This is a genomic window from Ralstonia sp. Ralssp110 (genome assembly GCF_047325135.1).
GTDB lineage: Bacteria > Pseudomonadota > Gammaproteobacteria > Burkholderiales > Burkholderiaceae > Ralstonia > Ralstonia mojiangensis.
This window is the reverse complement of record NZ_CP168610.1, coordinates 1,753,508-1,809,275: the sequence shown is the minus strand read 5'-3', so window position 1 is coordinate 1,809,275 and position 55,768 is coordinate 1,753,508. Positions and strand designations below refer to the sequence as shown.

The following is a 55,768-nucleotide window of genomic DNA, read 5'->3' as shown; positions in this document are numbered from 1 at the left end:
AAGCGAATCCGAGCCACGCTGCAATACCTGCGGCCGCCAATGAAGAGATCGTGCAATGGAGCGCGATCGAACTGTCCCGGCGCATCCACGCGCGCGATGTATTGTGCGTGGAAGTCATGGAAGCGTTCCTTGCGCAGATCGATCGTCATAACCCGACGGTGAACGCGGTCGTCGCCCGCATCGATGCCGAATCCGCCATCGACCAGGCGCGCGAGCGCGATGTGCTGCTCTCGCAGGGCTTATCCGGCGGCTGGATGCATGGTTTTCCGCAGGCGCCCAAGGACCTCGCGGCCACCGCCGGCATGGTGACATCGATGGGCAGTCTCGCCATGGCGCGCAATGTGCCGACGCATGACAGCATCGTCGTCGAGCGCATTCGCCGGCAGGGCACCGTGCTGATCGGCAAGACCAATACGCCGGAGTTCGGGCTCGGTTCGCATACCTACAACCGTGTGTACGGCACTACGCGCAACGCCTGGAACCCCGAGCGCTCGGCCGGCGGCAGCAGCGGTGGCACCGCCGCCGCGCTGGCGCTGAACATGCTGCCCGTGGCCGACGGCAGCGACATGATGGGCTCCCTGCGCAACCCCGCCGCCTGGAACAACATCTACGGCCTGCGCCCGAGCCTCGGTCGCGTGCCGTATGGCCCCGCCGGCGACGTGTTCTTCCAGCAGCTGGGCACCGAAGGCCCGATGGCGCGCAATCCGCAAGACCTCGCCTGGTTGCTCGCCACGCAGGCCGGCTACGACCCGCGTGCGCCGCTGTCGCTGAGCGACGATCCGGCGTGCTTCATGCAGCCGCTGCACCGTGATTTCCGGCAGGCCCGCATTGGCTGGTTGGGCGATTTCGGTGGCTACCTTGCCGTCGACCGCGAAGTGCTGGCCGTCAACGAGCACGCGCTGGACACATTCGACACGCTGGGCTGCCATGTCGAAAGCGTACGGCCTTTCTTCGCGATGGATGCGTTGTGGGAATGCTGGTGCACGCTGCGTGCGCTGAGCGTATCCGGCAACCTGGGGCTCCTCTACGCCAACGCAGCCACGCGTGACTTGCTCAAGCCCGAAGCCATCTGGGAAATCGAGCACGGACGCAGCCGCACCGCCATCGACATCAACCGTGCCATCGCCACACGGGCAAGCTGGTATCAGGCGCTGCTGCGGCAGTTTGCGCACTACGATTTCCTCGTCCTGCCCTGCACGCAAGTTGCGCCCTTCCCCGCGGAAGAACACTGGCCCAAGACCGTCGCGGGCCGCGCCATGGACACGTATCACCGCTGGATGGAAGTCGTGATTGGCGCCACGCTGGCGGGCGTGCCGGCCGCGAGCCTGCCGTCCGGCTTGACCCCCGATGGCTTGCCCCTGGGCCTGCAGGTGATTGCGCCGCCCCGGTCGGAATTTGCCTTGCTGCAGCTTGCAGCCGCGTGGCACGAAGCGTTTGCGCCAGCGCGTGCGGCGTCGCCGCTATTGAGCTGAGCGATGCAGACGTGCCGTGTTTTCGCGGCACGCGCATAGCCAATCCCACACCGCACGCACGGCAGCGTCTTCAAGCCGCGTAGATGGCGCCACGGCCCAGAAGGCATAGCGCTGAATGACGGGCGCTGCAAAAGGCTGGACGAGCGTGCCCGCCTCCAGCGCATCGCGCACCAGCGGCAGGTTCGCCAGGATCACGCCTTGCCCGGCCATTGCCGCCGACATGGCATGCCCGTCGGCGGACAGCACGATGCCCGTGTCCGTCTTGAGCATGTGGTCGATACCGGCGGCGCGTGCCCACATCGGCCAGCCGATCGCCTGCGGCAGCGTGCGCTGCCATTCGGAGTGGATGAGCGGCACGCGCGTCAGATCGTCGTGCGACTGCACCTTCAGGCCCGGGTGGCAGACGGGTGCATAGGCGTCGCCAAAGAGCGGTTCGGTGATGAGCCCATTCCCCATGGCCGGCGTATCGCCATACCGCACGGCAAGGTCTGCGCTGCCGCCATGCAGGTCGACCACGGTGTCGGACGCATGAATGCGCAGATCCACCTCCGGATGCTGCGTCGTAAATTCCCCAAGTCGCGGTACCAGCCAGCGCGCAGCAAGCCCCATCGGCGCGGTAAGCGTGACGCGCTGCCGGGCCGGCTGCGCTTGCGGGCCGCGAATGGCATCGATCGCCTGCGCAAACGCGTCAAAGCCGGTGTTGAGCACCGGATACAGCTGCTCGCCGGCAGCTGACAGGCGCAGCGCACGCACGTGGCGTTCGAACAGCACCACGCCCAGCACGTCTTCCAGGCGGCGGATCTGATGGCTGACGGCCGTGGGCGTGACCGACAGCTCGTCGGCAGCGCGCTTCATGCTGAGGTGGCGCGCGGTGGCTTCAAAGGCGCGCAGCGCGCTCAGGGGTGGCAGTTTTCGCATGCGCGGGATTGTGTCACGGGCGCTTTTCCCGCGTGGACGGCATGGATGAATCCATGTCAGCCATCGCGCGCAAAACATGTCGTTTGTCGCAGTGCAGCGCGGTTCGTAGAGTGGACACACCTCCACTCATCAACGATTCAACATGACCCGCCTTCTGCATCTGGATTCCAGCGCCCGGCCGGGCAGCTCCGAGACTTCGCGCCATGGCTCGCACACGCGCCGGCTCTCCGCGCGCTTCGTGCAGCGCTGGCTTGAGCATGAGCCCGACGCGCAAGTCGTCTATCGCGATATCGGCGCTGAACCGCCAGCCCCAGTGGATGGCCGCTGGGTCCATGCCGCGTTCACGCCGCCCGCGCAGCGCGAACCGTGGATGCACGACCGCCTTGCGCAAAGCGATGCACTGATCGACGCGTTGCTGGCCGCCGACGTGATCGTGGCCGGCGTACCGATGTACAACTTCGGCATGCCCGCGCAATTCAAGGCGTACATCGACAACATCGTGCGCGTGGGCCGCACATTCGGTTTCGACCGCCGCCGCCCCGGCGAGCCCTATTGGCCGCTGCTCGCCGGCATGAACAAGCGCCTCGTCATCCTCAGCGCGCGCGGCGATTTCGGTTACGGCCCCGGCCAGCGCATTGCGCACCTGAACCACGTCGAGGCCGGCGTCGCCACGGCATTCGGCTACATCGGCGTCACGGATGTGGCATCTGTCGCCGTCGAATACGACGAATTTGCCGACGAGCGGTTACGCGCGTCCATCGCATCGGCGGAAAGCGACGTTGATGCACTGGTCGTGCGGATGGCCGCCGCCGTGGAAGCGGCCTAGTCGATCAGCCGCCCGTCTGGCTCGAAGAACGGATGCGGGCCATCGAATTGCCCCACGTAGGCGAGGTGGCTCACCAGGCCCTGCCCCGGCACCCACGCGTGCACCTTGTAGGCGGGCGGTTCCATGACGAAGCCGGGCTCGCCGTCCGGGTCGAGATCCAGCGCCACCTGATGCGCCGGCGACGGGCATGTCGACGCCACCGTCCCGGCAAAGAGCACGTCAATGGAGCGATGCAGATGGCCGCAGATGATGCGCTCGACGTTGCCGGCGGCACGCACGATCTGCGCGAAGGCCGGGATGTCTTCGGGGGCGAGCGATTGCACGTCCATGTGGCCAATGCCCGTGGCGAACGGCGGGTGATGCATGGCGATGACAGTCGGACGCTGTGTTTCGCGCGCCAGCGCCTCCACCAGCCAATCCAGGCGCTGTACGCCCAGGCGGCCACCCGGATGGCCGGCGTCCAGCGTATCGATCACGATCAGGCGAACGTCGCCGATGTCGGTCCAGTACTGGAAAGCGTGCCCGTCTTGCGCATCGGCCGGAATGGGCGCGAGCCAATCGGCAAAGGCTGCTCGGGCGGCGTCACGGCCGTCATGGTTGCCGAGCACCGGCAGCATGCGGATGCCGGCCGCATCGAGCGGCGCCAGCACGGCGCGCAGGTGCGTGTATTCCTCGGGCGCGCCAGCGTCGACCAGATCGCCGGTCAGGACGATGGCGTCCGGTTTCTCCGGCTGCGCCAGGATATGCGCCACGCAGCGTGCCAAATAGGCTGCCGAATCCACGCGCCGATACGCCAGTCGCCCCGGGCGCTTGATATGAAGATCGGTGAATTGAAGGAAATGCATCGGCATCAGGCTTGCAAGGTCAGGAGGCGGTCTGCCGGGATATCGAAGCCGACCGCATGGCCCGGCGCAAAGTGCTGGCGGCCGGGCACATCGATAAACAGCGGCGTGGCTGACACGCCCGCCACGCGCACGCGCGTGCGGAAGCCAAGAAACACCGCCGATTCGACCGTGCCCTTCAGCGCCGCCTGGGCCGGGTCGGCCAGCACGGCATCTTCGGGGCGGAAGAAGATGGCGTTGCCGTCGCCGGCCGGCACGGGTACGCGACCACCCGCGCAGACGAAGGCGCCGTCCTCGCGCGCGCCGTCAAGCCGGTTCATGATCCCGATGAAATCCGCCACGTGCCGGTTGGCCGGCTGGAAGTAGATCTCGCGCGGCGTGCCGATCTGCGCAATGCGGCCGGCTTCCATGACGACAATGCGATCGGCAAGCGCCATCGCCTCTTCCTGATCGTGCGTCACGTAGATGGTCGTGATGCCGAGGCTGCGTAGCAGGCGGTCCATTTCTGCCCGCACAGATTCGCGAAGCTTGGCATCGAGCGCCGTGAGCGGCTCGTCGAGCAGCAGCACCCGTGGCTCGGGCGCCAGCGCGCGCGCCAGTGCCACGCGTTGGCGCTGGCCGCCGGAAAGCTGCGCCACACCGCGATCCGCATAGGGCGTGAGGTGCATCATCTCCAGCAGCGTGTTTGCCCGGGCGCTGATCTGCGTGTCGGACAAGCCGTTCTGCCGGCGCTGGATGCGCAAGCCGTATTCCACATTGCCGCGCACGCTCAGGTTCGGAAACAGCGCGTAGTTCTGGAACACCATGCCGACGCGGCGGCGTTCGATCGGACGCGCAGTGACGTCCTCGTCGCCAAAATGCACGGTGCCGCCTGCATCGGGCGCTTCGAGCCCCGCGACGATGCGCAGCGTGGTCGTCTTGCCGCAGCCCGACGGGCCGAGCAGCACGACGGTCTCGCCGGCGGCGATGTCGAGGTCCATCGAGTCCAGCACGCGCTGGCCGCCGAAGTGTTTTCCGCAGCCACGCAGCCGAATCGGCACGGGCGCGAGATGTAGAGGTTCGGTACTCATCGGGAAGCCTTTCCGTTGTTCACCCGCAGGCCGCCAAAGCGCTGCATCAGCACCAGCAGCGGCACGATCATGACGAAGAAGATCAGCGTGTAGGCGCTGGCGATTTCCAGGCGCATCGACGCATAGGTATCGGCCAGGCCGACCGGCAGGGTCTTGGTTTCGGGCGTGTGCAGCATCCAGGTCAGGTTGAATTCGCCCACCGAGAGCGTCACCACCGTCAACGCGCCGGCCAGGATGCCGGGCTGCACGTTGGGCAGCACGATGGTGCGAAAGCGCTGCCAGAACGACGCGCCCAGGCTGGCGGCGCCCTCTTCCAGCGTCTTCAGGTTCTGGCCTGCCGCCACGGCTGCGACCGAGCGCACCATGAATGGCAGGGTGAACACCACGTGGCCGACGACAATGAACCACAGGCTCTCGCGAAAGCCGCCGAAGCCGCCGTAGGCCACGATCAAGCCCAGCGCCGTCGCCAGCCCCGGCAGCGCCACGGGCAGCGTCAGGAATTCTTCGATCAGGCGGCTCGTACGGCTCTGGCGGCGCGCCAGCACATAGCCCGCCGGCACACCGGCCGCGAGCACGATCATCAGCGTGCACAGCGCCACCAGCAACGACATCCAGATCGACGCGTGATACATCTCCCACACCTGGGCGACCCAATCCAGCGTCCAACCGCTCTTGAACCCGCGGATGTAGTTTCGCGTCAGGCCCACGGCCATCGACAGCACCACCGGCACGATTAGGAACAGGCACAGCAGCAGCGTGATGATCCACTGCGCAGCAGACAAGGCGCGTTTCATGCCGCCGCCCCCGCTTGTCCGCCAGCCGCCGTGCGTGCAATCGCCAGCACCAGCCACGTCACAACGCCCAGCACAACCGACAGTGCGGCCGCCATGGCAATCCCGGCATTGAGCGTGAACTCGGTGTAGATGGTCATCGGCAAGACGTCGATATCGGTGGCGAGCGTGAAGGCGGTGCCGAATGCGCCCATCGACGTGGCAAAGCAGATCGCGCCCGAGGCGATCAACGCAGGGGCCAGCCCTGGCACCAGCACATCGCGCGTCACCTGCCACGACGATGCGCCCAGCGAGCGCGCCGCTTCTTCCAGTGAACGATCAAGCTTTTCCGCCGCTGCCATGACCGTCAACACCACGCGCGGGATCGAAAAATACAGGTAACCGAGAAACAGCCCGCCGATGGAGTAGGCGAACACCCATTTCTCGCCGACGAGCTTGTGCGTGACGTCGCCCAGCAAGCCCTGGCGCCCGGCCAGCAGGATCACCATGAAGCCGACCACCACGCCGGGAAACGCCAGCGGAAACGTCAGCATCGCGGTAATCATCCGCTTGCCCGGCACGTTGTGACGCACCAGAAACAGCCCGGCGATGGTCGAAAGGACGAGCGTCGCCAGCGTGACTGCCGCCGACAGCACCACCGTCGAGAACAAGCTGCCCAGATAGCGCGATGTGGTGAGCGCAGCCGTGTACGTGGCGACCAGCCCTTCGCTGCCGCTCACACGCAGCAACGCCGCCATCGGCAGCAGCCAGAACGCGCAGAACAGCGCGACGGCCGGTGCCAGCAACGCCACCCGCCACCGAGCGGGCAATACCGCATCGTCGGGCAAGGTGGTTCGGGTGACGGTGCTCATGCTCAGCGGACCTCGTTCAGGTAGCGCGTGCCAAACGCCTGCTGGCCGGCTGCCATCTTGTTGAAGTCGACCGTCTTTGCGCGGGCGTATTCGCTGGCGGGCAGGAAGCGCGAGGCGGCTTCCTTGCTCATCGCGTTGGCACGCACGGGGCGCAGGTAGGCGTTGGCCCACAGCGTCTGGCCCTCGTCCGACAGCACGAAATCCAGCACCTTCTTGGCGTTGTCGGCGTGCGGCGCACCGGCGGTCAGGCTCATCACGTACGGCACGGCAATCGTGCCTTCCTGCGGAATCACGAATTCCACGTTGGCGTGATCCTTGTACTTGGCGCGATAGGCATTGAAGTCATAGTCGAGCAGGATGGGGATTTCGCCTGCCACGACGCGTGCGTAGGCCGTCTGCTTCGGCACGATCGGCGCGTTCTTCTTCAACTGCTTGAACCACTCGATGGCCGGGCCGAAGTTGTCGAGCGTGCCGCCCAGCGCCTGGTTGACCGCCACGGCGCCCACGTAGCCGACGAAGGCGCTGCTCGGGTCCAGGTAGCCGACCATGCCTTTGTATTCGGGCTTGAGCAGGTCTTTCCACGAGCGCGGCACGGGTTTGCCTTCCAATGCGTCCTTGTTGACGAAGAAGCCCAGCGTGCCGGAGTGGATCGAGAAGAATGCGCCATCCGGATCTTTCATGCCGGCCGGAATGTCTTCCCAATGCTTGGGCTTGTAGTTGGCGACCAGACCCTTTTCCTTGGCCTGATACGCGGACGTGATGCCCAGGTAGGCAACGTCAGCCACGGGGTGCGACTTCTCGGCCAGCATCTGCGCGATGGCTTGGCCGGAATTCTTGTTGTCGAACGGCACGGTGATGCCGGTCTTCTCCTTGATGGCCTTGATCTGGCTGGCCCAGTCGGCCCATTCGGGCGGGCAGTTGTAGCAGATGGCGACTTGCTGGCCGGCCGGCTGTGCCTGCACTGGCGCAGCCACGGCGAACGCGCCGGCAGCCACGAGGCCGCACACGCGCAGCCATTGAACGAGACGTTTCATCGAGACGCTCCTTGCGTATCAGACGTGAGGGAAGAAACCACGGAGAGAGACGCTTCCGCCGGCGCACGGGCCAGCGTGCCGCCCGCCAGCAAGCGGTGCGGCAACGTAATCGAGGGCACCACCTCGCCAGCGATGCGGCGGGCCAGCGCCGTGGCCGCGTCGGTGCCGATCTGGCGGTGCGGCTGCGCCACGGTGGCCAGCGTGGGCGAAAGCCACTGCCCCATCGCCAAGCCATCGAAGCCGACCACGCTCACGTCTTCGGGCACGCGCAGACCCATCTCGCGCAGCGAGCGGATGGTGAGCAAGGCAAGGCGGTCGTTGCTGCAGAAAATGGCGGTCGGCCGCGGCGGCGCCAGCAGGCGGGCCAGCTCGGCGGGCAGCATGGCGTCGGCATTGAAATCAATTTCGACGGGCGGCTGCGGCGCAATGTCGGCCGCTTCCAGCGCTTCGCGGTAGCCGTCGTGGCGCAACGCCGCACGGTCCGACGCTGCCAGCGTGCCAGTGAGCATGCGGATCTGACGATGCCCCTGCGCGAGCAACGCGCGGATAGCATCGCGCGCAGCCGCCCGGTTATCGACGGTGATGCAGCAGCGGGCAGGAATGCGCGCCTGGCCGACCGTGTCGTTGTAGACCAGCACGTAAGGCACGTGCTCTGCGTCGAGGCGATCGAGATGCGGATTGGCTGCGGCATCGCCCACGGTCAGGATCAGACCGTCGACACGTTGCTCGAGCATGGTCTCGATGGAGCGGGCTTCACGCTCGCGGTCGTAGGCCGTCGTCATGAGCATCACGCGCTGGCCCGTGATGGACGCGGCTTCCTCGATGCCCTGCATGCATTCGGCAAACACGGGGTTAGCCAGCGACGGCAGCACCACGCCCAGCAAGCCTGTACGCTCGGCGCGCAACTGGCGGCCCAGCGCGTTCGGGCGGTAGTGAAGCGCATCCATGGCGGCCTGCACGCGGGCCAGCGTCGAGGCACTCACCCGCTCCGGTGTATTGACCGCTCGCGACACCGTGGCAATCGAAATGCCGGCATGCGTCGCCACGTCCTTGATGCTGCTGCTCACTGCCGGCCCCTGGAATTTGTAAACGTTTACATCCTAGGTGGGCCCAGTGACTATTTCATGACAATCGATGCTGCAGTGCAGGCGTCGCCGCAATGCAGCATCGCCAGTGCTGTGCGTGGCAAAGTTACAAAGCTCGCATATGCTTCTTACGAAAAGGGGCATGCGGCGTGCGCCAGTGCGCGCGCAGCGGCATGGCCCACTTGCTGCTGTGCTGTTCTCGCTGCCTGCTTTGGAGACACCATGCGTGTATCGCCCGTTTTCGATGTGCCTAGCATTGCTCTGCCCGGCCTGATGCAACACTACGGCGTGGTCCGTGCGCAATCCCTGGCTTTGGCCGCGCCGTTGTCGGACGCCGATGCCACCGTCCAATCCATGGACGACGCCAGCCCCGCCAAATGGCATCTGGCCCACACGACGTGGTTTTTCGAAGAATTCATCCTGGGCCCGAACGTACCGGGCTATCGCTCGCCGGATGCGCGCTACCGTTATCTGTTCAATTCGTACTACGAGACCGTGGGTGCGCGGCATCCGCGCCCGCGCCGGGGCATGCTCACCCGCCCGACGCTCGACGAGGTGCGCGCCTATCGCGCCCATGTCGATATGGCCATGCAGCGCTTGCTGGCCGGCGGCGTATCGGACGATCTTGCCCGCCTGGTGACACTCGGCCTGCACCACGAGCAGCAGCATCAGGAGTTGCTGCTGACCGATCTGCTCCACCTGTTTGCGCAGAACCCGCTGTGCCCGGCCTATGCCGAAGCGCCGGCACCACGCGTGCATGCGGCTCCCTCGCAAGCGGGTTGGGTCAGCTTCCAGGGCGGTGCCGTACAGATCGGCAAAACCGATACAGGAGCCGACTCCGATTTCATGTTCGACTGCGAAGGCCCGCGCCACACCGTCTGGCTGGAGCCCTATGCGTTGGCCACGCACCCTGTCACCAACCGCGAGTGGCTCGCCTTCATGCAGGACGGCGGTTATCGGCAGCCCACCCTGTGGTTGTCCGACGGCTGGGCATGGGTGCAGCGCGAAGGCATTGATGCCCCGCTCTACTGGCGCGCCGGCATGGACGAGGCCGAGGGGTGGCAGCAGATGTCGCTGCATGGTCTGCAGCCGGTGGATCTGGACGCCCCGGTCACGCACGTCAGCTTTTACGAGGCCGATGCCTACGCCCGCTGGGCCGGCGCACGCCTGCCGACGGAAGCCGAATGGGAGCACGCCGCCGAGGGCCTGCCCGTGCAAGGCAACTTCGCCGGCCGGGGCGCGCTACGCCCGTTGCCCGACCACGGCATCGCCGAGGCCGGCAGCCTGCGTCAACTGTTCGGTGATGTGTGGGAATGGACTGCCAGCCCTTATGGCCCGTATCCGGGCTTCGAGCCGGCCGAAGGCGCCGTGGGCGAATACAACGGCAAGTTCATGTGCAGCCAGATGGTGCTGCGCGGCGGATCGTGCGTGTCGCCCGAGGGGCATCTGCGGGCGACGTATCGCAACTTCTTCTATCCGCACCAGCGGTGGCAGTTCACCGGAGTGCGGCTGGCGCGGCGGGCGTGACGCGCATCACGCCCGGTACCGGGGCTGAATTGCCGGGCCGTTCGGGCCGCGACTAGCGGTTGCTGTCAAACAGCATGTTGGTGGGCGTGCCGATCGTATCCTGACCAGCCTGGCTAGGCGCCCCGGCGTCACGTTTAGCGGGCGGCATCGGCGTCGGCACAACCGGCGCTGCAGGCTTGGCAGGCGGCGAGACTGCTGCTGCAGGCACCGGCGCCGAAGCAGGCTTGCCGGACTGCTCCGCCAACTTGCGCCGGCGCGATTCCAGCCCCGCAGCAATCTCATCCTGGTGATACCGCTTGGCGAAGTCGATCACGTCCATTTTCTGCTGGTTGCGCAGGTTCATGTCGGCGCCTTCATCCAGCAGCAGCTTGACGGTCGTGATGTGCCCGCCCATGGCGGCCATCATCAGCGGCGTGGTCGCGTTGGGGCTTTCTGCATCGATATAGGCCGCGTGGTCCAGCAGATATTTGACGATGTCGTCGTATCCGTTGGTGGCGGCGTAATGCAGCGCAGTCCAGCCGGTCTTGTTGACCTCCACGTCGTACGTTTCCACCATCAGCTTCACCATCGGCAGCAGCCCCTGGTAGGCGGCCATCATCAACGCGTTTTCGCCGGCGGCATTGGTGCGCTCGAAATCGATGTTCTTGGCGCGGATGAGCGCCTCGGCCACCTCGAGGTTCTTGTCCTTCAGCGCATCCACCAGCAGCGGCGTGCCATCGCGCGTCTTCAGGTTGGGGTCGATGCCCTGCGCAATGTACTTTTGCACCAGCGCCGGGCGGTTGTACTCGACGGCGTTGCGCAGATCGTCCTGCGGCGTGGCGAGCGCGGCACCCGACAACGCCATCGTCAATGCACCAGCCAATGCGATTTTGTTCATTGCTTGCTTCAAGTTATCTCGATATCGCATTGAATAGATTAAAGAAGTTCTCGGTGGTAACGCCGGCAATCCGCTCCAGCGGTTCGCCGCGCAGCGTTGCCAGGAATTCGCCAACGTGGCGCACATACGCCGGCTCGTTCGTCTTGCCGCGGAACGGCACCGGCGCCAGGTACGGAGAGTCGGTCTCGATCAGCATGCGGTCCAGCGGCACCTTCTTGGCGGTTTCCTGCAGGTCCACCGCGTTCTTGAACGTCACGATGCCCGAGAAGGAAATATAGAAACCCAGGTCCAGCGCGGCCTTGGCCACGTCCCAGGTCTCAGTAAAGCAATGCATGACGCCGCCTGCGGCCTCGGCGCCCTCTTCGCGCATGATGGCCAGCGTGTCCTCGGCCGACGAGCGGGTGTGGATCACCAGCGGCTTCCCGGTCTGCTTCGACGCGCGAATATGTGTGCGAAAGCGGTCGCGCTGCCATTCCATGTCGGCCACGGTACGGTCGCCCAGGCGGTAGTAGTCGAGCCCGGTTTCACCGATACCGACCACGCGCGGGTGATCAGCAAGGGTCAGCAAGCGTTCGAGCGTGGGCTCTTCAATGGATCTGCCTTCTTCAACGTCCGCCTCGGCGTCGGGATGGACGCCCACGGTGGCGTACACGTTCGGTTCCTGCTCAGCAATCTCGAGCACGCTCGGAAAATCCTCCAGCGTGACGGAAATGCACAGGGCGTGGGTAACGCGGTTCTCGCGCATGCGCGTCAGCAGCTCGGGCAGACGCGCGCGCAGGTCGGGGAAATTGATGTGGCAGTGGGAATCGACAAACATCGAATAATCACAAAGTTACGGCGCAAACTTCGTGCGCCGTATCAGGAAAAAATCAGAGGGTTTGTGTCGGGCGCTGCGAGTTGATCTGCTTGCCGAGCAGCTCCTCGATCACGCGACGCAGCACACGGCACTGCTCATCTTCGCCAAGGTGCACGCCAATGCCCGGCGTCTTGGCGGGCGTGCCCACCGGGGTGATCCAGGCCACCTTGCCGGCCACCTGATACTTCTGCGGGCGATCCAGCAGCGACAGCACGAGGAAAACCTCCTCGCCAATCCGGTAGGGACGCTGTGTGGGCACGAAGATACCGCCGTTCTTGAGGAACGGCATATACGCGGCGTGCAGGCCGGCTTCATCCTTGATGGCCAGCGAGACGATGCCCGGACGGGTCGGCGCGCCCGGAGCCGTGCCGGCCGCAGTGGGCGTGCCAGGGGTGACAGGAGTGCCAGGCGTACGAAGAGGTGCAGTGCTCACAGGGTGTCCAGAGAGTGCAAACGTTCAGGTGCGGGTTCGGGTTCAGGCCGCCGGAAAGAGCTGCCGGTAATCCAGCAAAAGGCTCTCGATGACGAGCCTTGCCGCCAGCGGATGTTGCTCGGTGCGGCGCCGTTGCGGCAAGGCACGCGCAAAACGTTCCAGGCGATCCAGCGGGATGGTGTTTGCGCAACGTTGCAACGCATCGCTCTGCGCTGGAAAGTAGCGCGGACGCCCCACCAGCCGCGCCGCCATCAGGTCAAAGACCCACCGGTGCATGGTACTGAGAACGGCCGGGACCGACAATTTTTGTAAATGATCGGCCGTGGCCAGCGCGTCCAGCTTCGCGCCCTGGGCAAGCTGTTCGAGCAAAAATTGCAGTAGCGGGCGGTCCTCGGACTCGGCGGCCGCCAGCGCGGCCAGCGGCGCATTGCCGAATTCAGCCAGCAGGCTTTGCGCATGGGGCACGCCTTGTTGCTCCAGCCATTGGCGAGCGGCCTCGGGCTGCGGCGGCTGCAGCGGAAATTGCCGACAGCGCGACAGGATGGTCGGCAGGATACGGTCGATTCGATCCGTCACCAGCAGGAACACGGTGTTCTGCGGCGGCTCCTCCAGCGTCTTGAGCAGCGCGTTGGCGCCCTCAGTCTGCAACGCGTCGAGCGGATACAGCACGACCACCCGCAACCCGGCCCGGTGCGTACCGACCCCCACGCCTTCGATCAGGTTACGGACCTGCTCCATGCGGATGATTTTGCTCGGCGCCTTTTTCTTGCCGTCGGCGTCTTTCTCCGTCTCGGGCGCGTCTTCCATCGCTTCGGGGCGCACGAGGTGGAAATCCGGATGATTGCCCTGTGCAAACCAGTTGCAGGCCGCGCACGTGCCGCAGGGTCGGCCGTCTGCGATGGGCGTATCGCACAACAGGCCTTGCGCGAAATGCATGGCGAAATCGCGTTTGCCGGTGCCCGCCTGGCCGTTGAGCAGAATCGCATGCGGCAACTTGGCCCGCATCGCTTGCAGACGGGACCAGTCAGCGGATTGCCAGGGATAAAGCATCATGAATCAATGGGTTGCGTCAGATTGTTGATGCAAAAACTAGTCGTGAAACTATTATTTCCGTATCCGAAATTGCCTGCAAAATCAGAGCGTTGCAAGCAAATTCTCTAAGTCTTTCTGGATATCGGTTCGCTCCCGGTTGGCATTGAGCACGACAAATCGATCCGGCTCGGCTGTCGCGCGGCGCAGGTATTCGGCACGCGTGCGCAGGAAGAACTGCGCGGACTCGGCTTCGAACTTGTCTGGCGTCCGGGCATCGGCCAAGCGCGCGGCGGCAATCTCGGGGGCCAGATCGAACAGGATGGTCTTGGTCGGCTGCAGGCCCTGCTGCACCCAGCGCTCCAGCGCTTCCAGTCGGTCGATTGCCAGGCCCCTACCCCCGCCCTGGTAGGCGAATGTGGCATCGGTAAAGCGATCGGAGATGACCCAGTCGCCGGCGTCCAGCGCGGGTTGAATCACCTCGGCGATGTGCTCCCGGCGGCTGGCGAACATCAGCAGCGCTTCTGTCTCCAGGTGCATGCGCTCGTGCAGCAGTACTTCGCGCAGTCGCTCGCCCAGCGGCGTACCGCCCGGCTCGCGGGTGACGACCACCTTTTTGCCCTGAGGCGCGAGCTTCGCCTGCAGTTGCTGGGCAAACCACGCGAGGTGCGTGCTCTTGCCCGCCCCGTCGATCCCTTCGAATGTGATGAACTTGCCGGTCATGGTTGGCCGCGCTGATATTTGTTAACGGCCCGGTTGTGGTCCGTCAGGTTGGTCGAAAACTGGCTGCTGCCGTCGCCGCGCGCCACGAAATACAGCGCATCCGACGGTGCCGGGTTCAGCGCCGCCTGCAGCGACGCCATGCCCGGCAGCGCGATCGGCGTGGGCGGCAGGCCGGTCCGCGTGTAGGTGTTGTACGGCGTGTCGGTCTGCAAGTCGCGCTTGCGCAAATTGCCGTCAAAGCTTGCACCAAGGCCATAGATGACCGTCGGATCGGTCTGCAGCAGCATGTTCTTTCGCAGCCGGTTGACGAACACGGCGGCAATCATCGAGCGCTCCAGCTTCTGGCCGGTCTCTTTCTCGATGATGGAGGCCATGGTCAGCGCTTCGTACGGCGTCTTGTACGGCAGATCCAGCGAGCGTTTCGCCCAGGCGTCGTTCAGGCGCTTCTGCATCGCCTGGTAGGCGTGGCGGTATAGCTCCACATCACTGCTGCCGCGCGCAAAAAGGTAGGTATCGGGAAAGAACAGGCCTTCCGGATTGGTTTCGGGCGCGCCGATCTTGCGCATCAGGTCTGCGTCGGATATGCCGGCCGTGTCGTGCTTGAGCGCAGGCTCTGCGTCAACCACCGCCCGCATCTGGCGCATCGACCAGCCCTCGATGACGGTGACGACGTAATGCGTCACCTCGCCACGCGCCATCTTGTCGAGAATGGACATGGGCGTCGCGCCGGTTTCCAGCGCATAACCACCGGCTTTGAGGCTCTTGGCGTTGCCCGTGGCGCGCGCCAGCACCGAAAACAACTGTGGCTGCACGCCGACGCCGGCGTTGGCAAGCTGCTTGCCGACCGAGATCACGCTCGAGTTCGGTTTGATCACCACCTCCAGCGGCGAGGCCGACAGGCTCACGGGTTGCTGAGCCCACCACACCACACCGCCTGCTGCTGCCAGCACAATCAGGATCGCCAGCAGGATCAAGCGTTTGAGAAAAGAGAACATTCTGTTGTGAATCTGCGTGCGGAGCCGGCTGACCCCGGCGATTTCCGCACTCTTGAAATGGATAGATAGGGCACAAGCTGCCTGTTAGACAGCCCAATATAATACCGGTCAATCTAAGGCGGCCCCGCACACCATGAACGATGTCTTCCACGATTTTGTCGATACGCTGAGCTTTCCCCCGCTCGACGTGCAATTTGACGCCGCCACGCGCGGCAGCGTGCTCTGCGCACCGACCGATCTTGCGCGCATCGCCGTCGAAGGCGCCGATGCGGCCGAATTCCTGCATAACCAGCTCACCAATGCCGTCACCGGCTTGGGCTTGAACCAGGCGCGCCTGGCCGGCTATTGCTCGCCCAAGGGACGGTTGTTGGCCACGCTGCTGGTGTGGCGTCAGGCCGATACGATCGTGCTGCAGACAGACAAGGCGATCGCTCCGGCGTTGACCAAGCGCCTGTCGATGTTCGTGCTGCGCGCCAAGGCCAAGCTGCGCCCGATGGATGAGTTCATCGCCGTCGGCGTCGCCGGGCCCGATGCGGCGGAAGCGTTGCGCGAGGCCGGCGCCGTGTTGCCTGAACCGGATACGGTCAACGCGGTGGCGCAGCAGCCCGCCACGGTGGGGCAGCAGTTCGGCGCGGTCGTCCGCCTGCCGGATGCTGGCGGACGCCCCCGCTATCAATGGATGGTCCATGCCGAGCACTTCCAGGACGCTTGGAAGACGCTGTCGTCGCGCCTGTCGTTGGTGGGCACCGAAGTGTGGGACTGGCTGAGCCTGCAAGCGGGTGTGCCGCACATCACCCTGCCCACGCAGGAACAGTTCGTGCCGCAGATGGTGAATCTGGAGTTGCTGGGCGGCGTCGATTTCCGCAAGGGCTGCTACCCGGGGCAGGAAATCGTGGCGCGCAGCCAGTATCGCGGCACGCTCAAGCGGCGCATGCATCGTGCGCACGTGAATGCACCCACGTCGGCCGGTGCCGAGGTCTACAGCGCAACCGATCCGAACCAACCGTGCGGCATGGTGGTCAACGCAGCCATGGCGCCGGATGGCGGCACCGACCTGCTGGTCGAGCTGAAGCTGGACGCGCTCGACACTGTCATCCACCTGGCCACGCCGGACGGGCCGGTGCTGACGTTGCAAAACCTGCCGTACGTCATTCCCGTTTCAGAAAACGCCTGACACCGGACTCCATCATGGCCGACCACCTGTTCGTCTACTTCCGCATCGCCGAGCATGACGCCGCCGTTGCGCTACCGCGCTGGCAGCGTTGGCTCGATACCGTGGAAGAAGCGACGGGCGTGGCAGGCGCATTGATGCGCCGTCCGGAAACACGCGACGGCCAGGCCACGTGGATGGAGTCCTACGCCGACGTACCGCCCGCATTTGCTGCCACGCTGGCGGCCCTGTGGGAAACCGGCGGCCCGCGTGAATTCGTCGCGGGTGAACGCCATGCAGAGCTGTTTGTCGATCTAGAAAACAGCTGACGGCGCCCTGCCGCAATCGGCATCGCAAAAATTCGGCAGGCTGCTATGCTTGGCCGAAGCCCGCGCAACCCAGGTCGTCACATTGACCATTGGCCGTTCGTTGCGCGGCATGTTCAAAGGAAGTGCTCATGTGTTTGATTCTCACGGCCTGGCACGCCCACCCCGACTACGCACTGGTGGTGGCCGCCAACCGGGACGAATTCTATGACCGCCCTGCCGCGCCGCTTGCGTGGTGGAGCGACGCGCCCAACGTGCTGGCTGGGCGTGACATGGCCCAGGTGGTCGGTCACGCAGGTACGTGGATGGGCATGACGCGTGACGGCCGCTTTGCCGCGCTGACGAATTACCGTGCGCCGTCCGAGCGCCGGCCCGATGCGCGCTCGCGCGGGGAACTCGTCTCGAATTTCCTGACGGCGGACGATATGTCGGTGCCCGCCTATCTCGATAGCCTCACCGCTCGCGACCGTGCATACAACGGCTACAACCTGCTGACCGCCACACGCGACGAACTCTGGTGGACGAGCAACCGCGCAGAAGCGCCACGCAAGCTCGCGCCCGGCCTGTACGGGCTGTCCAATGCATTGCTCGATACGCCGTGGTTCAAGGTGCGGCATCGCATGGCCGCCTTTGCCGAGGCCCTGGCCGCAGACACGGGCCGGCACGGCAACGCCCTGGATGTGGCGCGCTATCTCGATCTGCTTTCGGAATCCCGTGAAGCGCCGACCGCCTCCCTACCCGCCACGGGCGTGGCCCACGAATGGGAGAAGCTGCTTTCTGCCGCCTTCATCCGCTCGCCGCGCTATGGCACGCGCGCCAGCACGATCGTGCGCATCCGTCACGACGGCTGCTTTGACGTGACCGAGCGCCGCTTCGACGCGGAAGGCCAGATTGGTGAGACGCGCTACCTCGGCGTGCTCGATACCGTCACGCACGCCGATACGTAAGCGGCCCGCCGCTCAGGCCGCTTCCTGCTTGGCGCTGGCGCTCTGATCCATTTTCATTTCCATTTCGGTGACGGCAGCGCCGCCCGGGCGCAATGCAGAATGTTCGCGCCTGGACTGCACCAGCGGATAGAACATCTGCGCCGTCCACCGTTCGGCGCCGAACAGCACGTCGTCCTGCAGACCAATCTTCGCGGGATATTTGCGCGTGATATGCGCGGTGCCGAACAGCACATCCCAGAAGAACAGCAGGTTGCCGAAATTGCCCTTGTAGTGGCCGATGCCATCGGCGTTGGTCAGCGCGTGATGCGCCCAATGCGTGGCAGGTGTGGAAATCGTCCGCTCGACCACCCACATCAGCGGGCGCAGCGCGCGGACGCGATACAGCGGTGCATCCCACGGCCAGGCGCAATGCGCGCCCACAATGACGGCCAACTTGACGACCAGATACGCCGCATAAACAGGTCCAAAGCCCAGATACACGGCCACGCCGCCGATCCACAGCCCCGGCATCATCAGGTAGTAGAAAAAGTTGTTGCGGTACGTAATGCGCACGCTCATGTACGACGCGCTGTGATGCGCGCGGTGCAGCGGCCACAGCAGCGGCGTGTGCGAAGCACGGTGCCAGAGGTATTGCGTGAGGTCGTCACCGATGAGCAGCAGCCCGGTCATCGCCCACCAGGGCAGATCCGCCCACGCGTTGTGCTGCGCCGGAATGAGCCACTTGCACAGGGCATTGCTTCCCAAGAGCGCGATCGGCTGGGTGACGGCGACGAGGCTGATAAACATCAGCACCTCGAGCCAGGCATCGTTGGCGGTTGCCCGGCCGCGCACGTTGGCCTGGTAGCGCCGTGTCACGAACTCCATGACGGCAAATCCCAGGATGCAGGCGACGATCAGCGCGTGCTCCATATGCGAACTCATTGATGTCTCCTCGCTTTTGTTGTGCAGACAAGCCTAGAAGTGCGTCGCCAATGCGTCCAATGCATAATGAACATCCATTTAATGCACAGAACGCAACGCCATGGATTTGCGCCGCCTGAGTCACGTCGTAGCTCTCGCCGATACGCTGCACTTCGCGCGTGCCGCGCAAGCGGTGCATCTGAGCCAGCCCGCATTCAGCCGGAGCATCCAGGCGGTCGAGGATGATCTCGGCATCCGCCTGTTTGATCGCGAAACCGGCGACGTGCGCCCCACGCCCGCCGGCGAGTTCGTCATCGAACGCGCGCGGCGCCTGCTGTTCGAGGCGCGCTGCCTGCAACGCGACGTTGATCTGTATCGCGACAGCCAACTCGGCGACACGGCCTTCGGTGTCGGCCCGCTGCTGACGGCAACGCTCATGCCCCAGGCACTGCAGGAATTGCGGCAGCAGCATCCCCAAGTCGCACTGCGCATGGAAGTCGGCAATTGGGTGCAACTGCTAGAGAGCCTGCGAAGCGAGAGCATCGAGTTCTTCGCCGCCGATGTGCGCGACATGCCGAAAGACGCCGCGCTCGATATCCAATTGATTGGAGGCCAGCCCCCTCACCTCTACGTGCGGGCTGGACACCCGCTTGCGGGGCGCACGCATACGCTGCGTGAAGTCTGGGAATACGGCATTGCCGTACCGAAACTCCTGAGCCCGTCAAAGGTGGAGCTGGCGATGCTGCTTGGCCTGCCAGCCGGTCGGGAAGCCAGCATCGCGCTGGAGTGCGACAACTACGGCGTATTGAAGATGGTGGCACTCACAACGGATACCGTGCTGGGAGCCACGGACGCCGCCGTGCGGGAAGAGCTGGAAAGCGGCGCGCTGGTGCGGCTGACGGTGAAGGGTTGGTTATCGCCGCCATCCACGACGGGGATAGTGCGGCTGCACGGCAGAACCGCGTCGCCGGCAGCGCAGGTGGCCATCGCAGCCATTGCGAGGGCCGCCCAGGACATCAACGTGTAAGCACGCGGCGCATGGTCCGGTGCGGAATGCCGGCCTCTTCAAACTCTTCGCCCTCGGCCGTAAAGCCCGCACGTACATAGAACGGCATGGCGTGGGTTTGCGCGTTCAGGATCAGCTCGGGGTAACCGAGCGACTGCGCCTTGTCGATCAAGGCGTCCAGCACGCGCGCGCCAACGCCCGTGCCCCGCGCCTCCTTGCGCACCGCCATCCGGCCGATATGACCGTCGGGCAGCAGGCGGCCCGTGGCGACAGCGCGCCCGGCCGTGTCGTGTGCCAGCGCGTGCCAGCACTGGTCATCCCATGCGTCCCATTCCAGTTCAACGGGCACGCCTTGTTCGGTGACGAACACGTCGTAGCGGATGGCGCGCGCTTCTTCGCGCACGGCGTCCCAGCGGGCAACTTCAACACCGGCAAGCGGGCGGACAGATTCAGGGGCAGTCATGCTCAGTTCTCACACTTCAGGCTTCAGAACTTCAAAGTTAAGGATGCGCTCGCGCAGCGTGTCGGGAATCGGCGCGGAGGTCTGGGTGGCAGGGTCGGCACACACATAGATGACCTCGCCGGTGACGAGGTGTTCGTCTGCGCGATACATCTCGATGATAAAGCGCATGCTGGAGCGGCCCAGACGCGCCACACGGCAGCGCAGGTCCAGCTCATCGTCAAAGCGCGCGGAGGCATGATATTCGAGCGTGGATTTGACCACGTAGAAATCCACGCCAAAGGTGTCGACCACATCCACCGGATACCGCACGCCGATGCTGCGCCAGTATTCGGTGATGCAGACATCGGCGTACAGCAGGTAGTGGCCGTTGAAGACGATGCTCTGCGCATCGACTTCAGCCCAGCGCACGCGCAGGGGCGTGCAGTGGCGGAAATCCTCGATCGCCATACGGTCTCCTTTTGTGCTTTCGTCAGGGGGATTCGGTCTCGGTGCCGAAGGCGCGGCGTAGTGCGTTTGCAGCATCGCGGTGCGCGTCTTCGACGGCTGGCACGAAGCGCCCGATCTTGAAGAAGTCGTGAATCATGCCTTCGTACAGTTTCAGCTCGACCGGGACCTCTGCAGCGCGCAGCTTGTTGGCGTAGCCGATGCCTGCGTCGCGGATCGGGTCGAAGCCGGCCACGGCAATCCACGCGGGGCACACGCCTGTGACGTCTGCGCCGTGGCCACCGGCATCCAGCGGGGCAAAACGCCAGTCGTCGCGGTCGGCATCACTGCGCAGGTATTGCGAGAAGAACCAGTGGATCATCTCCTGCGTGAGCAAGTAGCCCTCGGCAAACTCGCGGTGCGACGGCGTGGATTCCCGCGCGGTGGTGCCGGGGTAGATCAGCAGTTGCAGCACCGGCGCCAAGCCGCGGTTGCGTGCCTCGATGGCAGCCACTGCGGCCAGCGTTCCGCCCGCGCTGTCGCCGCCGAAAGCGATGCGTGCCGGGTCGGCGCCGATGGCGGCGGCTTCATCGAACACCCACTGAAGCACGTCAAACGCGTCGTTCGCCGCGGTGGGAAATTTCCACTCCGGCCCAAGCCGGTAATCCACCGACAACACCATAGCGCCTGATTTGGCCGCCAGCGACCGGCAAAGCTGATCGTGCGTCTTGATGCTGCCCACGGTAAAACCGCCGCCGTGGAAATACACCAGCAATGGCAACGGATCAGCCCAGCAGGCTTCGCGCGCCGCGTATGTGCGAATGGGAATGACATAGCCATCGCGCGCCGTTACCGTCAGGTCGTGCACGGCTTCCAGCGGGATGGCCGGGATGTCGACAATGGGACTGCTCTTTTCGTAGGCGATCTTGGCGTCGGCTGGATCAAGTGCATTCAACGGCGGACGCTTGGCACGCGCCACCAGATCGAGTAACTGGGCGACGTGCGAGTCGAGAGACGGGTGCTGCATGAGGGCGAGAACTGAACGATCGTTCTAATTTGGCTATCATCGGAGTATCCATTGAACCACGCCCGCACGGCAAGACGGGCGACGCAGACAAACACCCTCCGGAGACAGCATGGCCCTCATCTTCTACCTCACCCACGTCCACCTTGGTTTTGGCACCGTCAATGAACTGAAAAGCGAATGCGCACGCGTCGGCATCCGCCGGCCGATGATCGTGACCGACAAAGGCGTGGCTGCCGCCGGTCTTGCACAGCGCGCGATTGACGCCACGGGCGGCCTGCCCGTCACCGTGTTCGACGAGACGCCTTCCAACCCGACCGAGGCGATGGTGCTCAAAGCCACCGCGCAATACAAAGACGCCGGCTGCTACGGGCTGATCGCCATTGGCGGCGGTTCGTCCATCGATCTGGCCAAGGGCATCGCCATTGCGGCCACGCACCCGGAGCCGCTCACCACCTACGCGACCATCGAGGGCGGCAGCACGAAGATCACGGAAGCGGCGGCGCCGCTGATTGCGATTCCCACCACGGCCGGCACCGGCAGCGAGGTGGCGCGCGGCGCGATCATCATCCTGCAAGACGGCCGCAAGCTCGGCTTCCACTCGTGGCACCTGCTGCCCAAGTCAGCCATCTGCGATGCGGAGCTGACGCTGGGTCTGCCGCCCGCGCTGACGGCCGCCACCGGCATGGATGCAATTGCGCATTGCATCGAAACCTTTCTCGCACCCGCATTCAACCCGCCTGCGGACGGCATTGCGCTGGATGGCCTCGAGCGTGCGTGGGCCAACATCGAGCGCGCCACGCGCGATGGCGCTGACCGCGATGCGCGGCTGAACATGATGAGCGCGTCGATGCAGGGCGCGATGGCGTTTCAGAAGGGGCTGGGGTGCGTGCATTCGTTGTCGCACCCGCTCGGCGGCGTCAAAGTCGATGGCAAAACGGGGCTGCATCACGGCACGCTCAACGCGGTGGTGCTGCCGGCGGTGTTGCGCTTCAACGAGACGGCCGAGACGGTAGTGCGAGACAACCGCTATGCGCGCATGCGCCGCGTGATGAACCTGCCGGCCGGCGCGGACCTCGCCCAGGCGGTGCATGACCTGACGGCGCGCCTCGGCCTGCCGACCGGACTGCGCCAGATGGGCGTGCCGGAAGATGCGTTGGAACACGTGGTGGAAGGCGCCCTGCTCGACCATTGCCACAAGACCAACCCGCGCATCGCCACGGCCGACGACTACCGCCGCATGCTGGCGGAGTCGATGTAACTAACGCAGGCGCTCAGGAAACGAACGACCGGATCAGCGCGGTAATGCGCTCCGGTTGTTCGTGCACGACCCAGTGCGTGCCATTGGGGATGCGCTCCAGGCGCATGTCGGGAATGAAACGCTCCAGCCCATTGAGCAGGCTTTTCGGCAGCGCCATGTCCATCTCGCCCCAGATCACGAGCGTAGGCACCTTTACGACAAACGCCTCGGGCGGCATCTGGTCGATGCGCAACGGCGCAACGCCCTCCGTGGGCGGATGCAACGGTGAGGCGCGGTAGTAGTTCACGCCACCGGTCAGACCGTGGGAGCCACCCTCACCCGGCTGGCTCCAGGCCGTGTGATAGCGCGCTCGCACCTCGGGCGTGAACCATTCCGCCACCGGCTGCCCCATGCCGTGAAAGAAACCTTCAAGCTTTTCGAAGTCGTTTGCGGCGAGCGCGTCTTCCGAACCCGGCTGGCGCAGCCAGTTCATATACGCCGATGAGGCCTGCTGCGCCGGATCGCTGAGCAGCGCATTCGCAAACACCCAAGGATGCGGCGAATTGACGATCACCAGCCGCTCGACCAACTCCGGATGCTGGATGGCAAGGTTCCAACAGATCGCCCCGCCCCAATCGTGCGCCACCACGATGGCGCGCTCGTAGCCCAGCGCCGTGATGAACTGCGTCAGATCCTGCACCAGGAACTTCGGGCGATACGCATCCACCGCGGCCGGCTTGCTCGACAGGTTGTAGCCGCGCATGTCGGGCGCAACGGCAAAGTGCGTGTCGCCAAACGCAGCAAGCTGCGCTTCCCACTCGTACCAGAACTCCGGAAAGCCGTGAACGAACAGCATCAGCGGCGCGCCACGCTTGCCGGCGCTGGCGTAATGCAGCCGCGTGCCGTTTGGCAGATCGGCGAATTGCGATTCCGTGATAGCGGCAGCCGTTGCAGTATTCATGGCGATCTCGGAGTTGTGGCAGTCGTAGAGGTGGAATTACCCGCGCAGCGCATCGACCAGACGTGCACGCACGTCGGGCTTGCCTTCAAACGGATCAGACGGATTGCGCTGCGAGATGATGTCTTCAAAGCGATGCTGCACTGGCGCCAGCGCATGCGGATGCGAGTAGATGTAGAAGCCCGCGTTGCGGATCGCGTCAAAGGTCATCTGGCCGACTTGCTCGGCGGTGACCTTGCCGGAGCTGACCGCCTTTTCCGACATGGCTCGTGAAACCAACTGCGACTTGGTGGGCGGCGCCGTATTGGCCAGATCCTGCGGGCGATTGCGGTCAGACTGCGTAATGCCGGTCGGCACGAAGTACGGGCACAGCACCGAGCAATGGATCTGCTCGGTCACCAGGCTCAAGTCCTGATACAGCGATTCGGACAGCGCCACCACCGCGTGCTTGGACACGTTATAGATGCCCATGGCCGGCGCATTCAGCAGCCCCGCCATCGAGGCCGTATTGACAATATGGCCCTCGTACGACGGATCTTTCTTGGCGGCTTCCAGCATCAGCGGCGTGAAGATGCGTACACCGTGAATGACGCCGTGCAGATTCACGCCGAGCACCCAATCCCAGTCGCGCTCGGTGTTTTCCCAGATGAGACCACCGGCGCCCACGCCGGCGTTGTTGAACAGCAGGTTCACTTTGCCGAACGCCTTGATGGCCGCATCGGCCAGCGCCTGCACGTCTTCCACCTTCGACACGTCGACGCGCAGGCCAATCACTTCCACGCCCTGCGCCGAGAATTCGGCCACGGCGGCATCCAGCGCATCCTGCTGGATATCAGCCAGCACCAGCTTCATGCCCAACCCGGCCCCGATCTTGGCGAACTCCTTGCCGAAACCCGACGCACCGCCCGTGATGACGGCCACACCGCCTGCGAATTGCTTCATACGTGTCTCACTGATGTCGTTGTAATAGGAAAGGCGATCGAGATGGCGCAGCCGTATCAGCCTGCCGCCTCAACCTTGCGCACGGCGTAACCCACGCGCGGGAAATGCACCACCACCTGGCCGACGCGCGGGTCTTCGCGCAGCACGCCGACGCTGTCGCGTGTGGAGACCACGAGGTCCCCTTCGACGGGATCCACGCCGTAGTCAACCGCGGCCACCGTCACGCGCGTGCCCTTGGGCAAGCCGCGGCTGTCGTCGAAGGTTGCGTTCGTTTCAGTCAACGCGCGCGGTGTGGCGGCCTTGGCAATGTCCAATGCTTCGGCAGGCGTCATCGGTTGCGCTTGCGAGTGGCCGAACGCCGCAACGCGATGCATCCAGGCAACGACTTCCGGGTGCGCATCAAGAATGCCGGCCACCGCCGTTGCACGGCGAATGAACCACAGGCAGTGGTAGACAGAAAAGTCGGCCACGGTCGGCTGCTCGCCAAACAGGAAGATGCGTTCGCCTGTCGCGAACTGCCGCTCCAGTTGCGCGAGGAACACCTGCAGCGTGGAGGTGGCTTCGGGCAGCGGCGTGCGCAAGCCGGTGCCGCCCACGCGCATTGCCTTGCGGTCTTCAACGAAGGCTTTGACGAAGGCTTCTGGCGCATCGCCGAACAGGCTCTGGAAGCCCGCCGGCTGCGTCACGAAAGTTGCGGTAGCCCAGAACAGCGTCGTATCGGCCCACTGCGCCATCGAAAACACCGCTGCGGCATGGTCTGCGGGATACAGTGTCGGTGCAGGGTGAATCGACTCCAAGACCTGCGCGATCAGCGCGGTATCGCAATAGATGTCCGCGCCGATCTGCAGGAACGGCGTGCGCCGGTAGCCGCCGGTGAGCGGCATCACGTCCGGCTTGGGCAGGATCACGGGCACCGTGACGGATTTCCACGGCTGGTCCTTGTAGCCAAGGATCAAACGCACCTTCTCTGAAAACGGCGAGGTGGCGTAGTGATGCAGGATCAAGTCCGTCATGCGTGCTCCAGAAATTTGTAATGCCGATCAGTCGAGCAGATCGGGTTGTTCTTTAACGATGCGCGCATACAGCGGCTGGAACTGGAACCACCCCGCCTGCGCCGACCCGACGATGGAATACGCCTGACGGGCAGCGGCATCGGAAATCGTGCGCGGTGCGTCGCCAGTGCGCGCAGCGGCGGCTTCGGCCAGCAACTGCACCTGGCAGGAACGCTCCATCGTGATGAACCACCACGCTGCTTCGTCGACCGTCTTGCCGACCGTCAGCAGACCGTGGTTCTGCAGGATGGCAGCCTTGTTGTCGCCCAGCGCCTCAGCAATGCGCTGGCCCTCGTCCAGCTCGACCACCACACCGCCGAAATCGTCGTACAACGCGTGGTCGCCATAGAAGGCGCATACGTCCTGCGTGAGCGGATCGAGCTTGCGACCGAGCGTCGACCACGCGCGCCCGTATGTGCTGTGCGAGTGCGCAGCGGCCACCGCATCGGGCCGCGCTTGGTGCACGCGCGAGTGAATCGCAAACGCGGCGGCATTGACCGGGTAATCGCCTTCCACCACGTTGCCGTGGTGATCGCAGCGGATTAGGTTCGACACCGTCACCTGGCTGAAATGCACACCGAACGGGTTCACCCAGAAGCTGTCCTGGTGTTCCGGATCGCGCGCCGTGATGTGGCCGGCCACGCCTTCGTCGAAACCGAATTTGGAGAACAGCCGGAACGCTGCCGCGAGGCGCTGCTTGCGATGCAGGCGTTCTTCGGCCACGGTGGCAAATTGAGGAGGACGCGGCAGGTTGCGATAGCGGGCAGCGGCCTCGGGGCTGAGGCTGGCGGCCATGCTGTCGGGCCGCTTGGCTTGCGTGGTTTCAGGTGCGTTCATGGTGTCTCCTTCACGCGTTCGTTGTGGGTGGGGCCATTCTGTGGCGGCCCTCGCCCGGCGGACTGTCAAGCGATTGACAGTCCGCGTGCGGCTCAACTCAAACCAGCTTGACGAGTTGCTTGCCGAAGTTCTTGCCCTTGAGCAGGCCTATGAATGCTTCCGGTGCGCTCGCCAAGCCCTCTGCCACGCTCTCGCGGAACTTCAGCTTGCCCTGCGCCACGAAACCGCCCAGCTCGCGCAGTGCTTCCGGCCACACGTCCATGTGTTCGGAGACGATGAAGCCCTCGATGGTCAGGCGCGACACCAGGATCAATTGCGGGTTCTGCAGCGGCAGCGGCTGGCCGTCGTAGCCGGCGATCATGCCGCACATGGCAATGCGGCCGAATGCGTTCATGCGCGACAGCACGGCATCCAGGATCGAGCCACCCACGTTCTCGAAATACGAGTCGATGCCATCGGGCGTCGCCTCTTTGAGCATCTTGTACAGCTCCTTCGGGTCCTTGGCGGCCTTGTAGTCGATGCAGGCATCGAAGCCCAGTTCGTTGACCACGTAGTCGCACTTGTCCTTGCCGCCGGCAAAGCCCACGGCGCGGCAGCCCTTGAGCTTGGCGAGCTGGCCCACCACGCTGCCGACTGCGCCCGAAGCGGCGCTCACCGCGACGGTCTGGCCGGGCTTCGGATGCATGATCTTGTTCAGGCCATACCAAGCCGTCACGCCCGGCATACCGACCGAACCGAGATACGCCGACAGCGGAATGTGGCGCGTATCCACCTTCTGGATGCCGCGGCCGTCCGACACGCCAACTTCTTGCCAGCCGAACATGCCAACGACGTTGTCGCCCACGGCGAACGACGGATTCTTGGACGCTTCCACCACGCCAACGGTGCCGCCGATCATCACTTCGTCCAGCGGCTGCGGCTGCGCATACGACTTGCTGTCGTTCATGCGGCCGCGCATGTACGGATCGAGCGACAGGAAATGGTTGCGCACCAGCACTTGGCCGTCCTGCAGTTCCGGAATCTCCACCGTCTCCAGGCGGAAGTTGTCGGGCGTCACGGCCCCTTGCGGGCGCGAAGCCAGAACGATGCGCTGATAGGTCTTCGACATGAAAAACGCTCCTGAATATCGGATATCGGTGTTGGTTCGAGGTGTTACTTGTGTTGCATGAAGTACTCGGCCAGCGCCGCATATGCGCGGTGCGTGACCGGATCGTTGGCAGCATTGGCTGCGATCGGGTGCGAGGCATAGCGCACGATCGTCATCTGGGCCACCGGATCAATATAGATGCGCTGGCCATGGATGCCGCGCGCTTCGAACGTGTGGTGGTCGTTGCTCGAAACCCACCACATGTTGCGATACGAATAGCCGGGCAGCGTCGTGTAGCCTGCCTTGGCAAACTTGGCCGGGTCGCCGCCGCGGCGGATGTCTTCGATCACGCTCTTGGGCAGGATCTGTTTGCCGTTGAAGCGGCCGTCGTTGCGGATCATCTCGCCAAAGCGGGCCAAGTCGCGCAGCGTAGTGTTGAGGCCGCCGCCGCCCGACTCCGTGCCGATGCTGTCCACCGAGAAATAGGCGTCGTCCTGCGCGCCCATCGGTTGCCAGATGCGCTCGGACAGCAGCGCCGCCAGCGATTTGTTCGACGCACGGCGCACGATCCACGCCAGTGTTTCAGCGTTGACGGTCTTGTACGAGAACTCCGCGTCGTGCTCGCCTTCCTTGCGCAGCGTCGTCAGGTAATCGTAGAAATTGTCGGGGCCTTTGTAGCCGGCCGGACGCGGCAGCATGCCGCCGGCGCGGGCGTAAGCCCAGACATCGGCGTTCGGGTCGGCATAGTTTTCAGAGTAATGCACGCCCACGGTCATATCCATGACCTGGCGCACGGTGGCGTCGCCGTAGGCGGTGTCCTTCAGTTCCGGCACGTACTGCGTAACGGGTGCGGCCGGATCGAGCTTGCCGTCGGCCACAAGCATGGCGGCCAGGGTGCCGACAAACGATTTCGTGACCGACATGGCGATGTGCTGCGTATGCGCATCTAGCGCGCCAAAGTAGCGCTCGTAGACCACCTTGCCCTTGTGCATGACGAGGATGCCGTCGGTGTAGGTCAGCTTGAGCGCTTCGGCAAACGTGCGGCGCGCGCCGTTCGGATCGGTAAACAGCACGCCGCTGATGTCACGCTCCGCGCGCGGCAGCTTGCTGACAGGACCGTCGCCGTGCCACACAACGCGCGTCGGCACAAACTCGCGCACGTGGCTGTAGCCATAGCGCGTGCGTGGGAACATGTTGCCCGCCAGATCAAAGCGGATGATGCGATCGGGCGGCGGCGGGAACCCTTGCATCCAGCCCATCTTGTTCGGATCAGATTCGTCTGCCGTGAGCGGCTTCTGCATCGGCGGATTGGGCGCCGGTGGCGGCTGCACGGCGGTCGATGCACTGGCGGCTGGTGCGTCAACCGGCGCGGAGTTGGAGGCGCATCCTTCCAGGGTCATGGTCAGTCCAGTGCAGCAAAGCAGAGTGATGGCAAGGGCAGACACCGTCCGCCGCGCAGGTTGTTGCATGGGTTGTCTCCGTGGTTGCTCTTCTTGTGTGTCGGACGCTGTCCGGTGTGCAACTGGGTACTGCAACTTCGGTGTTGCCTGGTCAGCCGTCCGCGCCGGGTTCGGGGGTGCGCGGCGGCGGCATACGCTTGACGAACTTGAAGGTCCCTGAACTGCGCGCGACCAGCTTGTCATCTGCGTCGCGCACCTCGCCTTCGCAGAACGCCATGGTGGTGGACTGATGCACGCAACGCGCGCTCGCCTTGAGCGTGCCGCGCCCGGGCTGCATGAACGCCGTCTTCATCTCGATCGTGACCACGCCGCGGCCATGCACGTCGGCCGAGCGGCCCGCCATGGCCATGGCGACGTCGAGCATCGTCATGGTCAAGCCCCCGTGGGCCATTTCCCAGCTGTTCATGTGCTGCGCTTCGAGGGCGAGTTCGACCACGCCCTCGCCATCGGCCACCTTCAGGCAGCGCATGCCGAGAAGCTTCAGGAAAGGGATGTCGATCGGAAAACCGTTGTTGTCTGCGTTCATGCTGCGTCAGAAAGAGTGAGAAGCAGCCGAAATTAGACCACGCTCACGCCGCCGTCGACGGCGAGGATCTGGCCAGTGATGTGCTTGGAGGCATCCGACGCAAAGAGCGCAGCCACACCCTTGAGGTCTTCGTCGTCGCCAATGCGATGCAGCGGGGATTTCTCGGTCAGCTTGTCCACACCGAGCTTTTCCAGCGAGCCGCGTGTCATCTTCGATGGGAAGAAGCCCGGCGCAATCGCGTTGACGGTGATGTTGTGCTCGCCCCACTCACCGGCCAGCGCGCGCGTGAAGTTGACCACCGCGCCCTTGCTGGTGTTGTAGGCAATCGTGTCAAGCGAGCCCGGCGGATTGCCCTTCAGGCCCGCAATCGACGCCACATTGACGATCTTTCCGTACTTGCGCGGGATCATCGAACGCTTGCCGATCTGCTGCGTGAGCAGGAACAGGCCGCGGATGTTCAAGTTCATCACCTTGTCCCAGGCTTCGACCGGGTGGTCCTCCGCCGGCGAGCCCCACGTTGCGCCCGCGTTGTTGACGAGGATGTCGACATGGCCGAGCTTAGCCAGCGCCTCGTCGGCCAGGCGCTGAATGTCGGCTTCGATGGCGCCGTCAGCGGCAATCCAGTCGGCCTCGATGCCGAGCGACTTCAGGTGTGCCTGCGCCTCCTTCAGTTCATCGGCCTTGCGGGCAGATAGAACGATGCGCGCGCCCTGCTCGCCCAGAGCTTCTGCAATCTGCAGGCCGAGCCCGCGTGAGCCGCCCGTGATGAGCGCCGTCTTACCGGAAAGATCAAACAGATGCTTGAGCGTACCCATGGTGTCTCCTGTGTCTCGTTGTCGTTGTGAGTTACCGTCAGAACCAGGCGTCCTGCATGTCCAGCGTGGTCGTGTCGAGCGAGCCCAGCAGCACGATCTGAGGGTCGATCTTCGGCAGTTCCCACTGGAAGAAGTAGCGCGCGGCCTGCAGCTTGCCGCGGTAGAAATCAGCGTCTTCGCCTTGTGCGTTTGGCAGGGCCTTGGCGGCGGCCAGTGCCTGCTCCAGCCAGATCCACGCGATGACGACATGGCCAAACGCTTCCAGATAGACGGAGGCATTCGCAAGCGTCACGCGCGGATCGCCGGCGGCCCACAGCGTTTGCGTGACCTTGGCCAATTTCTGCGTGGCCATGCCGAGCGCGCGGCCATAGCCGACCAGCGTTTCGTCGTCGGTTTCCAGCGCGCGGCCGACGGTGGCCTGCACGCGCTCACCCAGCGCGGCGAAGGCAGCGCCGTCTTGCATCACGACCTTGCGGCCCAGCAGGTCCAGACCCTGGATGCCGTGCGTGCCCTCGTGAATCGGGTTCAGGCGGTTGTCGCGGTAGAACTGCTCGACGTTGTATTCGCGCGTGTAGCCGTAACCGCCATGCACCTGGATCGCCAGGCTGTTGGCCTCCAGGCACCACTGCGACGGCCAGCTCTTCGCAATCGGCGTGAGGATGTCGAGCAGCAGGCCGAGTTTGGCGCGCTTGGCCGCGTCGGTTTCTCCGCGTTCTTCATCGACGAGCTTGGCGCAATACAGGTTCAGACCGAGGGCGCCTTCCACGTAGGCCTTTTGTGCGAGCAGCATGCGACGCACGTCGGCGTGATCGATGATGCGGATTTGCGCAGACGCCGCATCCTTGCCCGACGGCCCGACCGGACGGCCCTGCGGGCGATTGCGCGCGTAGTCCACCGCGTGCAGATAGCCTGTGTAGCCGAGCATCGTTGCGCCCATGCCAACGCCGATACGCGCCTCGTTCATCATGTGGAACATGCACGCGAGGCCCTTGTGCGGCTCGCCGACGAGGTAACCGATGGCGCCAGCGCGCGGCTGGCCATCTGCGCCCTTCGGGCGGAACTGCGTGCCTTCGCCAAAGTTCAGCAGGCAGTTGGTCGTGCCGCGATAGCCCATCTTGTGGTTCAAGCCGGCCAGCACCACGTCATTGCGCTCGCCGAGCGAGCCATCGGCATTGACGAGAAATTTTGGAACGATGAAGAGCGAAATGCCCTTCACACCGGGAATCAGCTTGCCGTCCGGGCCGGGAATCTTCGCCAGCACAAGGTGGACGATGTTTTCGGACAGCTCGTGTTCACCGGCGGAAATCCACATCTTGTTGCCGGTCAGGCGATATTGCGCGCCAATTGGTGACTCGCCTTCGTATTCGGCCCGCGTGACGACGTCCGACAGCGACGAGCCCGCCTGCGGCTCCGATAGGCACATCGTGCCGTAGAAGCGGCCTTCCATCTCGGGCTGCACGAACGTCTCGATTTGCGCGGGCGTGCCGTGCGCGAGCAGCAGATTCGCGTTGCCGATGGTGAGGAACGGGTATGAGCTGGTGCCGACGTTGGCGGCCTTGAAGAAACCGAAGCCGGCTTTCTCGACCACGGTGGGCAGTTGCATGCCACCGCGTTCAAAGTCCTGCCCGGCAGCCATCAGGCCCGCTTTGTTGAAGGCGTCCAGCGCTGCCTTGACCTCGGGAATGATGTGGACCTTGGTGCCGTCGAAGTGCGGTTCTTCTTGGTCGTTTTTCTTGTTATGCGGGGCGAACAGGTCTGTTGCGATGCGCTCACACGTGTCGAGCGCGGCGTCGAAGGTTTCGCGGGAGTGGTCTGCGTAACGCGGAATGCGCGTGAGCGATTCAACGTTGAGCCATTCGTAGAGCAGGAAGCTGAGGTCGCGGCGGGATAGCAGTTTCGAGGACATGATGTTGGTGGTGCATCCTGTGTTTCGTGCCCTGCCCGGGCGAGGGCTTTGGGTCAATCCCTGGTTTCGTACCCTGCCGGGTCCGACTCACTTTCTTTGTCTTGCCAAAGAAAGTAAGCAAAGAAAGGCGCGCCCGAGATGGCGATCAAGCCAGCTCTGGCAGAAACAAAACAGGCTCCCGTTTTGAGCGGGAGCCTGTCTGTTTAGAGCACCTCGAACAGGCCGGCTGCGCCTTGGCCGCCGCCGATGCACATGGTCACGACCACGTACTTGACGCCACGGCGCTTGCCTTCGATCAGTGCGTGGCCGACCAGGCGTGCGCCCGACACGCCATACGGGTGGCCCACGGCGATGGCGCCGCCGTTGACGTTCAGGCGGTCCATCGGAATGCCCAGCTTGTCAGCGCAGTACAGCACCTGCACGGCAAACGCTTCGTTCAGTTCCCACAGGCCGATGTCTTCAACCTTGAGACCGGCCTTCTTCAGCAGCTTGGGCACGGCAAAGACGGGGCCGATGCCCATTTCGTCCGGCTCGCAACCTGCCACGGCAAAGCCGCGGAACACGCCCAGCGGCTGCAGGCCCTTGGCGGCTGCCACCTTGCCATTCATCACCACGGCAGCGGATGCGCCGTCGGAGAACTGGCTGGCATTGCCGGCAGTGACCACGCCGCCCGGCACGGCGGAGCGAATTTTTGCCACGCCTTCAAGCGTCGTGTCGGGGCGAATCCCTTCATCGGCGGAGATCGTGACTTCGCGGGTCATGAGCTGGCCGGTCTTGGCATCGGCCACGCCCATCACCGTCGTCATCGGGACGATTTCGTCGTTGAACTTTCCAGCAGCAGCAGCGGCGGCGGCGCGCTGCTGGCTTTGCACGCCGTACTCGTCCATGCGTTCCTTGGCGATGTTGTAGCGCTTGGCGACGTTCTCGGCGGTCTGGAGCATGTTCCAGTAGATTTCCGGCTTGTGCTTGTTGAGCCAGCCTTCGGTCATCATGTGGCGGTTCATCTCCTGCTGCACGCACGAGATGGATTCCACGCCGCCAGCCACGAAGATGTCGCCTTCATCGGCAATCACGCGCTGTGCGGCCATGGCGATGGTCTGCAGGCCCGACGAGCAGAAACGGTTGACGGTTGCGCCCGGCACGGTCACGGGGCAGCCGGCACGCAGAGCAATCTGGCGAGCGATGTTGGCGCCTGTTGCACCTTCCGGGTTCGCACAGCCCATCAGGATGTCTTCCACTTCGCCCGGCTCGATCTTGGCACGCTCGATGGCATGCTGAACCGCGTGGCCGCCCAGCGTAGCGCCGTGCGTCATGTTGAAGGCGCCCTTCCAGCTCTTGGCCAGGCCGGTACGTGCGGTGGAAACGATGACTGCTTCGGTCATGGTGTTGCTCCTCGTATCTGGTGGCGGGCGCACCGCATCGGCAGGCGCCCCGTATCTCTGTTATCCGTTCAAAACGTCCGGCGACTGCAACCGTGCGATGCCCGCATCCGTCATGTGCTGCCAGGCCTGCGCAAGCGACCCATTCAGATCGATGGCGCGACAGGCATCCTCAATGACAGCCACTTCCAGCCCCGCCGCCCTTGCATCTAACGCCGACCATGCCACGCAAAAATCGGTGGCCAGCCCGACGCAGAACACGCGCTTGATTCCAAGCTCGCGCAGGTAGCCCAGCAGGCCTGTCGGCGTCTTGCGATCCGCTTCAAAAAATGCGGAGTAGCTGTCGATGTGCGGGTGATAGCCCTTGCGGACGACCAACTGCGCGTGCGGCACGTCCAGCCCATCGGCAAGCGCTGCGCCGCTGCTGTGCTGAACGCAGTGCACCGGCCACAGCACCTGGGCGCCATACGGCAAATCGATCATGCCGAATGGTTCCGTGCCGGGATGGTTGGCCGCGAACGACACGTGCTCGCGTGGGTGCCAATCCTGCGTCAGCACCACGCGCCCGAATGCCTTGGCGAGCTGGTTCACGACCGGGATGACCTGGTCGCCGTCCGGCACAGCCAGCGCACCGCCGGGCAGAAAATCGTTCTGCACATCGATGATCAGCAGGCAGTCGGTGGGCGTAAGTTGCATGGCGGTTGCTTAGTCGCTTAGTTGCTTGGTCGGTTAGCCGCGCATCAACCGTTAAAGCCTTTGCCTTCGTCGGCCAGCTTCTGCAGCAGCGGCGCCGGCTTCCACGCTTCGCCGTGGTAGCCCTTGCTGTAGCGGTGCATGGCTTGTGCGACGTTGTACAGGCCGACGGTATCTGCGTAGAGCATCGGGCCGCCGCGGAACAGCGGGAAGCCGTAGCCAGTCAGGTAGACCATGTCGATATCCGACGCCTTGGAGGCAATGCCCTCTTCCAGGATCTTGGCGCCTTCGTTGACCAGCGCGAACACCAGGCGCTCGACGATTTCCTCGTCCGAAATCTTGCGGCGCGTGATGCCCAGATCCTTCGAGTGCTGGACGATCATGTCGTTGACCTGCTGGTTCGGATACGGCTTGCGGTCGCCCGCCTTGTAGTCGTACCAGCCACCGCCCGTCTTCTGGCCGAAGCGGCCCATCTCGCACAGCAGATCGGCGGTCTTCGAATAGACGATGTCCGGCTTGTCCACGGCGCGACGCTTGCGGATGGCCCAGCCGATGTCGTTGCCGGCCAGGTCGCCCATACGGAACGGGCCCATCGCAAAGCCGAACTTCTCGATGGCCTTGTCGACCTGCTCCGGCAGCGCGCCTTCGTCCAGCAGGTAGCCGGCCTGGCGGCTGTATTGCTCGATCATGCGGTTGCCGATGAAGCCGTCACACACGCCGGACACGACCGCCGTCTTTTTGATGGCCTTGGCCAGCTTCATGACGGTGGCCAGCACATCCTTGGCAGTCTCCTTGCCGCGAACGACTTCCAGCAGTTTCATCACGTTGGCCGGGCTGAAAAAGTGCATGCCGACCACGTCTTGCGGACGCTTGGTGAAGCTGGCGATCTTGTCGACATCCAGCGTGGAGGTGTTCGACGCCAGGATCGCGCCCTGTTTGACGACTTCATCCAGCTTCTTGAACACGACTTCCTTGACGCCCATTTCTTCGAATACGGCCTCGATGACGAGGTCGGCGTCCTTGATGTCGTCGTAGGACAGCGTCGGGGTCAGCAGGGCCATGCGCTGCTCGACCTTCTCTTGCGTGAGCTTGCCTTTTTTGGCGCTGTTCTCGTAGTTCTTGCGGATGGTGGCGACGCCGCGGTCCAGTGCTTCCTGCTTGGTTTCCAGCATCGTGACCGGAATGCCTGCGTTGAGGAAGTTCATCGAGATACCGCCGCCCATTGTGCCGGCGCCGATCACGGCGACCTTCTCCACCTTGCGCACCGGCGTGTCTTCCGGCACATCGGGGATCTTGCTTGCAGCGCGTTCGCCAAAGAAAGCGTGGCGCAGCGCGCGCGATTCCGACGTATTCACCAGTTCGATGAACAAGTCGCGCTCGAACTTGATGCCGTCGTCAAAGCGCTTTTCCACGGCGGCCTGCACGGCGTCGACGCACTTGCCCGGCGCCGGGAAGTTCTTTGCGACTGCCGCCACAGTGTTACGGGCAAATTGCAGGAAGCCTTGCGGGTTGTCGTGCTCGACCTTGCGATCGCGCAGCTTCGGCAGCTTGCCTTCGGCAGCGGCCTTCAGGGCGAAATCGATGGCGCCGGCCATCAGGTCGCCTTCGATCATCTGATCGAACAGGCCGCTCTTGGCCAGCTTTTCCGACGGGATGGCGTTACCAGACACAATCATGTTCAAGGCCGGTTCCAGGCCGATGGCGCGCGGCAGGCGCTGCGTGCCGCCTGCGCCCGGCAGGATGCCCAGCTTGACTTCGGGCAGCGCGATCTGCGCGCCCGGTGCGGCCACGCGGAAATGGCAGCCCATCGCCAGTTCCAGCCCACCGCCCATCGCCACCGAATGGATGGCCGCCACGACCGGCTTGTTGCTCGACTCAACGGCTTTGATGACGGCGTGCAGCGTCGGCTCTTGCGTCGCCTTGGGCGTATTGAATTCGCGGATATCGGCGCCGCCCGAGAAGGCCTTGCCCGCACCGGTGATGACGATGGCCTTGACGTTGGCGTCGTCGCCCGCTTTCACCATGCCTTCAACGATGCCCAGGCGCGTGGAGTGGCCAAGGCCGTTGACGGGCGGGTTGCTGAGCGTGATGACGGCAACGCCGTCCTGGACCTTGTACTCCGCAGTCATGCTGGTTCCTTTGGTGATGCGAGGGCCGGCAGATCAGGCGCACCGTGCCTCGCGGTTGAACTGTCTCTCAACTATCGTTTTTTTAACGCGCGGTAAGGCCGCGACTCGACACAGAATACACAAAATAGCACGGTCGTTCAATTTTTATTTTTGCGCTGCACGGCGCCGTCTGGCGGGCGATGCGGTACGCCCCGGCGGGGTTCAAACGCGTGTGCTGGGGCATGGATTTTTTGCCCGCTACGTGACGGTTTTGATAGAGTCGCGCATTTCGTTCGCCGGGTGCCCATCAGGCGCGGGGACGTCTCGTCACATTTCGTCGATTTGATTCGCGATCCGAGCAAAATCGACCACTCTGTATCCATGCCAGAACACGCTACCCCGTCCTCAGAGACGCCGGGCTTGCGCCGCACCTTGCGCGCGCGCCATCTCACCATGATCGCCATCGGCGGGTCGATCGGCACCGGGCTCTTCGTGGCCTCGGGCGCGTCGGTCTCGCAGGCCGGCCCCGGAGGCGCGCTTGCCGCCTACATCCTCATCGGGGCGATGGTCTACTTCCTGATGACCAGCCTGGGCGAGCTTGCCGCCTACATGCCGGTTTCCGGATCCTTTGCCACCTACGGCGCCCTGTATGTGGACGAAGGCTTCGGCTTCGCGCTTGGCTGGAACTATTGGTACAACTGGGCCGTGACGATTGCCGTTGAGCTGGCGGCCGCGCAGCTCGTCATGCATTACTGGTTCCCCGATGTGCCCGGCGTGCTGTGGAGCGCTGTGTTTCTCGCCATCATGTTCCTGCTCAACGCCATCTCGGTACGCGGCTTTGGCGAGGCGGAATACTGGTTCGCCCTCATCAAGGTCGTTACCGTCATCTTCTTTATCGGCATTGGCCTGGCCATGATCTTCGGGACCCTGAAGGGCGGCCCGGAATCGGGCCTACAAAACCTGACGCTGGGTGATGCGCCGTTCGTGGGCGGGCTGCCGGCGATGATCGGTGTGGCGATGATCGCGGGGTTCTCCTTTCAGGGGACGGAGCTGATTGGCGTGGCGGCCGGCGAATCGGCCGACCCTGCCCGCACCATTCCGCGTGCGGTCAAGCAGGTGTTCTGGCGCATCTTGCTGTTCTACGTGCTGGCGATCTTCATCATCGGCGTGCTGGTGCCGTACACCGATCCGAATCTGCTGTCGACGGAAGTCACCAACATCGGCGTGAGCCCCTTCACGCTCGTCTTCAAGCACGCAGGCCTGGCGTTTGCCGCAGGCCTGATGAACGCAGTGATCCTGACGGCTGTGCTGTCAGCGGGCAATTCGGGCATGTATGCGTCCACGCGAATGCTCTACAACCTGGCCACCGAGGGCCGCGCACCGCGCATCTTTGCTCAACTCACGCGGAACGGTGTGCCGCGCAATGCGCTGCTGGCCACGACTGCTGTCGGCGCGCTGTGTTTCCTGAGTTCGTTGTATGGCGACAAAACGGTCTACCTGTGGCTGCTGAACACGTCCGGCATGACTGGCTTCGTCGCATGGCTTGGCATTGCCATCAGCCACTATCGCTTCCGCAAGGGGCTTGTGGCGCAGGGGCATGATCCGGCGCAGTTGCCATACCGCTCCAAGTTCTTCCCGTATGGTCCGCTGTTCGCGTTCGGGCTGTGCCTGGTCATCACGCTCGGCCAGAACTACCAGGCGTTCACGAGCGGCACCGTCGATTGGCCGGCGGTCATCGCCACGTACATCGGCATCCCAGTCTTCTTCCTGATCTGGATCGGCTACCGGCTGGTGCGTGGCGGCGGCATTGTCCGTTACCAGGACATGCACTTCCCGCGCCCGCCCGTGCTGCGCGATTCGCTGGCCGGCCAAGACCCCGGCCCTGAATTGCCAACCGTCGCGAACCGTACGCAGTAATCACACCCGCTCCGCCTGCCGTTTGCACTGCATGCGGCGGGCGTTTTCATTGGGGCGCCCGCTCCGGCGCCACCGGCTATGCACACATCCATCACCCCCACCGGCCTCGAAGCCCAATCCGAACTGCGCCGACGCCTGCGTTCGCGCCACCTGATGATGATCGCCCTGGGCGGCGCCATCGGCACGGGGCTGTTCGTCGCGTCCGGCGCATCCATTGCGCAGGCCGGCCCCGGCGGCGCACTTCTGACCTACACGCTCATCGGCGTAATGGTCTATTGCCTGATGACGAGTCTTGGCGAGTTGGCAGTGCATCTGCCCGTCTCGGGCTCGTTCGTGACTTACAGCCGCCTGTATGTGGAAGAAGGCTTCGGCTTTGCGCTGGGTTGGAACTACTGGTTTGCACTGGCCGTATCCGTGGCTGTGGAGCTGGCCGCCGCGCAGCTGGTGATGAAGTACTGGTTTCCGGGCGTGTCGGGCATGATGTGGAGCGCCGCGTTCCTGCTGCTCATGTTTGGCCTCAACGCCTTCTCCGTGCGCGGCTTTGGCGAGGCAGAATACTGGTTCTCGATGATCAAGGTGGTGACGATCATCGTGTTCCTGCTGATCGGCCTGGCGATGATCTTCGGCATCATGCACGGCGGGCCGCAGTCGGGTTGGCAGAACTTCACCGTGGGCGATGCGCCGTTCGTGGGCGGCGTGCCAGCCATGGTCGGCGTGGCGATGATTGCCGGGTTCTCGTTCCAGGGCGTCGAGACCATCGGCGTTGCCGCCGGCGAAGCGGAGAACCCCTCGCGCACGATCCCCCGCGCCATCCGCCAGACGTTCTGGCGCATTCTGCTGTTCTACGTGCTGGCGATCCTGATCATCGGCGTGCTGCTGCCGTACACCGACCCGAACCTGCTGCGCAATGAAGCGACGGACGTCGGCGTTAGCCCGTTTGCGCTGGTGTTCCAGCATGCGGGCCTCGCGTTTGCGGCCGGGATGATGAATGCGGTGGTGCTGACGGCGCTGCTGTCGTCTGGCACGTCGAGCCTCTATGTGTCGACGCGGATTCTGTACGACCTGGCGCTCGAAGGCCAGGCGCCACGCTGGTTTGCCAAGGTGTCGGCCAACGGCGTGCCGCATCGCGCGCTGCTGGCCACGTCCGCCGTTGGCGCGCTGTGCTTCTTCAGTTCGTTGTTTGGCGACCAGGTGGTCTACTTGTGGCTGCTGAATACATCTGCGGTGACGTGCTTCATCGCGTGGTTCGGCATTGCGTTGGCGCACTACCGGTTCCGCAAGGGGTTCACGAGCCAGGGGCATTCCGTGGAGCAACTGGCGTATCGGTCGCCGTTCTTCCCGTTTGGACCGATCATGGTGGCGATCCTGTGCGTGGTGATCATTCTTGGGCAGAACACCAAGGCGCTGTTTGCACCCGTGGACAACTTCGGCGCCTTTATCGCAACGTACTGCGGTGTGATCCTGTTTGTGGCGATCTGGCTGGCTTACCGCTGGAAATTCAAGACGCGGTTTGTGAAGTATGCGGAGATGCAGTTCAGCGCGGCGCATCTGCAGCAAGCCGAAACCACCACCGAAGCGACTGCGGCGGGCACGATCGCCAACTGACTGCAAGAAAAAAAGCCCGCACGGTTGTCCATGCGGGCCATCTCTGCAGCGTGGTCCAACTTGCGGCGTCTAAACCTCCAGCCACTCCTGCCGGACTTTCGCGTCCGCCTTCAACTGCTGGGGCGTTCCTTCAAACACGATCTGCCCGTGCCCCATCACATACACGCGTTGTGAAATGTCCAGGGCAATGGCCAACTTCTGCTCCACCAGCAGCACGGAGATGCCCCGCTCCTTGAGCGTCTTCAGATACTCGCCCACGAGTGTCACGACCAGCGGCGCGAGGCCCTCGGTCGGCTCGTCGATGATGATGAAGTCGGGATCGCCCATCAGCGTGCGGCACAGCGTCAGCATCTGCTGCTCGCCACCCGACAGCACACCGGCCGCCGTGTTCTCGCGCTCCTTCAGGCGCGGGAACATCTGGTACATGTCTTCGACCTGCCAGCGCGGCTTGGGCTGACTGGGATTGCGTTTCTCGCCAAGCAACAGGTTCTGCCGCACCGTCAGCGTGGGGAAAATATCCCGGTTCTCGGGCACATAGCCGATGCCCTTGTGCGCCACTTCGAAGGTTCGCAGGCCGCTCACGTTCTTGCCGCGCAGCAGGATTTCACCCTCATGCCGGACCATGCCCATGATGGATTTGGCCAGGGTCGAACGCCCCACCCCATTGCGGCCGAGTAGCGCAACGATCTCGCCCTCGTCTACGTGCATGTCGACGCCGTGCAGGATGTGGCTCTTGCCGTAGTACGCGTGCAGGTCGCGCACCTCCAACATCGGAGTATTCGTTGCCATCAATGCGCTCCTGCAGGTTCGTCCAGCGTGGTGCCGAGGTAGGCCTCTTTCACGCGGCGGTTATTGCGAATAGCTTCCGGCGTATCGGTGGCGATCACTTCGCCGTAGACGAGCACCGAGATGCGGTCGGCCAGGCCAAACACCACACTCATATCGTGCTCGACCATCACCAGCGTCTTGCCGACCGTGACTTTGCGGATGAGGTCCACTGCGTGGTCCGATTCAGAACGGCTCATGCCGGCGGTCGGTTCATCCAGCAGGATCACGTCAGCCCCGCCCGCAATGGTGATGCCGATTTCCAGCGCCCGTTGCTCGGCGTAGGTCAGCAGGCCTGCCGCGGCATCGCGCCGGTGCGTCATGCCGATCTGCTCGAGCACTTCTTCAGCGCGCTCGCGTGCGTCACGCAGCTCGGCCAGCTTGTGCCAGAACGAATACTTGTAGCCGAGCGACCAAAGCACCGCGCAGCGCAAGTTCTCAAATACCGACAGCCGATGAAAGATGTTGGTGATCTGGAAGCTGCGCGACAGGCCCTTGCGGTTGATTTCAAACGGCGCCAGGCCGCTGATCTCTTCACCGTTCAGTCGCACGCTGCCCGAGCTGGCCGGAAAACGGCCCGAGATCAGGTTGAACGTGGTCGACTTGCCGGCGCCGTTCGGGCCGATAAGTGCATGGCGCTCGCCCTTGCCGATGGTGAGGTTGACTCCTCGGATAATTTCAGTCGCGCCAAAGCGCTTGCGAACATCGCGCAACTCGAGCGCTGCGGTCGGCCCAGATGTCGGTTGGCTCATGGTTGCGGCTCCTGCAATGCGTTGTCCCAAGCGGTGCGCAGCTTGCTTGCGGCAGCACGCAGGCCGAAGGCGCCCACCAGCCACAGCACGGCGGTGACGACCCACGGCTTGAGAGTATTCGGTTCGACAGACAGGCCGAACAGCGTGGCAACGCCACCCGAGGCGTCGTCCTGCACGGCGTAGATCATTTCCACGGTGGAGATCAAGGCAATCAGCAAAATGGCAGCCGGCACGATCGTCACGCCATAAGCCGGCAGCAGCGTCTTGAGCTTGCCGCGCCGCATGATCGGCAGATGCATGACCAGAAGACTGGCGATGCCGCCCGGCGCGTACATGACCATCAGCACAAAGAACAAACCGAGGTACAGCAGCCACGCCTTGGTGATGCCCGACAGCGCTACGGTAAAGAACACCGTGAGCACCGCGCCGATGATCGGCCCGAAGAAGCTGCCCATGCCGCCAATGAAGGCCGCCAGCAGCACCGAGCCCGAACGCACTGCCGACACGTTCTCCGCCGTCACGATCTCAAAGTTGATGCACGACAGCGCGCCGGCAATGCCCGCGAAGAACGCAGACAGAATCACCACCAGAAAGCGCACACGCTGCGTGTTGTAGCCGATGAACTCAACGCGTTCGGGGTTGTCACGCACGGCGTTGGCGATACGGCCCAGTGGCGTCTGCGTCCACGCATACATCAGCGCCATCGAAATCAGGCACCACGCGGCAATCAGGTAATACACCTGGCGCCCCGGCCCGAACGTCACGCCAAGCAGCGCGTCGCCGATGCTGCGGTTGGTGGAGACACCGCCTTCGCCGCCAAAGAAGTCCGGGAACATCAGCGCACTGGCAAATACCATCTCGCCGATACCCAGCGTGATCATGGCGAACGTCGTCCCGGACTTTTTGGTGGTGACGTAGCCGAAGATCACGCCGAACAGCGCGCCGCCCAGACCGCCCGCAATGGGCAATAGCGCAACGGCGAGTGGTCCGGCAATGCCCAGCGTTTGCATGGCGCCGATCTTGTTGAGCGCGTGAACAGCCATGAAGGCGCCCAGACCGGCGTACACCGCATGCCCGAACGACAACATGCCGGACTGGCCGAGCAGCATGTTGTACGAGAGCGCGAAGATGATCATGATGCCCATCTGCGAGAGCAGCGTGATGGCAAAACCCTGCGGCCAGATGAGCGGCAGCACGATCATCACCAGTGCGGTGACACTCCAGAGTAGCCAGCGGGCAAGATTGACCGGCTTGAATTTCATCGTCCGCGCTCGATCGTTGGCCGGCAGCGCGGCTTGTTGTTGCGCTTGTTGGTGCATGGTGCGTTCCATTTAGCTCTCCCGCGTACCCATCAGCCCACGCGGGCGGAAGATCAGCATCAGCACCAGCAGCAGATACGGCAGCACCGGTGCCACTTGCGCAATCGTCAGGTTCCAGACAGAGATGAGCGGTACTTCCGGATTGAGCGTGACACCGATCTTCTCCAGCACGCTGGTCACTGAGATATCGAGCGTGACGGCAAAGGTCTGGATGCAGCCGATCAGCAGCGACGCGATGAATGCGCCCACCAGAGACCCCATGCCGCCCACGACCGCCACCACGAAGACGATAGAGCCCACCGCAGCCGCCATCGATGGCTCGGTCACGAAGGCATTGCCGCCAATCACGCCCGCCAGCCCAGCCAACGCACAGCCGCCGCCGAACACCAGCATGAACACGCGCGGCACGTTGTGGCCCAGCGCTTCGACCATGTCCGGATGCGTGAGTGCGGCTTGAATGACAAGCCCGATACGCGTGCGTGTGAGCAGCAGGAAGATGCCCACCAGCATCAGCAGAGACACCAGCATCATGAAGGCGCGGTACTTGGGGAACGACGACGTGAACAGCGTGAACAACGGGCCGTCCAGTGCGTCCGGCACGCGGTACGCCACGGCGGGCAGGCCCCACACCAGCTTTACGCCTTCCTCAATCAGGTAGGCCAGTCCGAAGGTAAACAACAGTTCGGCGACGTGGCCATAGCGGTGCACCGTGCGCAGGCCGAAACGTTCGACCACTGCGCCCAGCGCGCCCACCAACAGCGGCGCCACGATCAACGCGGCCCAGAAGCCCAGATGGCCGCTGACGACATAGGCGAAGTACGCGCCCAGCATGTAGAAACTGGCGTGCGCAAAATTGAGAACGCCCATCATGCTGAAGATCAGCGTCAGGCCCGAAGACAACATGAACAGCAACAGCCCGTAGCTGATGCCATTCAAGAGATTGATAACTAGAAATTCCACGCTGCAGCCCTTCCAGCAGATTCGGCGGAGCATGGGACGCACGCATCAATGCGTGGCCCATGGACTCCGTTTAAAACATCGCCGCACGATAGCATCGGGCGGCCCTTCGGCGCACCACCCGCGGCCTTACTGCGGACGCTTCATCTGGCAGGAGGTTGGCTGCGACGCGACGTACTGATCGAGCACTGCGTCGGTCTTCCAGCCGTATCCGGTGTTTTCCTGGTCGAACTTGACGTTCTTGCCGTTGGTTTTTTCCCAGGTGGCGATGTAGAGCGGCTGCTGGCCCTGGTGGTCAGACGCACGCATCTCGAAGGTGCCATTCAGGCTGTCGACCTTCATGCCCTCGAAGGCCTTGGCAACCTTCGCCGGCTCGGCGGACTTGGTCTGCTTGATGGCCTTGGCCAGCATGGCAATGCCGGTGTACGACGCCATGAGGTAGTAATCGTCGTTGTACTTTTTCTTGTAGCCCTCGACGATATCCGCGCCCTTGTAGCCGTCGTTGTTGACGTTCCAGTAGCCGACGTATTTCACGTGATCGGCACCGGCGGACCCCATCGCAGTCGGCACCCCGGTTGTGGAGGCGTAGTACGTGTAGAAGTTAGCGTTCAGGCCCGCATCCTTGCCAGCCTTGATGAGCAGCGCCAAGTCGCTGCCCCAGTTGCCAGTGATGACGGTATCGGCACCTGACGACTTGATTTTCGATACGTACGGCGAAAAGTCCTTCACCTGCGCCAGGGGGTGCAGGTCTTCACCCACGATCTCGATGTCCGGACGCTTGCGCTTGAGATATTCCTTGGCCGCACGCGCTACCTGATGACCGAACGAATAGTTCTGGTTGATCAGGTAGACCTTCTTGACCTTCGGATCTTTCGCCAGGAAGCTGGTCAGCGCTTCCATCTTCATGTCGGAGTTGGCGTCCAGGCGGAAGTGCCAGTAATTGCACTTGCTGTTCGTCATGTCCGGGTCTACCGCAGCGTAGTTCAGGTAGACGATTTCCTTACCCGGATTACGCTCGTTGTACTTGGCCACGGCGTCTTCCAGCGCCATGCCGACGCTCGATCCGTTGCCTTGCACGATGTAGTGGATGCCCTGATCTGCTACCTGCTTGAGGGCCGTCAGGCTTTCTTGCGGCGAGAGCTTGTTGTCAAAGCCCACCACTTCGAACTTGGTACCGTCGCCGGCCCAGTTCTTCTGCGTGGCGAGATCGGCGATGTACTGCCAGCTGCGCAACTGGTTCTGGCCCAGCGCGCCCATCAGGCCAGACAACGGATCGATCCAGGCGATCTTCACGGTTTCGGCGGCGGACGCTGCAGTGGGCAGTGCTGCCCCACCGATAGCCGCAACACATGCAACAGCCACAACCAACGGACGGAACTTCGTCATGCGTGTCTCCTTCATGTGGTGGAGCCGCCGGCGAGTCACTCTCCGCGTGCCTCTGGTGGGCCTGCGGCTGCTTGCGTCTCCAGGTTGCAACGCGCCCGGGCTTCATTCCGCTGCATCAGTCATCGATACATAGCGGCCGGCCCTGATCCGGTTGTCTTACGTCCGCCGTCCTCGTGCCGGGGTGGCTCCCCTGCACGGGCGGCGGTTTCTATATCTAGCTAAGCCTGTACAGCGGGAAACTGATAATCCTTGAACTGCTCGCGCAACTTGAGCTTCTGCATCTTGCCGGTGGCCGTCAGCGGAATTTCGGTGACGAACACCACGTCGTCCGGAATCCACCACTTCGCGACCTTGCCTTCGAAGAACTTGAGCATCTCCTCCCGTGTGAGTTCCACGCCCGGCTTCTTCATCACCACCAGCAACGGGCGCTCGTCCCATTTCGGGTGATGGCACGAGATGCATGCGGCCATGTGCACGCCGGGGTGCGCTGCAGCCACGTTTTCCACATCGATGGACGAAATCCACTCACCGCCCGACTTGATCACGTCCTTGCTGCGATCGGTGATCTGCATGTAGCCGTCGGGATCGATGTTGGCCACGTCGCCCGTCGGGAACCAGCCGTCGACCAGCGGCGATACCTCATTGCGGTAATAGCTCTGGATCGTCCACGGCCCGCGCACGTAGAGATCGCCGAAGGCCTTGCCGTCCCACGGCAATTCGTGGCCCTCGGCATCGACGATCTTCATCTCGACACCGTAGATGGCGCGGCCTTGGCGCTCCAGCACATGCTGCTTGGCCTCATCCGGCAGATCGGCATGCTTGCCCATGAGCTTGCACGTCGTGCCCAGCGGCGACATCTCCGTCATGCCCCACGCGTGGATGACCTCCACGTCCAGCTCGTTGAGCGTGCGGATCATGGCCGGGGGCGCTGCAGAACCACCGATGACCGTGCGGCGGAACGTCGAAAATTTCAGTTTGTTGGCCTGCACGTGTTGCAGCAGACCGAGCCACACCGTTGGCACGCCAGCCGAGAACGTCACCTTTTCCTGCTCGAACAGTTCGAACAGCGAAGCGCCATCCAGTTTCGGCCCAGGGAAGACGAGCTTGGCGCCTACCAGCGGCACCGAATACGGCAGCCCCCACGCGTTGACGTGGAACATCGGCACCACCGGCAGGATCACGTCCTGCGCCGAGCACCCAAGCGCATCCGGCATGGCCGACGCATACGAGTGCAACACCGTGGAGCGATGCGAATACAGCGCGCCCTTGGGGTTGCCCGTGGTGCCCGACGTGTAGCACAGGCTGGACGCGGTGTTCTCGTCGAACTGCGGCCAGGTGTAATCGGCGCTTTGCGCATCCAGCAGCTCTTCATAGCAGAGCATTGGCACGCTGGAGGTGGGCATGTGCGCGCGATCGGTCATCGCCACCCAACCCTTCACGTTCGGGCAATGCGGTGCAATGCCCTCGATGAGCGGCACGAACGTCAGGTCGAAGAAGACGTACTGGTCGTCAGCGTGATTGACGATGTAGGCGATCTGGTCGGGAAACAGCCGCGGGTTGATGGTGTGGCACACCGAGCCCGAACCGGAGACGCCGTAATAGATTTCAAGATGGCGATAGCCGTTCCAGGCAAGCGTACCGACACGCTCGCCGGGCTGCACACCGAGTGCGGCCAGCGCATTTGCCAGTTGCTTGGAGCGGTCTCGCACTTGCCGGTACGTGGTGCGATGGATATCGCCCTCGACACGGCGCGACACGACTTCAGTCGAACCGGAATTGCGCGCTGCATGTTCGATGATGGTCGAGATGAGCAAAGGCGCGCTCATCATTTGTCCCATCAGGGCCATGGTGTCTCCTAGAAAAAACTGAACAACCGTTCTATTTTTTGGCCGATTGTTCCCGTGATCGCCAAGCACGTCAACGGGATATTGTTGTGCGCTGCCACATCGGCCCCCATGTTTACCCGGCCATCTGTAAAACCCTGCGAATCGTTGTGGTGCAAGGGTTCGCAGGCTGCAGCTTTCTTTACTCGCAAGTACAATACGCGATAGCGTTGCTGCGTCTCAACATGGCGTTTTCCCCTACGTGAAGCGTATTTTGCTGCGCTGCAAAGCGCACAACATTTGAAGGTTCGGCACTGTTTTTGCGCCGTTTCCTGTGCTATCCGCCGCATGCCCTGCCGCCCCATCCCATGACTGCCTCGCCCGCCGCCTTGCCTGACGATTCCCTTGCGAACCATTTCGACTGGGCACGCCGCCCCGCCGCCGCCCCTGGCTTCTCAGCGCTGGGCGAACGCTTTCTGACGCGCCTGCCGCCGATGCCCATGCCTTCCGGACCGATTGGCCAGCCCTATCTGGTAGGCTTCTCGCCGGACGCCGCAGCGTCGCTCGGCCTTTCGCGAGCAGAACTTGACACCCCCGCCGGGCTGGCCGTCTTTACCGGGAACGCCGTCGCCCCCTGGAGCGATCCGCTCGCCACCGTGTATTCGGGCCATCAGTTCGGCGTGTGGGCCGGGCAGTTGGGCGATGGCCGCGCGCTGTTGCTAGCCGAGCTGCAGACCGCCGATGGCCCCTGCGAAGTCCAGCTCAAAGGCGCCGGCCGTACGCCGTATTCGCGCATGGGTGACGGGCGGGCTGTGCTGCGCTCGTCCATCCGCGAATTTCTGTGCTCGGAAGCCATGGCAGGACTTGGGATTCCAACCACCCGCGCCCTGTGCGTGACCGGCGCTGACGCCCCCGTCCGCCGCGAAGAGATCGAAACCGCCGCCGTTGTCACTCGCCTCGCGCCGTCGTTCGTGCGCTTTGGCCACTTCGAGCACTTTGCGGCCAGCGAACAACTGCCCCAACTGCGCGCACTTGCCGATTACGTCGTCGACCGTTTCTACCCCGGCTGCCGCAGCGAGCCGCAACCGTATCTCGCCCTGCTGCGCGAACTGGCCCGCCGCACCGCTGAGCTGATGGCCGACTGGCAAGCCGTTGGCTTCTGCCACGGCGTGATGAACACCGACAACATGTCGATCCTCGGCCTCACGCTCGACTACGGCCCCTTCGGCTTCCTGGATGGCTTTGACGCCAACCACATCTGCAACCACTCCGACACCGGCGGCCGTTACGCCTACGCACAGCAGCCGCAAATCGGCTACTGGAATCTGTTCTGCCTCGCGCAGGCGTTACTGCCGCTGTTTGGTGAAGATCCCGACGTTTTTGTCGATTTGAGCGACGAAGCGCAGGCCCAACCCGCCATCGACGCCGCGCAAAACGTGTTGCTGACCTACCGCGACGTCTACGGCGCGGCCTTCTACGCACGTTATCGCGCCAAGCTCGGACTTTCCACCGCACAGGACGCAGACGAGGCGCTCTTCGGCGACCTGTTCAAGCTGCTGCACAATCAGCGCGCCGACTACACGCTGTTCTTCCGCCACCTCGCCGAGGTACGCCGCGACGACACGCCCGCCGCGGCAGAAGCGCGCACCGTCCGCGATGTCTTCTTCGATCGCGCCGCCGCAGACGTGTGGCTTGCCGCTTATCGCCAGCGCTTGCAGGCCGAACCGCAATCTGACGACGAGCGCGCCGCAGCCATGCACCGCGTCAACCCGAAATACGTGCTGCGCAACCACCTGGCCGAAATCGCCATCCGCCGCGCCAAGGAAAAGGATTTCTCCGAAGTCGAAAACCTGCGCGCCGTGCTGGCCCGCCCGTTTGACGACCACCCCGGCTTCGAGCATTACGCGCAGCCTGCACCCGATTGGGCATCGTCGTTGGAAGTGAGCTGCTCGTCGTGATCCGGCATGCCGATATGTAGCCAGGCGTGATGCGCCGGTACTGACACCATGCTCTAATCCGCGCCTGTCAGGATTGCCGCACTAGCACGACAAAACAAAGTCAGCCGCCCGATCGATTCCATCCTGCGGCTGCCGAATCCAACAAGGAGTCTCATCACCATGACCGTCATGAAATCCGACGCCGAATGGCGCGACCAACTCTCCGACATCGAATACCGCGTCACCCGCGAAGCGGCCACCGAACGGCCCTTCACGGGCAAGTATTGGGACCACTGGGACCGGGGCGTCTACAACTGCGTCTGCTGCGGCACGCCGCTGTTTGAATCGTCGACCAAGTTTGATGCCGGTTGCGGCTGGCCGAGCTATTTCCAGCCCATCAACGGCGAGGTGATCGCCGAGAAAACCGACCGCTCGCACGGCATGCTGCGCATCGAAGTGCAATGCAAGAACTGCGGCGCGCACCTCGGCCACGTGTTCGAAGATGGCCCTGCGCCCACCGGTCTGCGGTATTGCATCAACTCGGCTGCGCTAAAATTCGGCGATTGATCTTCCGCCCCCGCCCACCTAAGCGCGTTCCCGCATGAAATTCCTGTTCGATCTGTTCCCGGTCATCCTGTTCTTTGCTGCCTTCAAGGTGGCCGGTATTTATGTGGCGACCACCGTCGCGATGGTCGCCACCGTGCTGCAGATCGCCTGGGTGTGGTTCAAGCACCGCAAGGTCGACGCCATGCAGTGGCTGTCGCTGCTCATCATCGGTGTGTTTGGCGGCGCCACGCTCATCTTTCACAACGAGACGTTCATCAAGTGGAAGCCGACGGTGCTGTATTGGCTGTTTGGCGTGGTGCTGCTGGGCAGCGTGGTGTTCGTTCGCAAGAACCTCATCCGCGCCATGATGGAGCAGCAGGTATCGCTGCCCGAGCCGATGTGGGGCCGCCTGAACCTGGTGTGGGCGCTGTTCTTCCTGGTCATGGGCTGCCTGAACCTCTACGTGGCCTACAACTTCGATACCGACGTGTGGGTCAACTTCAAGCTGTTCGGCTCGATGGGCCTGATGGTGGTGTTCATCCTTGCGCAAAGTGTCTGGCTGGCGCGCCACATGCAGGAGCGCCCCGCCAACGCGGCCAACGACGCCAACATTGGAGACGACCGCTGATGGCCGCCGATCCGCGAGAAATCGAACGCCTCCTGCGCGAGGCGTTCCAGCCCGCCCACCTCGTCGTGGAAGACGACAGTGCCAAGCATGCCGGACACGCCGGCGCGGCCTCCGGCGGCGGCCATTACAACGTCGAAATCGTCAGCGCGGCCTTTGCCGGCAAGAACCGTTTGGCGCGCCATCGCATGGTGTATGATGCGCTGCACACGCTGTGGCCGGCGGCAATTCATGCCCTGGCGATCCGCGCGGTCACTCCCGAAGAAAACACGTAAGCGCATTCCACGCTCACTCGTCCTTCCCTCGAACGCAATCCCATGAAGATTTCCAGCCTCACTGCCAGCCTGCTGGCTGTTGCCATTGCTGCGACCGCTGCTCCCGCCATGGCGCAAAACGCCGCGGTGGTCAACGGCAAAGCCATCCCGAGCGCCAAGGTGGACGCGCTGATCAAGAAGTCGGGCCAGCCCGAATCGCCCGAGCTGCGTGCCAAGGCCCGCGACATGCTGGTCGATCGTGAACTGATCGAGCAGGACGCCGCCAAGCGCGGTCTGCTGGAGCGCGACGACGTTCAGGAGCAACTGGCTTCTGCACGACTGAACGTGCTGGTGGCAGCCGAGTTTGAAGACTACGTCAAGAACAGCCCCGCCACCGAAGACGAACTGCACAAGCAGTACGACAAGATCAAGGCGCAGTTCGGCAACGGCAAGGAATACCACGCCCACCACATCCTGGTGGACAAGGAAGCCGACGCAAAGGCCATCATCGCCAAGCTGAAGGCTGGCGCCAAGTTTGAAGACATCGCCAAGGCGCAATCGAAGGACAAGGGATCGGGCGCTAACGGCGGCGATCTGGACTGGGCGAACCCGGGCACCTACGTTCCGGAATTCTCGGCAGCTCTTACCGGCCTGAAGAAGGGCCAGATCACCCAGACGCCGGTCAAGACGCAATTCGGCTGGCACGTGATCCGTCTGGACGACACGCGCGACGCGAAGATCCCGTCGTATGAAGACGTCAAGCCGCAACTGCTCGAAATGATGATGGGCGATCAGAACTGGCAACGCAGCAAGTTCCAGGCGATGCTGAAAGACCTGCGCGAAAAAGCGAAGATCCAGTAAGCAGCAGCCCGTTGGGGCAGTGAAAAAAGGGGCCTCGTGCCCCTTTTTGACTTGATGGCCGCGTTGCATCGCACGCAACCGGAATGCCCCTCCTGCACCCCCCCGAGTTCTTTTGAAGTGTTTGCTGAAAAGCATTGCGATTTGTCCCATAATGTGCGCCCACGTGCGCCGGCATTGCACTGCTTCGGTGCAACCAAGAATCAAGAGAGTCTGAAAAACCAACCACGCCGGCGCGGGCACATCCCGCTCGCTGCCAGAGCGAAACCACCCAAAAGGAAACAGGAGATCCTTATGTCCACGTTCAAGCACGCCTTCCGCCTTGCCGCGCTTGCTGCCATTCCGATGGCTCTGCTGCAAGCCGCACCGGCGCTGGCCCAGGCCACGAAGTCGGTTGAAGTGCTCGCCATCGTTGAGCACCCGGCGCTCGACGCCATCCGCGACGGCGCCAAGGAACAGCTCAAGGCCGAAGGCTTTGACGCAGGCAAGAACCTGAAGTGGGAATACCAGAGCGCGCAAGGCAGCACGGCCACCGCCGCGCAGATCGCCCGCAAGTTCATTGGCGACAAGCCGGACGCCATCATCGCCATCGCCACGCCGTCTGCGCAGGCGGTTGTGGCTGCCACCAAGTCGATCCCCGTCGTGTATTCAGGCGTGACCGATCCGGTGGCTGCACAACTGGTCAAGAGCTGGGAACCGACCGGCACCAACGTGACCGGCGTGTCTGACAAGCTCCCGCTGGACAAGCAGATCGCCCTGATCAAGCGTGTGGTGCCGAATGCCAAGCGCGTGGGCATGGTCTACAACCCGGGTGAAGCGAACTCGGTCGTGGTCGTCACTGAGCTGAAGAAGCTGCTGTCGGCGCAAGGCATGACGCTGGTCGAATCGGCGGCTCCGCGCACGGTGGATATCGCCCCGGCGGCCAAGAACCTGATCGGCAAGGTCGACGTGATCTACACGAACACCGACAACAACGTGGTGTCGGCGTACGAATCGCTGGTGAAGGTGGCCAACGAAGCGAAGATCCCGCTGGTGGCTGGCGATACCGATAGCGTGAAGCGTGGCGCCATCGCGGCGCTGGGCATCAACTACTACAAGCTCGGCCAGCAGACCGGCAAGGTCGTCGCCCGCATCCTGAAGGGTGAGAAGCCGGGCGCCATCGCCTCGGCCGGCAGCACCGACCTGGAGCTGTTCGTGAACGAAGGCGCGGCCAAGAAGCAAGGCGCGACCCTGTCGGCGGATCTGCTGAAGGACGCCAAGGAAGTCATCAAGTAACTCACAAGGCGCCGGGGGCCGGCCTCCGCCTGGCGGAGCCGTCCTGGCGCGGGTCTGGCTGCCCGAGCCCCAACGCGGCTATCCGCCGCATAATGGCCGGGCGCTTACGCTGCTACCCATAAGCGTCCCCGTTCATTGCATACAGGCCGGTGCCCAACCACCGCGCCCTACTCTGTCATGTCACTGTTTTCATTGCTCGGCGCCCTGGAGATCGGTCTGATCTTCAGTCTCGTGGCGCTCGGGGTGCTGATCTCCTTCCGCATCCTTAACTTCCCTGACCTCACTGTCGACGGCAGCTTTCCGATGGGCGGCGCTGTGGCGGCCACGCTCATCGCCGGCGGACACGACCCGTTCATGTCGACGCTGGGTGGCACGCTGGCCGGCGCAGTTGCCGGTTTCATCACGGGCTGGCTCAACGTTCGCCTGAAAATCATGGATCTGCTCGCCAGTATCCTGATGATGATCGCGCTGTACTCGGTCAACCTGCGCATCATGGGCAAGCCGAACGTGCCACTGATCTCCGAACCGACGATCTTCTCGCTGCTGCAGCCCGAATGGATGCCCGACTACGTGTTCCGCCCCGTGCTGCTGGGCGTGGTCGTGGTGATCGTCAAGCTGCTGGTGGACTGGTTCTTCTCGACGCAGATCGGCCTGTCGCTGCGCGCGACCGGTGCCAACCCGCGCATGGCTCGCGCGCAGGGCGTTGCCACGGGCGCGGCCACGCTGGCCGGCATGGCGCTGTCCAACGCACTGGTGGCGCTTGCTGGCGCGCTGTACGCGCAAACGCAGGGCGGCGCCGACGTGTCGATGGGTATCGGCACCATCGTCATCGGCCTGGCCGCCGTCATCATCGGCGAGACCGTGCTGCCGGCACGCCGCCTGGTGCTGACCACGCTGGCCGTGGTGGTGGGCGCGATCCTGTATCGATTCTTCATCGCCCTGGCGCTCAACAGCGATTTCATCGGCCTGCAGGCGCAGGATCTGAACATGGTGACCGCCGCGCTGGTGGTGATCGCCCTCGTACTGCCCGGTGTGCGCCGCAAGGTGTTCGGCAAGTTCGCCAAGACTACTACCAAGGGGAACTGACATGCTGAGCGCACAAGGACTCACCCTCACCTTCAACCCCGGCACGCCCATCGAGACGCGCGCGCTGCGCGGCCTGTCGCTGGACATTCCGGCGGGCCAGTTCGTCGCCGTGATCGGCTCCAACGGGGCCGGCAAGTCGACGTTCCTGAACTCCATCAGCGGCGACCAGTTGGTCGACTCCGGCCGCATCACGATCGACGGTGAAGACGTCACGCGCAAGACCGCGTGGCAACGCGCCGACAAGGTCGCTCGAGTGTTCCAGGACCCGATGGCTGGCACCTGCGAAAACCTGACCATCGAAGAGAACATGTCGCTGGCCATGTGCCGCGGGCAGCGTCGCGGTTTCTCGTTCGCGACCAACCGCAAGTGGCGCGAGATCTTCCGGGAGCAACTGCACCGGCTGGACTTGGGCCTCGAAAACCGCCTGACCGACCGCATTGGTCTGCTCTCCGGCGGCCAGCGCCAGGCCGTGAGTCTGCTGATGGCATCGCTGCAGCCGTCGCGCATCCTGCTGCTGGACGAGCACACTGCCGCGCTGGACCCGAAAACGGCCGCCTTCGTGCTAGAGCTGACCGCCAAGATCGTCTCGGAGAGCAAGCTGACGACGATGATGGTGACCCACTCCATGCGCCAGGCGCTCGACTACGGCGATCGCACGGTGATGCTGCATCAGGGCAACGTGATCCTCGACGTGCAAGGCGAGGAACGCCGCGGCCTGGACGTGCCGCACTTGCTGCAGAAGTTCGAGGAAACGCGCGGCGCCAAGGTGGATGACGACGCGCTGTTGCTGGGCTGAACCAAACGCTGCTTTTCAACGCGCCAGAGAAACGGGCACCTTCGGGTGCCCGTTTTCTTTTGGGACACGCGCATCAATGTCGCATTCGACGTTCGATTTGCTATCACTTGTTCTGAATTCTGATTTTGAAAATTAGAAACGGTTTTCAGAACCGTCTCATGTATTTGCGGCATCGCTTTTGGCAGCCTTTGGCAGGTTTGCACGTATTTCATTTTGTCGATTACCTGCCAAAGGAACCCCCTCATGGACGGCCTTGATCATTTGCCGCTTTCTGGCCGCACCATTTCCGTTTCAGGCGCAGCATTGCCCATGCTTCTTGGACAACCCACCTTGGTGTTTTCAAGTCTATCCGGCACGGACAACCTCAACGAACTGTTCGAATACGATCTGGAACTGCGCACACCAGATGAGCGTCACGCGATCTATGGCCCCGCAGCCGACCTTGACAAGAAGACCCTGGAGGGCACCGAAGTCACGATCCGGATCGAACTGGATGGCTCGGGCATCGGTTTGCAAGGCCGCGCAGGTGCAGGCACACGCGAGATCACCGGCATCGTCACGCGGGTGCGTGGTCCCTATCTGGTAGGCCGACATATCGCCTATCGCCTCACACTGCGGCCCTGGTTATGGCTTGCAACGCTGCGCTCAGACTACAAGATCTACCAGGAAATGAACGTTGTTCAGATTCTGGATGCGTTGCTCGCAAATTACATCTATCCGGTAGAAAAACGCCTGGATGTGCGGAGGTACCCGAAAAGGGTCTTTCAGCAACAGTATGGCGAGACGGACTTCGCCTACTTCCAGCGCCTCACCCAAGAGTGGGGGATTTCCTGGTTCATGGCCCATTCCGGCGGGCGGCAACGCCTTGTGCTAACCGACAGCAATAGCGCATTCGGGCCCTGCTCAAGCGCCGCATATCACACGATCCGCTGGCAGGCCGCACCAGACCGCATCGACGAAGAACATGCCCACGAATTCGAACTCATTGACCAGCTTGTCTCGGGCGAGTGGCGTACATCGGACTACGACTTTGGCAAGCCTCGTGCCGACCTGGGCATTCGGGACCGCGACCCGCGCGAGACCGCGCATTCAACGCAAAGCCTCTACGAATACCCCGGCGACTACAGCCAGCCGGCAACCGGCAGCGACCCATGGGACGAAGGCCGATTCATCGCTCGCATTCGGATGGAGGAAATCCGGCAGCATGGATTGCGCGGCAAAGGCAAGGGTAACTTG

General features: G+C 63.6%; 54 protein-coding genes (2 of these 54 cut by a window edge). 19 read left to right on the top strand and 35 right to left on the bottom strand.

From position 1 onward, the window contains the following. Positions 1 to 1,472, top strand: partial view of an amidase gene (locus tag ACEN9T_RS17330; protein ID WP_413708415.1) — the 3' portion only. Its footprint begins 4 nt before the window's first position; the window shows 1,472 of its 1,476 coding nt (coding positions 5-1,476); its start codon lies beyond the left edge, outside the window; it ends in the stop codon at positions 1,470 to 1,472. Here the strand turns inward: ACEN9T_RS17330 and ACEN9T_RS17325 are convergent. Further along, complete coding sequence (locus tag ACEN9T_RS17325) at positions 1,461 to 2,390, bottom strand: LysR substrate-binding domain-containing protein (RefSeq protein ID WP_413708414.1); 930 nt, start codon at positions 2,388 to 2,390, stop codon at positions 1,461 to 1,463. The genes ACEN9T_RS17330 and ACEN9T_RS17325 overlap by 12 nt on opposite strands. 142 nt (positions 2,391 to 2,532) lie before the next feature. Between ACEN9T_RS17325 and ACEN9T_RS17320 the strand changes: the two genes are divergently transcribed. Continuing rightward, on the top strand, positions 2,533 to 3,216 hold the full coding sequence (locus tag ACEN9T_RS17320; protein WP_413708413.1) for an FMN-dependent NADH-azoreductase: 684 nt from the start codon (positions 2,533 to 2,535) through the stop codon (positions 3,214 to 3,216). On the opposite strand, the gene ACEN9T_RS17315 is transcribed toward ACEN9T_RS17320, so the two are convergent. From ACEN9T_RS17315 to ACEN9T_RS17290, 6 genes are read right to left on the bottom strand one after another with little or no spacing between them, the layout of a single operon-like run. Then, positions 3,213 to 4,061 (bottom strand): phosphodiesterase, encoded by an 849-nt coding sequence (locus tag ACEN9T_RS17315; protein WP_413708412.1) that lies wholly within the window; start codon positions 4,059 to 4,061, stop codon positions 3,213 to 3,215. The two genes, ACEN9T_RS17320 and ACEN9T_RS17315, sit on opposite strands and share 4 nt — an antisense overlap. 5 nt (positions 4,062 to 4,066) lie before the next feature. Continuing rightward, a complete protein-coding gene (locus tag ACEN9T_RS17310; RefSeq protein ID WP_413708411.1) occupies positions 4,067 to 5,128 on the bottom strand; it encodes an ABC transporter ATP-binding protein in 1,062 nt (353 codons plus the stop codon). After that, positions 5,125 to 5,922 (bottom strand): ABC transporter permease, encoded by a 798-nt coding sequence (locus ACEN9T_RS17305; RefSeq protein WP_413708410.1) that lies wholly within the window; start codon positions 5,920 to 5,922, stop codon positions 5,125 to 5,127. Before ACEN9T_RS17305 ends, ACEN9T_RS17310 begins: the two co-directional genes overlap by 4 nt. Further along, positions 5,919 to 6,770: an ABC transporter permease gene (locus ACEN9T_RS17300; protein ID WP_413708409.1), complete on the bottom strand. Its 852-nt coding sequence runs from the start codon at positions 6,768 to 6,770 to the stop codon at positions 5,919 to 5,921. Before ACEN9T_RS17300 ends, ACEN9T_RS17305 begins: the two co-directional genes overlap by 4 nt. Positions 6,771 to 6,772: 2 nt before the next feature. Next, positions 6,773 to 7,804, bottom strand: coding sequence for an ABC transporter substrate-binding protein (locus ACEN9T_RS17295; protein ID WP_092970359.1), 1,032 nt, complete (start codon positions 7,802 to 7,804; stop codon positions 6,773 to 6,775). Further along, on the bottom strand, positions 7,801 to 8,871 hold the full coding sequence (locus ACEN9T_RS17290) for a LacI family DNA-binding transcriptional regulator (RefSeq protein WP_413708408.1): 1,071 nt from the start codon (positions 8,869 to 8,871) through the stop codon (positions 7,801 to 7,803). Before ACEN9T_RS17290 ends, ACEN9T_RS17295 begins: the two co-directional genes overlap by 4 nt. Positions 8,872 to 9,111: 240 nt before the next feature. On the opposite strand from ACEN9T_RS17290, the gene egtB reads away from it, so the two are divergent. Continuing rightward, positions 9,112 to 10,416 carry an ergothioneine biosynthesis protein EgtB gene (gene egtB / locus ACEN9T_RS17285; RefSeq protein WP_413708407.1) on the top strand — a complete coding sequence of 435 codons (1,305 nt, stop codon included), beginning with the start codon at positions 9,112 to 9,114 and terminating at the stop codon, positions 10,414 to 10,416. A gap of 52 nt (positions 10,417 to 10,468) precedes the next feature. On the opposite strand, the gene ACEN9T_RS17280 is transcribed toward egtB, so the two are convergent. The 6 genes from ACEN9T_RS17280 to mltG all read right to left on the bottom strand — a co-directional run bounded on the left by ACEN9T_RS17280 (position 10,469) and on the right by mltG (position 15,329). Next, positions 10,469 to 11,323 (bottom strand): ankyrin repeat domain-containing protein, encoded by an 855-nt coding sequence (locus ACEN9T_RS17280; RefSeq protein ID WP_092970353.1) that lies wholly within the window; start codon positions 11,321 to 11,323, stop codon positions 10,469 to 10,471. Further along, entirely contained in the window at positions 11,307 to 12,110 is an 804-nt protein-coding gene (locus tag ACEN9T_RS17275) for a TatD family hydrolase (RefSeq protein ID WP_413708406.1), read from the bottom strand. Before ACEN9T_RS17275 ends, ACEN9T_RS17280 begins: the two co-directional genes overlap by 17 nt. A gap of 52 nt (positions 12,111 to 12,162) precedes the next feature. Then, positions 12,163 to 12,582, bottom strand: a complete 420-nt coding sequence (locus tag ACEN9T_RS17270) for a PilZ domain-containing protein (RefSeq protein ID WP_024975666.1) — start codon at positions 12,580 to 12,582, stop codon at positions 12,163 to 12,165. A gap of 42 nt (positions 12,583 to 12,624) precedes the next feature. After that, a complete protein-coding gene (locus ACEN9T_RS17265) occupies positions 12,625 to 13,635 on the bottom strand; it encodes a DNA polymerase III subunit delta' (RefSeq protein WP_413708405.1) in 1,011 nt (336 codons plus the stop codon). Positions 13,636 to 13,716: 81 nt separating this feature from the next. Continuing rightward, positions 13,717 to 14,334 (bottom strand): dTMP kinase, encoded by a 618-nt coding sequence (tmk, locus tag ACEN9T_RS17260; RefSeq protein WP_092970345.1) that lies wholly within the window; start codon positions 14,332 to 14,334, stop codon positions 13,717 to 13,719. Continuing rightward, positions 14,331 to 15,329 carry an endolytic transglycosylase MltG gene (gene mltG / locus ACEN9T_RS17255; protein WP_092970343.1) on the bottom strand — a complete coding sequence of 333 codons (999 nt, stop codon included), beginning with the start codon at positions 15,327 to 15,329 and terminating at the stop codon, positions 14,331 to 14,333. Before mltG ends, tmk begins: the two co-directional genes overlap by 4 nt. 133 nt (positions 15,330 to 15,462) lie before the next feature. Here mltG and ACEN9T_RS17250 point away from each other — a divergent pair, with 133 nt between their 5' ends. From ACEN9T_RS17250 to ACEN9T_RS17240, 3 genes are all read left to right on the top strand, one after another. Next, positions 15,463 to 16,503 (top strand): YgfZ/GcvT domain-containing protein, encoded by a 1,041-nt coding sequence (locus tag ACEN9T_RS17250; RefSeq protein WP_092970341.1) that lies wholly within the window; start codon positions 15,463 to 15,465, stop codon positions 16,501 to 16,503. A gap of 14 nt (positions 16,504 to 16,517) precedes the next feature. Then, positions 16,518 to 16,808: a DUF4936 family protein gene (locus ACEN9T_RS17245; protein WP_092970339.1), complete on the top strand. Its 291-nt coding sequence runs from the start codon at positions 16,518 to 16,520 to the stop codon at positions 16,806 to 16,808. Between the two features lie 128 nt (positions 16,809 to 16,936). Beyond that, positions 16,937 to 17,752, top strand: a complete 816-nt coding sequence (locus ACEN9T_RS17240) for an NRDE family protein (protein WP_413708404.1) — start codon at positions 16,937 to 16,939, stop codon at positions 17,750 to 17,752. A gap of 12 nt (positions 17,753 to 17,764) precedes the next feature. Here ACEN9T_RS17240 and ACEN9T_RS17235 read toward each other — a convergent pair whose 3' ends face one another. Further along, positions 17,765 to 18,673 (bottom strand): sterol desaturase family protein, encoded by a 909-nt coding sequence (locus ACEN9T_RS17235; RefSeq protein ID WP_092970335.1) that lies wholly within the window; start codon positions 18,671 to 18,673, stop codon positions 17,765 to 17,767. A gap of 100 nt (positions 18,674 to 18,773) precedes the next feature. Between ACEN9T_RS17235 and ACEN9T_RS17230 the strand changes: the two genes are divergently transcribed. After that, positions 18,774 to 19,679 carry a LysR family transcriptional regulator gene (locus tag ACEN9T_RS17230; protein WP_413708403.1) on the top strand — a complete coding sequence of 302 codons (906 nt, stop codon included), beginning with the start codon at positions 18,774 to 18,776 and terminating at the stop codon, positions 19,677 to 19,679. Here ACEN9T_RS17230 and ACEN9T_RS17225 read toward each other — a convergent pair. The 3 genes from ACEN9T_RS17225 to ACEN9T_RS17215 are packed head-to-tail and all read right to left on the bottom strand — an operon-like array spanning position 19,669 to position 21,571. Continuing rightward, positions 19,669 to 20,121 (bottom strand): GNAT family N-acetyltransferase, encoded by a 453-nt coding sequence (locus tag ACEN9T_RS17225; RefSeq protein WP_092970331.1) that lies wholly within the window; start codon positions 20,119 to 20,121, stop codon positions 19,669 to 19,671. The genes ACEN9T_RS17230 and ACEN9T_RS17225 overlap by 11 nt on opposite strands. A gap of 9 nt (positions 20,122 to 20,130) precedes the next feature. Next, the gene (locus ACEN9T_RS17220) at positions 20,131 to 20,568 is read right to left on the bottom strand and encodes an acyl-CoA thioesterase (protein ID WP_413708402.1); all 438 of its coding nucleotides are present in this window, start codon (positions 20,566 to 20,568) and stop codon (positions 20,131 to 20,133) included. Between the two features lie 22 nt (positions 20,569 to 20,590). Continuing rightward, positions 20,591 to 21,571: an alpha/beta hydrolase gene (locus tag ACEN9T_RS17215; protein ID WP_413708401.1), complete on the bottom strand. Its 981-nt coding sequence runs from the start codon at positions 21,569 to 21,571 to the stop codon at positions 20,591 to 20,593. A 109-nt stretch (positions 21,572 to 21,680) separates the two neighbouring features. On the opposite strand from ACEN9T_RS17215, the gene ACEN9T_RS17210 reads away from it, so the two are divergent. Next, entirely contained in the window at positions 21,681 to 22,829 is a 1,149-nt protein-coding gene (locus tag ACEN9T_RS17210; protein WP_413708400.1) for an iron-containing alcohol dehydrogenase, read from the top strand. Between the two features lie 13 nt (positions 22,830 to 22,842). Here the strand turns inward: ACEN9T_RS17210 and ACEN9T_RS17205 are convergent, their stop codons facing one another. The 12 genes from ACEN9T_RS17205 to ACEN9T_RS17150 all read right to left on the bottom strand — a co-directional run bounded on the left by ACEN9T_RS17205 (position 22,843) and on the right by ACEN9T_RS17150 (position 36,592). Next, positions 22,843 to 23,769, bottom strand: coding sequence for an alpha/beta fold hydrolase (locus ACEN9T_RS17205; protein WP_413708399.1), 927 nt, complete (start codon positions 23,767 to 23,769; stop codon positions 22,843 to 22,845). 36 nt (positions 23,770 to 23,805) lie between these two features. Further along, a complete protein-coding gene (locus ACEN9T_RS17200; protein ID WP_413708398.1) occupies positions 23,806 to 24,708 on the bottom strand; it encodes an SDR family oxidoreductase in 903 nt (300 codons plus the stop codon). A gap of 56 nt (positions 24,709 to 24,764) precedes the next feature. After that, on the bottom strand, positions 24,765 to 25,721 hold the full coding sequence (locus tag ACEN9T_RS17195; protein WP_413708397.1) for a glutathione S-transferase family protein: 957 nt from the start codon (positions 25,719 to 25,721) through the stop codon (positions 24,765 to 24,767). A 27-nt stretch (positions 25,722 to 25,748) separates the two neighbouring features. Beyond that, complete coding sequence (locus ACEN9T_RS17190) at positions 25,749 to 26,597, bottom strand: class II aldolase/adducin family protein (protein ID WP_252691562.1); 849 nt, start codon at positions 26,595 to 26,597, stop codon at positions 25,749 to 25,751. Between the two features lie 97 nt (positions 26,598 to 26,694). Next, on the bottom strand, positions 26,695 to 27,705 hold the full coding sequence (locus ACEN9T_RS17185) for an NADP-dependent oxidoreductase (RefSeq protein WP_413708396.1): 1,011 nt from the start codon (positions 27,703 to 27,705) through the stop codon (positions 26,695 to 26,697). A 44-nt stretch (positions 27,706 to 27,749) separates the two neighbouring features. Next, positions 27,750 to 29,153 carry a serine hydrolase domain-containing protein gene (locus ACEN9T_RS17180; RefSeq protein WP_413708395.1) on the bottom strand — a complete coding sequence of 468 codons (1,404 nt, stop codon included), beginning with the start codon at positions 29,151 to 29,153 and terminating at the stop codon, positions 27,750 to 27,752. An 82-nt stretch (positions 29,154 to 29,235) separates the two neighbouring features. Next, entirely contained in the window at positions 29,236 to 29,670 is a 435-nt protein-coding gene (locus tag ACEN9T_RS17175; protein ID WP_413708394.1) for a PaaI family thioesterase, read from the bottom strand. A 32-nt stretch (positions 29,671 to 29,702) separates the two neighbouring features. Continuing rightward, the gene (locus tag ACEN9T_RS17170; RefSeq protein WP_092970315.1) at positions 29,703 to 30,485 is read right to left on the bottom strand and encodes an SDR family oxidoreductase; all 783 of its coding nucleotides are present in this window, start codon (positions 30,483 to 30,485) and stop codon (positions 29,703 to 29,705) included. Positions 30,486 to 30,522: 37 nt separating this feature from the next. Then, positions 30,523 to 32,391, bottom strand: coding sequence for an acyl-CoA dehydrogenase (locus tag ACEN9T_RS17165; protein WP_413708393.1), 1,869 nt, complete (start codon positions 32,389 to 32,391; stop codon positions 30,523 to 30,525). 203 nt (positions 32,392 to 32,594) lie between these two features. Then, on the bottom strand, positions 32,595 to 33,773 hold the full coding sequence (locus tag ACEN9T_RS17160) for an acetyl-CoA C-acyltransferase (protein WP_024975645.1): 1,179 nt from the start codon (positions 33,771 to 33,773) through the stop codon (positions 32,595 to 32,597). 60 nt (positions 33,774 to 33,833) lie between these two features. After that, a complete protein-coding gene (pncA, locus tag ACEN9T_RS17155; RefSeq protein WP_413708392.1) occupies positions 33,834 to 34,466 on the bottom strand; it encodes a bifunctional nicotinamidase/pyrazinamidase in 633 nt (210 codons plus the stop codon). Positions 34,467 to 34,510: 44 nt separating this feature from the next. Next, positions 34,511 to 36,592: a 3-hydroxyacyl-CoA dehydrogenase NAD-binding domain-containing protein gene (locus ACEN9T_RS17150; RefSeq protein WP_092970309.1), complete on the bottom strand. Its 2,082-nt coding sequence runs from the start codon at positions 36,590 to 36,592 to the stop codon at positions 34,511 to 34,513. 360 nt (positions 36,593 to 36,952) lie between these two features. On the opposite strand from ACEN9T_RS17150, the gene ACEN9T_RS17145 reads away from it, so the two are divergent. Together ACEN9T_RS17145 and ACEN9T_RS17140 are read left to right on the top strand one after the other, a co-directional pair. Further along, positions 36,953 to 38,488 carry an amino acid permease gene (locus tag ACEN9T_RS17145; protein ID WP_413708391.1) on the top strand — a complete coding sequence of 512 codons (1,536 nt, stop codon included), beginning with the start codon at positions 36,953 to 36,955 and terminating at the stop codon, positions 38,486 to 38,488. 78 nt (positions 38,489 to 38,566) lie between these two features. After that, positions 38,567 to 40,093, top strand: a complete 1,527-nt coding sequence (locus ACEN9T_RS17140) for an amino acid permease (RefSeq protein WP_092970306.1) — start codon at positions 38,567 to 38,569, stop codon at positions 40,091 to 40,093. A gap of 69 nt (positions 40,094 to 40,162) precedes the next feature. On the opposite strand, the gene ACEN9T_RS17135 is transcribed toward ACEN9T_RS17140, so the two are convergent. From ACEN9T_RS17135 to ACEN9T_RS17110, 6 genes are all read right to left on the bottom strand, one after another. Continuing rightward, entirely contained in the window at positions 40,163 to 40,882 is a 720-nt protein-coding gene (locus ACEN9T_RS17135; RefSeq protein ID WP_413708390.1) for an ABC transporter ATP-binding protein, read from the bottom strand. After that, positions 40,882 to 41,670, bottom strand: coding sequence for an ABC transporter ATP-binding protein (locus ACEN9T_RS17130; protein ID WP_027681415.1), 789 nt, complete (start codon positions 41,668 to 41,670; stop codon positions 40,882 to 40,884). The genes ACEN9T_RS17135 and ACEN9T_RS17130 overlap by 1 nt, the downstream gene beginning before the upstream one ends. Next, entirely contained in the window at positions 41,667 to 43,001 is a 1,335-nt protein-coding gene (locus tag ACEN9T_RS17125) for a branched-chain amino acid ABC transporter permease (protein WP_413708389.1), read from the bottom strand. Before ACEN9T_RS17125 ends, ACEN9T_RS17130 begins: the two co-directional genes overlap by 4 nt. Beyond that, positions 43,002 to 43,949, bottom strand: a complete 948-nt coding sequence (locus ACEN9T_RS17120; RefSeq protein ID WP_413708467.1) for a branched-chain amino acid ABC transporter permease — start codon at positions 43,947 to 43,949, stop codon at positions 43,002 to 43,004. A gap of 126 nt (positions 43,950 to 44,075) precedes the next feature. Further along, positions 44,076 to 45,332: a branched-chain amino acid ABC transporter substrate-binding protein gene (locus ACEN9T_RS17115; protein WP_004626959.1), complete on the bottom strand. Its 1,257-nt coding sequence runs from the start codon at positions 45,330 to 45,332 to the stop codon at positions 44,076 to 44,078. A gap of 218 nt (positions 45,333 to 45,550) precedes the next feature. Beyond that, positions 45,551 to 47,179 (bottom strand): 3-(methylthio)propionyl-CoA ligase, encoded by a 1,629-nt coding sequence (locus ACEN9T_RS17110; RefSeq protein WP_413708388.1) that lies wholly within the window; start codon positions 47,177 to 47,179, stop codon positions 45,551 to 45,553. Between the two features lie 344 nt (positions 47,180 to 47,523). On the opposite strand from ACEN9T_RS17110, the gene ACEN9T_RS17105 reads away from it, so the two are divergent. The 9 genes from ACEN9T_RS17105 to ACEN9T_RS17065 form a co-directional block, all read left to right on the top strand. Beyond that, the gene (locus tag ACEN9T_RS17105; RefSeq protein ID WP_413708387.1) at positions 47,524 to 49,113 is read left to right on the top strand and encodes a protein adenylyltransferase SelO; all 1,590 of its coding nucleotides are present in this window, start codon (positions 47,524 to 47,526) and stop codon (positions 49,111 to 49,113) included. A 159-nt stretch (positions 49,114 to 49,272) separates the two neighbouring features. Then, on the top strand, positions 49,273 to 49,659 hold the full coding sequence (gene msrB / locus ACEN9T_RS17100) for a peptide-methionine (R)-S-oxide reductase MsrB (protein ID WP_092970300.1): 387 nt from the start codon (positions 49,273 to 49,275) through the stop codon (positions 49,657 to 49,659). 34 nt (positions 49,660 to 49,693) lie between these two features. Continuing rightward, positions 49,694 to 50,266 carry a septation protein A gene (locus ACEN9T_RS17095; RefSeq protein ID WP_092970298.1) on the top strand — a complete coding sequence of 191 codons (573 nt, stop codon included), beginning with the start codon at positions 49,694 to 49,696 and terminating at the stop codon, positions 50,264 to 50,266. After that, a complete protein-coding gene (locus tag ACEN9T_RS17090; protein ID WP_065855099.1) occupies positions 50,266 to 50,538 on the top strand; it encodes a BolA family protein in 273 nt (90 codons plus the stop codon). Before ACEN9T_RS17095 ends, ACEN9T_RS17090 begins: the two co-directional genes overlap by 1 nt. Positions 50,539 to 50,580: 42 nt before the next feature. Beyond that, entirely contained in the window at positions 50,581 to 51,378 is a 798-nt protein-coding gene (locus ACEN9T_RS17085; protein WP_413708386.1) for a peptidylprolyl isomerase, read from the top strand. Between the two features lie 291 nt (positions 51,379 to 51,669). Further along, positions 51,670 to 52,650: an ABC transporter substrate-binding protein gene (locus ACEN9T_RS17080; RefSeq protein ID WP_092970294.1), complete on the top strand. Its 981-nt coding sequence runs from the start codon at positions 51,670 to 51,672 to the stop codon at positions 52,648 to 52,650. A 177-nt stretch (positions 52,651 to 52,827) separates the two neighbouring features. Beyond that, positions 52,828 to 53,736, top strand: a complete 909-nt coding sequence (locus tag ACEN9T_RS17075; RefSeq protein WP_413708385.1) for an ABC transporter permease — start codon at positions 52,828 to 52,830, stop codon at positions 53,734 to 53,736. A gap of 1 nt (position 53,737) precedes the next feature. Beyond that, the gene (locus tag ACEN9T_RS17070) at positions 53,738 to 54,532 is read left to right on the top strand and encodes an ABC transporter ATP-binding protein (RefSeq protein ID WP_413708384.1); all 795 of its coding nucleotides are present in this window, start codon (positions 53,738 to 53,740) and stop codon (positions 54,530 to 54,532) included. 243 nt (positions 54,533 to 54,775) lie between these two features. Next, positions 54,776 to 55,768, top strand: partial view of a type VI secretion system Vgr family protein gene (locus ACEN9T_RS17065; protein WP_413708383.1) — the start only. It continues 1,488 nt past the right edge of the window; the window shows 993 of its 2,481 coding nt (coding positions 1-993); it begins with the start codon at positions 54,776 to 54,778; its stop codon lies off the right edge, out of view.

Coding starts and splice junctions, on each gene's coding strand:
- ACEN9T_RS17325 (WP_413708414.1), bottom strand. CDS start 2,390: ATGCGAAAACTGCCACCCCTGAGCGCGCTGCGCGCCTTTGAAGCCACC.
- ACEN9T_RS17320 (WP_413708413.1), top strand. CDS start 2,533: ATGACCCGCCTTCTGCATCTGGATTCCAGCGCCCGGCCGGGCAGCTCC.
- ACEN9T_RS17315 (WP_413708412.1), bottom strand. CDS start 4,061: ATGCATTTCCTTCAATTCACCGATCTTCATATCAAGCGCCCGGGGCGA.
- ACEN9T_RS17310 (WP_413708411.1), bottom strand. CDS start 5,128: ATGAGTACCGAACCTCTACATCTCGCGCCCGTGCCGATTCGGCTGCGT.
- ACEN9T_RS17305 (WP_413708410.1), bottom strand. CDS start 5,922: ATGAAACGCGCCTTGTCTGCTGCGCAGTGGATCATCACGCTGCTGCTG.
- ACEN9T_RS17300 (WP_413708409.1), bottom strand. CDS start 6,770: ATGAGCACCGTCACCCGAACCACCTTGCCCGACGATGCGGTATTGCCC.
- ACEN9T_RS17295 (WP_092970359.1), bottom strand. CDS start 7,804: ATGAAACGTCTCGTTCAATGGCTGCGCGTGTGCGGCCTCGTGGCTGCC.
- egtB (WP_413708407.1), top strand. CDS start 9,112: ATGCGTGTATCGCCCGTTTTCGATGTGCCTAGCATTGCTCTGCCCGGC.
- ACEN9T_RS17280 (WP_092970353.1), bottom strand. CDS start 11,323: ATGCGATATCGAGATAACTTGAAGCAAGCAATGAACAAAATCGCATTG.
- ACEN9T_RS17275 (WP_413708406.1), bottom strand. CDS start 12,110: ATGTTTGTCGATTCCCACTGCCACATCAATTTCCCCGACCTGCGCGCG.
- ACEN9T_RS17265 (WP_413708405.1), bottom strand. CDS start 13,635: ATGATGCTTTATCCCTGGCAATCCGCTGACTGGTCCCGTCTGCAAGCG.
- tmk (WP_092970345.1), bottom strand. CDS start 14,334: ATGACCGGCAAGTTCATCACATTCGAAGGGATCGACGGGGCGGGCAAG.
- mltG (WP_092970343.1), bottom strand. CDS start 15,329: ATGTTCTCTTTTCTCAAACGCTTGATCCTGCTGGCGATCCTGATTGTG.
- ACEN9T_RS17250 (WP_092970341.1), top strand. CDS start 15,463: ATGAACGATGTCTTCCACGATTTTGTCGATACGCTGAGCTTTCCCCCG.
- ACEN9T_RS17245 (WP_092970339.1), top strand. CDS start 16,518: ATGGCCGACCACCTGTTCGTCTACTTCCGCATCGCCGAGCATGACGCC.
- ACEN9T_RS17240 (WP_413708404.1), top strand. CDS start 16,937: ATGTGTTTGATTCTCACGGCCTGGCACGCCCACCCCGACTACGCACTG.
- ACEN9T_RS17235 (WP_092970335.1), bottom strand. CDS start 18,673: ATGAGTTCGCATATGGAGCACGCGCTGATCGTCGCCTGCATCCTGGGA.
- ACEN9T_RS17230 (WP_413708403.1), top strand. CDS start 18,774: ATGGATTTGCGCCGCCTGAGTCACGTCGTAGCTCTCGCCGATACGCTG.
- ACEN9T_RS17225 (WP_092970331.1), bottom strand. CDS start 20,121: ATGACTGCCCCTGAATCTGTCCGCCCGCTTGCCGGTGTTGAAGTTGCC.
- ACEN9T_RS17220 (WP_413708402.1), bottom strand. CDS start 20,568: ATGGCGATCGAGGATTTCCGCCACTGCACGCCCCTGCGCGTGCGCTGG.
- ACEN9T_RS17215 (WP_413708401.1), bottom strand. CDS start 21,571: ATGCAGCACCCGTCTCTCGACTCGCACGTCGCCCAGTTACTCGATCTG.
- ACEN9T_RS17210 (WP_413708400.1), top strand. CDS start 21,681: ATGGCCCTCATCTTCTACCTCACCCACGTCCACCTTGGTTTTGGCACC.
- ACEN9T_RS17205 (WP_413708399.1), bottom strand. CDS start 23,769: ATGAATACTGCAACGGCTGCCGCTATCACGGAATCGCAATTCGCCGAT.
- ACEN9T_RS17200 (WP_413708398.1), bottom strand. CDS start 24,708: ATGAAGCAATTCGCAGGCGGTGTGGCCGTCATCACGGGCGGTGCGTCG.
- ACEN9T_RS17195 (WP_413708397.1), bottom strand. CDS start 25,721: ATGACGGACTTGATCCTGCATCACTACGCCACCTCGCCGTTTTCAGAG.
- ACEN9T_RS17190 (WP_252691562.1), bottom strand. CDS start 26,597: ATGAACGCACCTGAAACCACGCAAGCCAAGCGGCCCGACAGCATGGCC.
- ACEN9T_RS17185 (WP_413708396.1), bottom strand. CDS start 27,705: ATGTCGAAGACCTATCAGCGCATCGTTCTGGCTTCGCGCCCGCAAGGG.
- ACEN9T_RS17180 (WP_413708395.1), bottom strand. CDS start 29,153: ATGCAACAACCTGCGCGGCGGACGGTGTCTGCCCTTGCCATCACTCTG.
- ACEN9T_RS17175 (WP_413708394.1), bottom strand. CDS start 29,670: ATGAACGCAGACAACAACGGTTTTCCGATCGACATCCCTTTCCTGAAG.
- ACEN9T_RS17170 (WP_092970315.1), bottom strand. CDS start 30,485: ATGGGTACGCTCAAGCATCTGTTTGATCTTTCCGGTAAGACGGCGCTC.
- ACEN9T_RS17165 (WP_413708393.1), bottom strand. CDS start 32,391: ATGTCCTCGAAACTGCTATCCCGCCGCGACCTCAGCTTCCTGCTCTAC.
- ACEN9T_RS17160 (WP_024975645.1), bottom strand. CDS start 33,773: ATGACCGAAGCAGTCATCGTTTCCACCGCACGTACCGGCCTGGCCAAG.
- pncA (WP_413708392.1), bottom strand. CDS start 34,466: ATGCAACTTACGCCCACCGACTGCCTGCTGATCATCGATGTGCAGAAC.
- ACEN9T_RS17150 (WP_092970309.1), bottom strand. CDS start 36,592: ATGACTGCGGAGTACAAGGTCCAGGACGGCGTTGCCGTCATCACGCTC.
- ACEN9T_RS17145 (WP_413708391.1), top strand. CDS start 36,953: ATGCCAGAACACGCTACCCCGTCCTCAGAGACGCCGGGCTTGCGCCGC.
- ACEN9T_RS17140 (WP_092970306.1), top strand. CDS start 38,567: ATGCACACATCCATCACCCCCACCGGCCTCGAAGCCCAATCCGAACTG.
- ACEN9T_RS17135 (WP_413708390.1), bottom strand. CDS start 40,882: ATGGCAACGAATACTCCGATGTTGGAGGTGCGCGACCTGCACGCGTAC.
- ACEN9T_RS17130 (WP_027681415.1), bottom strand. CDS start 41,670: ATGAGCCAACCGACATCTGGGCCGACCGCAGCGCTCGAGTTGCGCGAT.
- ACEN9T_RS17125 (WP_413708389.1), bottom strand. CDS start 43,001: ATGGAACGCACCATGCACCAACAAGCGCAACAACAAGCCGCGCTGCCG.
- ACEN9T_RS17115 (WP_004626959.1), bottom strand. CDS start 45,332: ATGACGAAGTTCCGTCCGTTGGTTGTGGCTGTTGCATGTGTTGCGGCT.
- ACEN9T_RS17110 (WP_413708388.1), bottom strand. CDS start 47,179: ATGGCCCTGATGGGACAAATGATGAGCGCGCCTTTGCTCATCTCGACC.
- ACEN9T_RS17105 (WP_413708387.1), top strand. CDS start 47,524: ATGACTGCCTCGCCCGCCGCCTTGCCTGACGATTCCCTTGCGAACCAT.
- msrB (WP_092970300.1), top strand. CDS start 49,273: ATGACCGTCATGAAATCCGACGCCGAATGGCGCGACCAACTCTCCGAC.
- ACEN9T_RS17095 (WP_092970298.1), top strand. CDS start 49,694: ATGAAATTCCTGTTCGATCTGTTCCCGGTCATCCTGTTCTTTGCTGCC.
- ACEN9T_RS17090 (WP_065855099.1), top strand. CDS start 50,266: ATGGCCGCCGATCCGCGAGAAATCGAACGCCTCCTGCGCGAGGCGTTC.
- ACEN9T_RS17085 (WP_413708386.1), top strand. CDS start 50,581: ATGAAGATTTCCAGCCTCACTGCCAGCCTGCTGGCTGTTGCCATTGCT.
- ACEN9T_RS17080 (WP_092970294.1), top strand. CDS start 51,670: ATGTCCACGTTCAAGCACGCCTTCCGCCTTGCCGCGCTTGCTGCCATT.
- ACEN9T_RS17075 (WP_413708385.1), top strand. CDS start 52,828: ATGTCACTGTTTTCATTGCTCGGCGCCCTGGAGATCGGTCTGATCTTC.
- ACEN9T_RS17070 (WP_413708384.1), top strand. CDS start 53,738: ATGCTGAGCGCACAAGGACTCACCCTCACCTTCAACCCCGGCACGCCC.